The following is a 57,671-nucleotide window of genomic DNA, read 5'->3' as shown; positions in this document are numbered from 1 at the left end:
GTTCGGGTGCCTGGCGGCCACAGCGTCGAGCGGCGCACGACGGCGACCGCAAATCGTGACCTGTGCTCCGGCTTGGGCCAGTTGCATGGCGATGACAGCCCCGACACCGGAGCCGCCTCCCGTCACAAAGGCCGCTTTCCCGTCTAAACTCATGACGCCATCGCTTTCGCGCGTTCGGCCAGAAGATTGGCCTGACGGCGCCCACCTTCATAGGGGGCTGGCCATGGTTGCTCCGTGTCACACAGATCCACGGCCGCATGAAGCGTCCAGTATGGATCGGCAAGATGCGGACGGGCCAAAAGAACAAGATCGGCGCGACCGGCCATTAGGATCGAATTGACATGATCCGGTTCATAAATATTGCCCGCCACCAAAGTCGGCGCGTGGATGTCATTGCGCACCCGATCAGAGAAGGGCACTTGGAACATACGGCCATAGACCGGCTGTTCTTTTTTATCGGTCTGGCCAGAGGAGACGTTGATCGCATCGGCTCCGGCCTCTTTGAACATCTGCGCGATCGCGACGGCCTCTTCGGGGTGAACGCCCGCGTCGCCCATCCAGTCATGGGCCGAAATCCGTACGCTCATCGGTTTGGCTTCGGGCCAATGCGCGCGCATCGCGTGAAAGATTTCAAGCGGGAACCGCATCCGGTTCTCTAGGCTTCCACCATACTCATCAGACCGCTTGTTGGTCACGGGCGAGATGAAGGAGGCCAAAAGATACCCGTGGGCTGCGTGCATTTCGATCATGTCGAAATCGGCCTGTGCTGCGGCTTTCACCGCTGCGACGAATTGGTCTTTGACCTTATCCATGTCAGCGCGATCCATTGCTTTGGGCACGACATTGCCCTCCATCAACGGCAGTGCCGAGGCGGAGAGGAGGTCCCAATTGCCCTCTGTGAGCGGTTGGTCGATCCCATCCCATGCCAGACGGGTGGAGCCTTTGCGACCTGCATGGCCGATTTGCGCACAGATTTTCGCGGGGGTTTCCGCATGCACGAAATCGGTCAGGCGCGACCAAGCAGGGACTTGGTCCGGTCCGATACACGGGCAACCGGGGGTGATGCGTCCCTCCATGGAGACACAAAGCATTTCGGTGAACACCAGCCCGGCCCCACCTTTGGCGCGCTCCGCGTAATGCACAAAATGCCAGTCGGTCGGCATGCCTTCAGAGGCCTTGTATTGTGCCATTGGCGAGACAACGACACGGTTTGTCAGCTCCATCTCACGCAGCTTGAACGGCGCAAACATCGGGCTGCGGCTTGAATTGCTCCCCGCTTTTTTCTGGAACCAGGCTTCGGCCGAGGCCAGCCATTCCGGGTCGCGCAACCGCAGGTTTTCGTGGCTGATCCGTTGCGATCGGGTGAGCAGGGAATAGTTGAACTGCATCATGTCCAAGGTCAGATAGCGTTCGACCTCTTCAAACCATTCCGTCGAATTGCGCGCCGCGGATGTGACGCGCAACACCTGGAGTTTGCGCTCGTCTTGATAGGTTTGTAGCGCGTCCTGCAGCGGTGCGCCGGAGTTGAGTTCATCGGCCAGGGCGATGGCACTTTCCATCCCAAGTTTGCTGCCGGAGCCGATAGAAAAATGCGCTGTGGCGGAGGCATCCCCGAGCAAAACGACATTTTCAAAATACCAGTTTTCGCAAGTGACGCGCGGGAATTGAATCCAGGCCGAACCGCGAATGTGATTGGCATTGGTCATCAAGGCATGGCCACCAAGATGCTTGGCAAAAATCTTCTCGCACAGCGCGATGCTGTCTTGTTGGTTGAGCCTGTCAAAGCCAAAGGCCTTAAAGACCTCGGGGCCGCATTCGACAATGAACGTCGCTGTGTCATCGTCGAATTGATAGGCATGCGCCCAGATCCAGCCGTGTTCGGTTTTCTCAAAAATAAACGTAAAGGCGTCGTCGAATTTCTGATGCGTGCCGAGCCAAACAAAGTGGTTCCGGCGCATGTCGATGTCGGGCTGAAATTTATCCGCATAGATCGTGCGTGTTTTGGAGTTGAGCCCGTCTGCGGCCACCACCAAATCGTGGGCCTCTTTCAAGTCAGCGATCTTTTCGTCGGTGAGGTCGGTCTCGTATTGCAAGGTGACGCCAAGTGCGCGGGCGCGCTCTTGCAGCACCAACAACAGCTTTTTGCGCCCAATGCCACAGAACCCATGACCGCCTGATGTCATCGCCTCGTTGCCACGGACCGTTTTGACATCATCCCAATAGGCAAAGTTGTCGCGGATCATTTTTTCGGAAATCGGGTCGTTGTCCTCAAAATTGGACATGGTCTCATCGGACAGCACAACGCCCCAGCCAAAGGTGTCGTCGAAGCGGTTGCGCTCATAGACCGTGAGATCATGGTTCGGGTCGCGCAGCTTCATCGAAATCGCAAAGTACAGACCGGAGGGGCCACCGCCGAGAATCGCTATCTTCATTGCTGTCATCCTTTGACTTAGGAGGCTGAGGTCTCGCGCCTCCAATATATTTTAAATATAAAGTTAAGTTGAGCACATCTGCCTGTCAACAGGTAAGACATGGGTCAGACGCGCCGAAAGTGTGGCCTGTGAGCATTGATTAAAACATTGAAATTTAATGCTAAATAATTCACTTTCTGATTATATATGGTTTCATTCTCAAAACTATAGGTTCTATCTTTCGAGAATTTCTGCCGATAAAGCGCCCATATCCGACCCGATTCATCCGGTGTTTGACATCGTAATAAATTTTAAACATAAACAATAAGAGAGGGCGCAAATTTGGCGGGCCGCTCATCTTCATACGCGGCGTATGCCCATTGCGACCACCCGACTGAAAGGAATCCCTATGCCCTTTATGATTTCAAAGCCGATGCGTTTTGGTGACTGCGACCTCACCGGCATCGCCTATCACCCGGCCTATCTGTCCATGTTGGTCGATGTGAATGAGGCCATGTTCGCCTCTTTCGGGGTCACATGGAAGGATCTGATGTTTGACCGCCATTTGGGTCTGCCCAGTGTCAAAATGACCATCGAATTTAAAAAACCTGCGGTGTACGGGGATGTGCTCGATTTCAATGTGCATGTGCGCAAGATCGGCAAATCCTCTCTTGATTTATATACGGTGGTGACGGTCGGAGAGGACGTGATCTGGACCATCGAGCAACTCATCGTCATGACCTCGACCAAGGATCATAAATCCCATCCCTGGCCCGACGATTGCCGCGCCGGGTTGGAGAGATATCTTCACCCCGAACTGGCGGCATAAACAACGGCGTTTGCCGTCTTCCTGCTCCATTTGCGCCGCGTCTCACGCGTGTAAGCGCCAGTTGAACTGCGCTCCTATTGGCTCTGGGGGCGGTGCATCTGCAATTGGCAGTATGGCCGAAATACCCGGCGTTTTTTAGGGAAAGCGTCAGCGGCCCAGAAATGACGTTGATCTCCCGGTGGATAGTTGATTCCGACCAATCCGGAACACGGGCCATCGCGTCGACAGGGACCTTCGGGTGTCTCCAGCGTTCCGTTTTGCGTCGCTTGGAGATACTCAGTTGCGTATAAACGGCTCCCATGGCACATTTTCCTCATTAGATAACTCATTGTTTTCTAATAGGAGTCGCACTTGAAGGTAGCGCACACACTCGGCGAAATAAAATTCCTATAAGGATAGTTATGTTTTATTCGATGAGATTAAAACTCATACACTCCCTAATGTTGGGGGTGTGACGTCGCGAAACCGTTGCATTCGGTGAAAGGCCGCATCGTCGACGTCACATGCGCAACCTTACAAAGTGGCAAGGAATGCATCGATGCCAGCCTGGGCTACGGCGCGGTCCTGATCCGGAGTCCCAGAGGAGACACCGATTCCGCCGACAACCTCTCCCTCGACAATGACAGGCAGGCCGCCACCCACCACCATAAGGCGGCCACCGATGGCGGAACCGATGCCGTAGGCCGGCGATCCCGGCTGGCTTGCAACGCCATATTCATGTGTGGCTTTCTTGGCGCCCGAGGCCGTGTAGCTTTTGTCGATGGCGATGATCGACGACGTCACCTTGCCACCGTCCATCCGCTCAAAGGCGATCAGATTGCCGCCCTCATCGGTGATTGCGATACACATAGGCACGCCGATCACCTCGGCTTTTTCCCGCGCCCCGGCGATCAGGACGCGGGCGTCCTGAATGTCCAGTCTCTTGATCGTCAGCATGTTGTATCCTTCCTTGATTTTGCGCCCACCGTCACAGGGCGTTCTTCACACGGCGGCGGGCCGCGTGGAGAAGCGGCTCCGTATAGCCCGAAGGTTGGTTGACTCCGTCAAAGACCAGCGCTCGTGCGACATTAAAGGCTTCGCCCGCGAAACCGGGGGCCATCGGGGTGTACTGTGCATCACCGGCGTTTTGCGCATCGACCTTTGGAGCCATGCAGCGGAACGCAGCTTCGATGTCATCCTTCGAACACAGGCCATGCAACAGCCAGTTGGCCAGATACTGTGAGGAAATCCGCAATGTCGCACGGTCTTCCATCAGAGCCACATCATTGATGTCAGGTACTTTCGAACACCCAACACCCTGATCGACCCAGCGCACCACGTAGCCCAGAATGGACTGACATGCGTTCTCAAGCTCGTGCCGGATTTCGGCCTGTGACAGGTTGCGCCCGTGCATGATCGGCGGCATCAGCAAAGCCTCGCGGCGCGCGCGCGGACGATCCGCGATCTCGCTCTGAACGGCGCTGACATCGACCTCGTGGTAATGCGTGGCGTGCAGCACTGCGGCGGTCGGAGACGGCACCCAGGCCGTGTTGGCCCCGGCCTTCGGATGCGCAATCTTGGCGGCGAGCATCTCGGCCATCTCATCGGGTTTGGCCCACATGCCCTTGCCGATCTGCGCCTGACCTTTCATGCCACATGCGAGGCCGGTATCGACATTGCCGTTCTCATAGGCCGAAAGCCATGCGGACCCGGCCATCTCGCCGCGCGGGATCACGGGACCGGCCTGCATCGAAGTGTGAATTTCGTCGCCAGTGCGGTCGAGAAACCCGGTGTTGATGAACACGCAGCGATTTTTCACCGCCGCGATACAGGCGGCCAGATTGGCCGACGTCCGACGCTCTTCATCCATGATGCCAAGCTTCACGGTGTTTTCAGGCAGGCCCAGCAGAGCTTCGACCCGGCTGTAAAGCGTGTTGGCAAAAGCCACCTCTTCGGGCCCATGCATTTTCGGTTTGACAACATAGACCGAGCCTTTGCGCGAATTGCGCGGACCATCCGTCTTGGCCAGATCGTGCATGGCGCAGGCCACCGTCACGACGGCGTCCATGATGCCTTCCGGCGTGTCCTGACCGTCGATGCGGACCGCGTCGGTCAGCATCAGGTGGCCGACATTGCGCACCAGCATGAGGGCACGTCCGGGGTGGGTGACGGAACCGCCGTCCGGCGCATGATAGGTGACATCGGGGGCAAGCGCCCGCGTCATCGGCTGCCCTCCCTTGTCGAAGCTCTCGGTCAATGTGCCAGTCATCAGACCCAGCCAATTCCGGTACACCGCACATTTGTCCTCGGCATCGACCGCGGCGACGGAATCTTCACAGTCCTGAATGGCCGTCAGCGCGGCTTCGATGCGGACATCGGCGATGCCGGCGGGATCGGTTTTGCCGATCAGACTGTCGCGGTTGATCACGACCTCAATCAACAGCCCGTTGGCGGTGAGGAGAATATTGCCCGTGTCCCGATAGCCCGCGAACTGAGCGGGATCGGCAAGCGTCACATCCATGCCACCTGCGGCGACGAGCAAAGCCCCCTCCGACACCGTGAACCCGGTGACATCGGCCCAGCTCTGTCCGCTCAGCGGGGTCACCTTGTCGAGATGTGCCCGTGCCCAGGCAATCACCTGAGCGCCGCGTGCCGGATCATATCCGCGGCCGCTTGCCTTGCCGGGGATGGCATCCGTGCCGTAGAGCGCGTCATAAAGCGAGCCCCAGCGCGCATTCGCCGCATTCAGGGCAAAGCGCGCGTTCATCACGGGCACCACAAGTTGGGGTCCGGCGACGGCGGCAATTTCATCATCGACGTTCTGCGTTTCGACAGCGAAAGGGGCCGGTTCCGGTTGCAGATAGCCGATCTCCGACAGGAACGCGCGATACGCCGTGCCATCGCCCAACGTATTGGCCGCGTGCCACGCGTCAATCTCGGTCTGCAACCTGTCGCGGGTCTCAAGCAACATACGGTTCACAGGCATCAGGTCTTTCAGCAATGCGGCATAGCCGGACCAGAACGCATCCGCAGACACGCCGAGAACGAGAACCTCGGTTTCGATGAAGGTGGCAAGCGGTTCGGCCACGTCCAGCCCGTGGCGAGCAACGTATGATGTCATGTCAAATCTCCTTCTTGTCTTTTGATGTACGCGCTTTCCCCGACGGCAGATATTGTTTAGAAAGAGTTTTCCACGATATGGAAAACAAGGATCGCAGTGACAGATATGGCGAGCGAAAAAACAGGGGGTGTCCAGGCGGTTTCGCGGGCTCTGGGGCTTTTGAAACGGCTTGGGGCAGCGACCGAGGGACAAAGGGTGTCAGACCTCGCAGTACAAGCCGGGTTGGCCGTCTCAACCACTCACCGGCTTTTGACAACCTTGGAACATTCGGGCTTTGCCCATTTCGAGCCAACCACGTCGAAATGGCATGTAGGCCATGAAGCCTTTGCGGTGGGCGCCAGTTATGTCCAGAAGAGAAGCTATGTGGCCCCGGCGCTGACCTATCTGCGACGGCTGCGTGACGAAACGCGGGAAACCGCCAATCTCGGGCATCTCGACGACGGGCATCTGGTGACGCTGAGCCAGGTGGAGAGCCGCGAGATCATGCGGGCAATTTCTCCCCCCGGCGGACGGTGCCCGCGACCTGCTCGGCGATGGGGAAAGCGCTTTTGGCGACTTGGCCCGATGCCCAGATCGCCGAATTTTGCGACCGGCACGGGTTCCCCACAATGACGCCGCGTTCGGTTGACGGCCTGTCGGCTCTGATGGATCAGATCACACACATCCGGGCACAGGGTTACGCCGTGGACAATGAAGAACATGCGCGCGGCCTGCGCTGCCTCGCGGCCCCTGTCTGGGGCCCGGATGGCGATGCGGTCTGCGCCATTTCCGTGTCAGCGATGATGATGCGTCTGACTGGCGAGATGACGGAGGTCGTCGCCCGAAGAGTCGTGACGGCGGCCAGCGAATTGACCGAAAAAATTGGCGGAAAACGTGCAAAATGGCCCCTGCCCACCCGAGACGTGATCAATGAATTGCCACGCGTGCTCCTGCGGGACAGGATGTGTATCGCGAGTGAACCCGCGCCTCGGTTCGAAATCTATCAGGTTCCAAGTCAACAAGAGCTTTTCATCGGAATACGCAAACATCCTCCGATGGCTGTCACTTAACTTTTGCTTGACGGACCATGTGACCGCCAATTAAGACAACCCCAATGACACACCTTGCCAGGAGGGCGCACATGACTATCGCTGATCGCTACCTCCCGGGGATCTCCGGTTTCGGAGACGCCTTTATCTGACGCTTCTGTGGCGCTTTCGCCCAAAGGTACAGATTTACTGGTCCGCGCTGGACCCCACTTTCCAAACAATTTGCAAGGCACAGCCCGTAAGGTTGTGAGACTGTCATGTTCCATTTTTCTGCTCACGGCGCATTTGCGCGTGTTTTCTCGTTCACCTTCCGCCTTTGGATGCGGCAAAGGGGAAAGGTCGTCGCCATTTTGGCGCTGGTCCTGGTCTCATCTGCTGCCGATCTGTCCGTACCGGTTTTTACAGGGCGCCTCGTCGATGCGGTTGCCGGGGCAGACACGCCATGGCCTGCCTTTGCGGCATTGTTGGCCTTTGGTGCCCTGTCGATTGCGGCCAAAATCCTAAGCTATTTTTGCATCATCGACCTGACCATCCCCTCCATGCGCGCGGCCGAAGCCGAGGCGTTCGCCCATGTTCAACGGCTCCCCGCCGACTGGCACGCAAACGCCTTTGCCGGATCGACCGTGCGTAAAATCACGCGTGGGGCCTGGGCTTTGGATGAAATGGCGGACTTGCTGTTGTTGGCCCTGTTGCCCTCGGTGTTGATCCTTTTGGGCACCATCGGCACGCTGACGGCGTTTCGCTGGGAGGTCGGGCTCGTCGCCGGGATCGGCGCACTGGTGTTTTTGGCTCTTTCGATGTCGTTGACGTTATTCTGGGTGGCGCCCGCGGCCCGTTTGGCCAACGCCCAAGACAGCCGGGTCTCCGGCGCGCTGGCCGATGCGATCACCTCCAACGGCGTCGTGCGCGCCCACGCAGGCGAGCTGCGCGAAGACACCCGGTTGGGATTTGTTCTGGACAAATGGGCGCATCGCAGCCGGCGCACATGGCGGCGCGGCACCTTTTCAGGCCTGTCCCAGGACATGACGATCTGGGCCTTGCGGGCAACCGTTCTGGGCGGGGCGCTTTTCGCCTATAGCCGCGATCTGGCCAATGCTGGCGAAATCGCCTTTGTGGTCTCGGCGCTTGGGATGCTCGACGGCTATTTGCGCCAGATGGGCAACCATGTGCGCGGGCTGCAAAAGGCCGTCAACGATGCCGAGGAACTGGTGGCGCTGATGGCCGCCACCCCGGAAACCTCTATCGCCAAACGGCCCGAAGCCGCCTTGCCGCCGCGTGCTGCGGCACTGGCGTTCAACCGCGTGGATTATGGCTACGACGGGGCTGCAACGCCGCTTTTTACCAATCTGGACGTCGCCATTCCAGAGGGCCAGAAAGTCGGACTGGTTGGGCGATCTGGCTCGGGCAAAACCACCTTCGTGAAACTGATCCAGCGGATTCACGAGATCAACGACGGTGTGATCACACTGGGCGGCGTCGACATCGCGCGCGTTCCCTTGGAGGTATTGCGCCAACATATCGCGCTTGTCCCGCAAGAGCCTGTGTTGTTTCACCGCTCCTTGGCCGAGAACATCGCCTACGCCCGTCCCGGCGCGTCGATGCAGGATGTCCGGGACGCCGCCGAACGCGCGGGGGCACTCGATTTTATCAAGCGGCTGCCCAAAGGCTTTGGTACGGAGGTGGGTGAGCGCGGTGTCAAACTGTCGGGAGGGGAGCGTCAACGGGTCGCCATCGCGCGGGCTTTCCTGTCGAATGCGCCGGTCCTGATCATGGATGAGGCAACATCTTCGCTCGACTCAGAGGCCGAGGCCAAGGTGGCGCAGGCCGCAGAGCGGCTGATGGAGGGGCGCACCACTTTGGTGATCGCCCACCGTTTGGCGACGGTGGAGCGGATGGACCGCATTTTGGTCTTTGATCGTGGGCGGATTGTTGAAGATGGCACACCGCCGGACCTCATGGCACATGAGGGCGGTCTCTACCGTGCCCTGCGCGCCCGGCAAATGCTGGCCGGATAACGCTTCGGTCAGTCTGAATTGCATTTCAGGCTGACCGCATCATTGCGCCTGTGGGGTCAACGGAGCAGCCATTCCAAAACAGCCCTCGCAAAGCGCTGGACCGGGAACCGGGCGCGATGCCCCTGCCCCTACAGAGGAAGCTGCGTCGTGTATTTCAACTCATCGAGTAACACAGAGCTCTGGATTTCCTGAAGCCCGGGAAGCAGCACGAGCTGGTTTTGCAGCAGGGCATGGAAGTGATCCATGTCGCGCACCACCACGCGCACGTTGAAATCGTAGTCCCCCAGCATGAGTTGAACCACCTGCACTTCGGGGATGCGCAGCACGGCCTGTTGGAACTGTTCAAAGGACGTGCGACCGTGAGACGTCAACTTGATGCGTACCAGCACGATTGCGTTGAACCCGAGTTTCTTTCGATCGAGAAGGACCGTCTTGCCAAGAATGATCCCGTTTTCAACAAGCCGGGAAACGCGCCGTGAACAGGGCGACTGAGACAGGCCGACCCGGTCGGCGATCTCTGTGACCGAAAGCGTCCCATCCGCCTGCATGACGCGCAGGATACGCCGGTCGGCCTCATCAATCTCGTGCATAAAAACCTCCTTCATTCACCATATCTAGCTAAATCATGCCAAAATAGGCGGGTTTATCGATTATAGAGCAAGATGCATTCCGTAAATATTGCATAAAATCATCATATTGGGAGAGGTTGATCGCAATGCAGATTTTGCCTCAACGAGGGCAGACAGCCTTGGGGGGATGACAATGAACACTGCGCACGCCAAAGCGCCGAGACGTCATATAACGGGTCTCCTTCTGATGATGGCGGGGGTGGCCTGTCTGAGCGCCAATGATGCAATCGCAAAGGCGCTGACCTCCGGCTATTCCCCCCTGCAAATCCTTTTTCTGCGCAACGTGATCGCCTTGCCGTTCACTGTGGTCATCGCGGTGGTCATGGGTGGCCCATCGGCCCTGCGGTCGCACCGGCCCGTTGCACATTTGCTGCGCGGCGCGCTTTGGGTGTCTGCCACGATGATGTTTTTCACAAGCTTCATCCATCTCGCTCTGGCCGAGGCCACGGCGCTGATCTTTGTCGCGCCCTTCTTTATCACCCTGATTTCGGCGCTTTTCCTTGGGGAGAAGGTCGGGTGGCGGCGCTGGCTGGCCGTATTGGCGGGGTTTTTCGGGGTTCTCGTGATCATCCGCCCGGGCGGGGCGACCTTTCAATGGATCTCTTTGCTCCCTGTCGCGACGGCGCTTGTCTACGCATTGCTCATGCTCAGTGCCCGCTGGGTCGATGCGCGCGAAAGTGTGTGGACGCTGCTCGTCTACCTGACCGGCGCGGGGGCGTTGTTGAGCGCGCTGATCGTCCCTCTCGGCTGGGTGCCGATACGGTCCGGGGACCTCTGGTTGTTCGCGGGCATCGCCACTTTCGGCACTGCGGGGATGACGATGATGACACAGGCCTTTCGCCTTGCTCCGGCCGTTGTCGTGGCACCGCTGGACTACACCGGCCTGCTCTGGGCCACGCTCTTCGGTTGGCTCATCTGGCAAGAGCGCTTGGACATGATGACAATCGTCGGTGCGGCAATCATCGTCACGAGCGGCGTGGACACGATCTTGCGGGAGAGAAGGCAGGGTAGCGGCCGAACACGGATATTGATGCAAAAAGAGAATGTGGCAGATGACTGGGAAGATTAGACTGACAAAGGGCAGATGTGAGTGCGGTGCTGTGGCCTTTGAGGTGACCCACATCCGAGAGACCGTCACGGTTTGCCATTGCAGCCAGTGCCGCCGGACGAGCGGTCACCTCTGGGCCTCGACACACGCCCGGTTTGACGATCTCACCTTCACGCAAGACGCGGGCCTTCACTGGTACGCGTCATCAGAGACAGCAAAGCGCGGGTTCTGCACCAGATGCGGTTCCAGCCTCTTTTACCGCATGAACGACGAAAGCGGTATTGGGCCCCATCGGAAGGTTTCTTCGTAGAACCACGCTAAGGAAGAACGAAGCATAAACATGGCTTATGGCGTGGTGTTTCTGATCACCTTGTAAGCTGTTGATCTGCCTATGCCGAGGTGTTTTGCGGCCTGGGCGACGGATTTTCCGGCGCTGACGAGATCTTGAAGGGCTGAGATTGTCTCGGGCTGCAATGGCGGCCGCCCCGGGGTGCGGCCATGCTTTCGAGCGTTGATCAGGCCGTCTTTGGTGCGCTCTGAGATCAGGCGGCGCTCGAAATGCGCAATGGCCCCGAAGACGTGGAATACGAGTTCGCCAGCGGCGGATGTCGTGTCGATCCGCTCCTCAAGGCTGATCAGATTGATCTCTCTGGCCTTGAGGTCATCGACGGATTCCAGAAGCTCTTTGAGCGAGCGGCCCAAGCGATCTAGGCGGATGACAGCGAGAGTATCGTTGGGCCTGGCCTGATCAAGCAAGGCCGCCAGACCGGGCCGGTTGAACGTCTTGCCGGAGATCACGTCTTCGAACACGCGAATGGCACCGTGTTGCAGCAGTCGGTCTTTTTGGCCGGACAGGTCTTGGTCGGCGGTTGAGACCCTTGCGTATCCGAGGATGTCGCCGGTGCGTGGCATGGTGTCTCCAAAACGACCGTTTTGTAGCCTGACTTCACGTGATCGCTGTGATCCTGAATTGGCGCAGCAAATCTGTCTTTTTATTGGTCTCTATAATATTCGAGGTCTTCAAACTTGCAACTACGTTTTGAGGACACTTTATGGCCCGCCGACTACTTTCTTCCCGCGCGCATGCAGACCTCTTCGAGGTGCTGACGGATCCTGATGCTTTGATCCGCCATTATCTGCTGAGCCGGGACGACATTGACCTGATCCGTACCCGACGTCGCGCCGAAAACCTCCTTGGTGTCGCGGTGCATATTTGGGGTCTGATGCCGGAGAGTGCAGAATACTACGCTCTAAGGTGGTTTGATCATCTTTTGGGCCACCTGTATTCGCCAGTGAGCAGGATGTGGGCCCATCCGAGGGGTGAGATATGCGCTAGCAGGTCGGGTGAGCAATCCAACCCATTACGGCGGCGGATGGCGACAGCCTGACCGAGGTGCTTGGTGTTCCAGTAGATAATGATGGTGGTGAGCAGGTTCAGCCCGGCCATCCTGAAATGTTGGCCTTCGGTTGTCCGGTCGCGAATTTCACCTTGGCGGCCAATACGCAGCGCATTCTTGAGGGCGTGATGGGCTTCGCCCTTGTTCAGGCCGATCTGGGCGCGACCCGCTATGACCGATGCCCCAAGGTGTTCCTCTCAGCCATCGCCCTCGCGGCTCTCGTCATCTATTGGTTATGAATCCTGACCCTAGAAAAGGTCGCAGTGGCACTAGATGTCGATGCAGTGGAGTTGCTGCGTCCGTTGATCGACTAAATTATTGCGATCCAAACCTTTCATGGAATCCAAGCACACACGCAAAGGACCGTTTATTCCCCGCAATAATTGTCACACGCCTCAACACCCTCTGCGACCACATCGAGAAGGGCGTCCACGTCATTCAAAAGAGCTGTAATACGCGGACTGCTGATACGGTAGCGGATGAAGCGTCCATCGCGGTCGCTGGCGACAAGCCCACAATCCAAAAGACATCGGAGATGGTTGGAGACGTTTGATTGCGATAATTCCGTGCGCGTCACGATCTCGTGAACGGCCAACGGCGCTTCGCACAAGGCGTCCAGAATCGCGAGACGGCTTGGGTCCGCAAAGCCGCGAAACAGCTTCGCTCTTCGCTCGATGGCGGTGGCCCCGGTGTTGCGGTCGGCGACAACCTGGTCCATATCATTCCTCACTGATATGTTTGAACTTGATCCACTTTAGCAGGAGTATTGCACCGATGGCCAACACCGAAAGCACCCGATCGACAGCAGATACGTCGCCCGTCCGTTACCGGGTTTCCGGAATGGATTGCGCCAAGGATGCCGCCCAGATCGAGCGGGCGGCGCAGTCTGCGGGTGTCGCGCCCGACGCAGTGAAAGTATCAGCGGCGACCCATATCATGACTCTGAAAGTCCCTGAAGCAAGCCTGCCGGAGATTGAAAAAGCCGTTGAGACAACGGGATATGGGTTCGACCGCATCGAGAGCGACGAGGACCTTCAGCAAAGTGCGGCCCATCAGGACCCGGGCTACCGCCGCGCGCTCTGGATCGTCGTGATTCTAAATGTCGGTTACGGCGTTCTGGAAATGATTGGTGGGTTTATTGCCGGGTCACAGGCGGTGAAGGCCGACGCGCTGGATTTCATCGGCGATGGCGCGATCACTTTCTTGGGGCTTCTTGCCATCGGATGGAGCCTTCTCTGGCGGGCACGCTCTGCCCTGATCCAGGGCATCTTTCTCGGCCTGCTTGGCCTTGGGGTCTTTAGCACGACCATCATAAGGGCATTCGAGCCGACAACCCCAGACGCCACATTGATGGGGATTCTGGGCCTGATTGCTCTTGTGATAAATGTCATCTCCGTGCTGCCGTTGTTGCGGTACCGCAAGGGCGATGCGAACATGCGCGCTGTCTGGCTTTTCTCGCGTAACGACGCCATCGGCAACGCCGCAGTCGTTATCGCCGCTGGGCTAGTGGTTTGGCTGGGCAGCGCTTGGCCCGATCTTATCGTCGCCTTCGGGATCGCCGGACTGTTCCTGCACTCGTCATGGGCGATCATCCGCGACGCGCGGGCCGATCTGAAGGCGGTGGCATGAACAGCCGCGTTCTCGGTGGGCTTTGCGCCATCGCCGCGTTTGGTGTTGATCAGGGCACCAAGGCTCTTGCCCTGAACTCCCCGGCGCTTGAGAACGGGGTCGAGGTTCTGCCCTTTCTCAACCTCGTGCGGGTTTTGAACGATGGGGTCAGCTTCGGTATGCTCGGCGGGGTCGTACCCTGGTGGGGTCTGGTCGCACTTGCTGCCGTGGTCGTGGCATGGCTGCTGATCTGGCTGTGGAAGGCTCCGGACAGGCTGACAGGTGCGGCGCTCGGTCTGATCATCGGAGGCGCGCTTGGCAATATCCTTGATCGTCTGCGCTATCAGGCGGTCCCTGACTTTCTGGATTTTCATTTCGGAACATACCACTGGCCGTCCTTCAACCTCGCTGACGTGGCGATTTTCTGTGGGGTGGCACTGCTGTTCTGGGACGGCTTTCGCGCGACGAAAGGTAAGCCGGGACATCAGGTACAAGACCAACGCGAGGGAAATATCACGGGGAGATAAACGATGTCCGGCATACCATCCGCAAAGGGCTTCGACAGCACGTTCGCCCAACTGCGCAACCCAAGGCCCGCACAAGACATGCCATCCAAAAGGAGAAATGCGATGCACATAACGCGCCGCCAAATTTTGACCGCCGTCGCTGGCATTGCCAGCGCCGCGCCGCTTGCGGCATTTGCGCAAGTTGCACCAACAATCCACGTTCTCAAAGACCCTAATTGCGGCTGCTGTCGCGCCTGGGTCGCCATTCTTAGGCAGGAGGGCTTTCGCGTCACCGAGGAGCGGAGCTTTGGGACTCTTATGATGCGTCACAAGCTGGACAACGGCATCCCGCAAAGAATGATATCGTGCCACACGGGCGAGATTGAGGGTTACATGATCGAAGGGCACGTGCCGGTCGCCGACATCCGCCGCCTGTTGGCTGAACGGCCAGATGCTGTCGGTCTCGCTGTTCCTGGCATGCCCTATGGGTCGCCTGGAATGGGCCCAGAAGATCAGCGTGAAGCTTATGATGTGTTCTTGATCCGCCGGGATGGTAGCAGCGAGGTCTTTACGAGCTATTCCGCAGCTTAGGGTCAGGATTCATAACCAGTAGATGACGAGGGCGGCGAGGGCGATCGCCGAAAGGAAGACCTTCGGGCACCGGTCATATCGGGTGGCGACACGCCTCCAGTCTTTGAGTCTTCCGAACATGATCTCGATGCGATTGCGCCGCTTGTATCGGCGCTTATCGTATTTGACCGGTGTCTTGCGTTTCTTCCGGCCTGGGATACAGGCGCGTATCCCCTTGTCCTGCAAAGCTTCTCTGAACCAGTCAGCATCGTAGCCCCGATCCCCGAGCAGTCATTTGACGTTTGGCAGGCCGCTGAGCAATGCGCGTGCGCCGATGTAATCGCTGACCTGTCCGGCGGTGACGAACAGGTCGATCGGTCGTCCCTGACTGTCGCAGATGGCATGCAGCTTGGTGTTCATGCCGCCTTTGGTTCGACCGATCAGACGACCACGCCCCCCTTTTTCGCGGCCATGCTGGTCGCCGTTCGATGGGCCTTGAGATATGTCGCGTCGATCATCACGGTCTTCTCTTCGCCGTGCTCAGCGGCCAGACCTGCCATCATCCGGGCGAAGATGCCTTTCTCGCTCCACCGCTTCCACCGGCTGTAGAGCGTTCTCTGATTGCGGCCTCGTCAAGCGTGGGGTTGTGTCCGTCCGGGGTCATGGTTCTCTCCGAGGTCGCATTGAGCGCCTCATGATGGTTTTCGGCGGTGGATCGTCTCCAATGTCTTGTGCGGGGTGTGGCGCCTAGCCATCCCATGCTCTACAGCGAGATCGATCAACCTCCGTCCCGTTGGGACTGCGCTCCCCGCTTCAGGGGCGGGAACTCAGATCAGGCGGTGGCCTCATTTGTCCATTGATAGTCGGTTCCATTTTTCCAGATCGTCAGCATCAGCACGGCGATTTTGCGGGCCGTCGCGACCGCCGCCTTGCGGAAGCCGCGACGGCCGGCCAGTCGCACGGCCCAGCTTTTGAGCCGCGAGAAACGTTTCACCTGGTGGATCACGGATGACGCCGCCTCGAAGAGTAGCCCGCGCATTGCACCGTCACCGCATTTCGAAACGCGGCCCGACCAATCCATCTCGCCAGACTGATGCCGCTTTGGCGTCAACCCAAGAAAAGCGCCCACATCCGATGTCCGGCTGAACCGAGCGGGGTCATCAACCAAGGCTATGAAGCTGAGCGCGTTGACCGGACCAACACCGGGGATTGTCATCAGGCGTCGCGCGCTCGCAGCGCTTCCACGCACGCCCCTCGAAGCGATGGAATTCCTTAAGTTTGAGCCGATCGGGTCGCACCCATTGGAAGATCGGCCATTGAATATTATCGAGCAAGTGAATCAGACCTTCACCTATCTTGCTGCGGTGAAGGCGGCTGATCTTTTGATGCAATGGCATCCAGAAGCGGAAGGGTTCAGGCTCGCACCTGGAGCGCACGCACCAAAAGGGACGCTCGATGTGGAAAGCCTCGCACCCGGTATTGTCGGTGCTGAGACGTTCGCTGCTGTGCGCCCCGAAAACAACCGTAAGCTCGCCAATGATCTGACGAAGTTGGCTGGTCGCACTGAACATCATCGCTACGTATTTTTCATATCGCCCGCGTTTCCCAGAACGGAACGTTTGCCGGAAAAAGAGCGGAACAGTGTGAAGGTTTATTCCATAGCATTTAATGCATGATGGCATGCAATGCGCCTTTCATGCTTTAGTCTATACTTCAGATTTCACGCTCATAACCTCGCTCAGGTGAGAGAATTTGCTCATTCAGCCGTTCCTTTTCGACCACATATCGCAATGTCGCCCCTCGATCCGACTGTCGGCTCATCTGTTCTGCGAGGGCAGGCAATCCTGATGCCTGATCCTTCCCAACAAACACCTCTGTCTGCCCACGTGCGCGCGTCATGGCCACGTAGGCGCAGACATGGTACCTTCGGCCGGAGACATTCGCGGATGCCTTGGGCCGTATCGTCGACGCCCATCATGGCCTGCCCTTTGCGCAGCACTGGGGCGCGGTGGAGCACAGCTCATCGGATGGGCAGTTCTTCGCTGCCAATCGTGGCAGTGGGCTCATCAACGCCAAATACGGACCCGATCCCGGCCTGAAGATCTACTCCTTCTTGTCGGGTCAGTACGGATCGTTCCATTCCAGTGTCATCGGGGCGACCGCAGGCGAAGCCCCCTTCGTGCTTGATGGCCTCCTGAGCAATCCGGCCAGCTTCGACCCTCTTGTGCATTACACAGATACCGGTGGCGTATCGGACCACGTCTTCGCCCTGTTCCATCTCTTGGGGATGACATTCGCCCCGCGCTTGCGCGACTTTCCCGACCGGCGGCTGGCATGCTTCGGAAGCGCGAAGGCGTGGCCCACCCTGTCATCCCTCATCGGGAAGCCCATCAACGAAGAAGTGATCCGGCAGCATTGGGGTGACATCATGCGTCTCGCCGCCAGCATCCGCGACAAGTCTCTCAAACCGTCTGAAATCCTGCGCAAGCTTGGAGCGTACCGCCAGCAAAACCGGCTCTACCTTGCCTTGGGTGAAATCGGCCGGATCGAGCGCACGCTCTTCATGCTCGACTGGATCGAAAACGCCGACCTGCGCATGGAATGCCACGCAGGCCTCAACAAGGGTGAAGCGCGACACTCGCTGGCTCGGGCCGTCTTTGCCCACTCACAAGGGCGCATTCATGATCGCTCTGATGCCGCCCAACAGAAGCGGGCCATGGCGCTCAACCTCGTCATCGCCGCCATCACGTTCTGGAATACGATCTACATGGACAAGGCCGCCAGCCACCTCGCGCAGACCACCCAGATCTACGACGTCAAGCTGCTTCCTCACACATCGCCCCTCGGGTGGGAGCACGTCATTCTATCCGGCGACTTCGATTGGCATTCTGGAGCCGCAGACCGCAAAATTGCGCGACCACTGAACATCAGGCCAGCCAGAGACTGGGGAACCTGATTGTGTTCGCTGAAAGTTCTTCCTTAGCGTGGTTCTACGAAGAAACCTTCCGATGGGGCCTATTGGCATCGCCGCGGGGTGTCTGGACGACACCTCCGCCTTGCGTATTGGCAAGCATATTTTTGTGGCCGACAAAGGCGATTACTATGCAAGGCCCGGTGATGCCGATGTCTTCGAAGCGGGTTAGATGCTTTCAGGACACGCGTCTATTCTGCTTTATTAGGTCGGCAAGGGTGGCTACGACGCAATTCCGAAGACCTGCATCCGCCTGTAACGCCCGCCCCACTAGCCGAACAGTGGCGTCATTAAGCGCCGCGTGACTTTGCCCTCTTGAGCGATCGCGTCAAAAATCCAGCCCCAGATCAAGGGTGCGCGCCGAATGAGTCAGCGCGCCGGAGGAAATATATCCAACCCCGGTGGCGGCCACTTCGGCGATGCGCTCCAGCCGCATGTTGCCTGAGGCTTCAAGGATCACCCGGCCAGCAGTCATTGCGACAGCGTCACGCAGAGTCGGCGTGTCCATATTGTCGAGCAACACCACATCCGCGCCGCCTTCGTCGAGCACCTCGGCCAGTTGATCCAGACGGTCCACTTCGATCTCGGTGCGGATCATATGCGAGGCATTGGCCTTGACCGCCTGTAAAACCGGGCGAATGCCACCGGCGGCAGCGATGTGATTGTCTTTGATCAGGATCGCATCCGACAGGGAAAAGCGATGGTTGAAACCGCCGCCATGCAAGACCGCCTGTTTTTCGACAAGGCGCAAACCGGGGGTGGTTTTGCGGGTGCAGGTGATGCGGGTCGTTGTGCCGCGGGTCTCGGCGACAAACGCGGCAGTGAGAGTGGCAATGCCGCTGAGGCGTCCGGCAAAATTGAGCGCGACCCGTTCAGCGGACAGGATGGAGGCGGCATCTCCCTTAATCTCCATCAAAAGATCGCCTGCTGCGATGGCCGTCCCATCCGGTGTATGAAGCGTGACGCAAAGCTGCGGATCCACCAAGCGAAAGGCAATGGCCGCGATCTGCATCCCAGACACCACACCCGCCTCGCGCGCCTGTATCCGGGCGCGATAGCGCGTCCCCGCCGGAATCACCGTCCGCGTGGTGATGTCGCCATAAGTGCCGAGATCTTCCATCAGCGCCGCACGGACCAGCGGTTCCAAAATCAGGTCTGGCAGAGGGGACATGGCGGTCATGGGAACTCCGGTTCTGGATGGGGACGCTGCGTCAGCGTGTCAGAGAGGGTGAGGGCATCGGAAAGCGTGAGATATGAACGGGTGCCCGTCGCCCCCTTCGTCTCGGGGAAGTCAGAGCGACAATGCGCGCCACGACTTTCTTCCCGCAACAGGGCAGCCGCTGCGATCAGTGTCGCGGTGGCCGTCATATTCTGCAAAGCGGGACAATCGGGCTGCGCCGCTTCAATCTCGGCGATTTCGGTTAAGGTGCGGGACAACCCAACGGCATCCCGGATCACACCGGCCCCATCGGTCATGGCGCGGCGCAGCCGTGTCACCAATGCGGGATCAGGAGCTTGGGCGACAGCCAAGTTCGGCAAAATGACGATCGGCGTCTCTTCAACCGCGACAGACCCGAGTGTCGCATCAATATCCACCGCACAGCGGCGGGCATAGACCAAAGCCTCAAGCAATCCGTTTGAGGCAAGTCGGTTTGCCCCATGCAAGCCAGTCGAGGCCGCTTCGCCACAGGCCCACAGGCCCGCAAGCGTGCTGCGGCCCGCCTCATCGGTGGCGATCCCGCCCATGTGGTAATGCGCGGCAGCGGCCACCGGGATCGGGTCGCGCACCGGGTCGATCCCGGCCTCAAGACAGGCCTTGGCCACAGCCGGAAAGTCGGTCAGGATACGGGCGCCAAGGGCATCGCGTGTGTCGAGTGCAGGGCACAGGCCCGCTTGGGTCTGGGCATAAATGGCGCGGGCAACAATGTCGCGGGGCGCGAGTTCCGCATCGGGATGCAGCCTCAGCATAAAGCGTTCACCATGGCGGTTGATCAAAACCGCACCTTCTCCGCGCAGCGCTTCGGTCGCCAAAGGGGCGGGATCGGCCCCGGTGGCCATGGCCGTGGGGTGAAATTGCACAAATTCCGCATCGGCGATCACGGCCCCTGCGCGGGCGGCCATGCCGATCACCTGTCCGCGAATGCGCGGTGGATTGGTGGTCAGGGCATAAAGCCCGCCCGACCCGCCCCCTGCCATGATATAGGCCGCGCCATGCAAGAGACAGGATGCCGAGAGCCCCGTGTCGTACTGCGCGTCGCAGCGCGCGATTTCGAGGCCAGTGACGCGGCCATTCTCGGCCTGAAGCCCGGTGGCCATCACCCCTTCTAACACCTGAATAGACGGGGTGGCGCGGACTTCGGCAATCAAAGCACGCATGATTTCCGCGCCAGCTTGATCTCCGCGCACCCGGACCACGCGGGCAAAACTATGCGCCGCCTCACGCGACAGCACATATCCGCCTTCAGCCGTGCGATCAAAGGGCGTGCCCAGTTTGGTCAGGTCAAGGATATGCGCGCGGGCCTCAGCGGTGACCCGTGTGGCGATTTGGGCATCAACCGTCCCTGCCCCGGCACGGACGGTGTCGCGGGCATGGTCTGCGGCACTGTCGGCGTCATGCATGGCGGCCGCGACCCCGCCCTGTGCCCAAGCCGAACTGGCACCTTCGCCCAAGGCCTCTGGTGAGATCATCAACACCGGGCGTGGCGCAAGTTTCAATGCCGCGTAAAGCGCGCCTAGCCCTGCCCCGACAATGACGACCCGCCCTGTGCTCAGCTCATCCATTTATGTTAAACCACGAGGCGGCGTGACAGGTCGATCATCCGCTCAACCGACACCCGTGCCCGTGCCGCGATCTCCGGATCAACCTCAACCGCACCCTGCATCGAATGCAGCGACCAAAGCACTTTTTCGAGCGTGATTTTCTTCATGTAGGGGCACATGTTGCAGGGGCCGACAAAGTCCACATCCGGCAATTCATCCGAGATATTCGAGGCCATCGAACATTCGGTCACCAGCATGGCCTTTTCGGGCCGTTCGCGATGAACATAGTCGATGATGCCACTGGTCGAGCCAGAAAAATCCGCCTCGGCGATCACATCCGGCGGGCATTCGGGGTGGGCGATGATCCGGGTGCCGGGATTCCATGCGCGGTAGTCGCGCAAATCTTTGGCAGTGTATTGTTCATGTACGATGCAGGACCCTGCCCACCAGACGATGCGCTTGTTGGGCACCTGTTTGGCGACGTTTTGGGCCAGGTATTGATCCGGGGTCATGATCACCGTGTCGCTGTCTTGTGCGGCAACGATCTGTGCCGCATTCGACGAGGTACAACAGATATCGGAAGCGGCTTTGACCTCGGCGGTGGTGTTGACATAGGTCACCACCGGCGCGCCGGGGTATTTGGCCCGCATCTCGGCAATCCCGTCGGCGGTGATGCTTTCGGCCAGCGAACAGCCCGCGTCCATATCCGGGATCAGCACCGTTTTCGAGGGGTTCAGGATTTTCGAGGTCTCGGCCATGAAATGCACACCGCATTGAACGATCACATCCGCCTCGACCTCCGTGGCTTTGATCGCCAGTTGCAGACTGTCGCCTACCACATCGGCAATACCGTGATAAATCTCAGGCGTCATATAGTTATGGGCCAAAATCACGGCGTTGCGTTGCTTTTTGAGCGCGAGAATAGCTTTGACATAGGGCGCGTAGATGGCCCAGTCTGGCGGTGAAATCACCCGGTCCATTTTGGCATAGACATCCGCCAACTCCTCGGCACAGCTGAGCGAAGGGGTCAGGTCATAGTGATCGGCGAGTTCGGCGCGCATGGCGGTTTCATCAAGCAAAATGTAAAGCCTTTGTCGTATCGTGTCGGGCACGGGAGGTGACAGAGTGTGACGCTGGTTCATGTTTCGGCACGCAGGCTGTTTAATGCAGGGTTAACCCAACGGCAAGCTCCGAGAAAGAAAGCTGACCTTAGCACAGCCGGATGCAGCCTGCCCATTGGCGGCTCTTGCGATCAGAGAGAATGTCTCGTCGTACACCCCGCCGAGACTGGTGTTGGCCTGATTTTCATAGGCGCACCTGTTTTGAAACAGCTCGATCAGAGCCGGGTTTGCGCAGGCCGCAGGTTTGATTTGAATATCATTCGCTGTGAGAGAGGTCGCTTTTGACTTTGCGGGACCTCTCGTGCCCCCTCAGATCAGGTGCACGTTCGCACGCGATGTCTTGCGAGCGTGCTGGCCGTCCGACCCACCGCCAGAAGATGTTCTAGATCTGTCCATGTCCCATGACTCCCCCCAACCAAAGCGCACTCCATGCCAAGCCGCGCAGCGCCTGCGGCGTCCGTCTTTGGGTTGTCGCCAATGGCAAGAACTTTGCGCACATCTCCAGACAGGCGAGCAAGGGCCGCACGGTATAACCCCGCTTCCGGTTTGCCGATCATGGTATAGCGAAGGTCCGGCAGAACGCTTAAAATCGCCGCAAGCAGGCTGCCGGTTTCGGGTACGGGTGTGCCATCGGGACCGGGGTGGCTTTCGTCTGGATTGGCGACAAACAGCAGCGCGCCTTTTGCCAAAAGCTCAAGCGTATCGCAAAGGTCTTTGTACCCAAATGTTTCGTCCCGCGTGAGCAAGATATGCGTGGGTTCAGGGCTGTTCAGTGACAACCCCAACCCCTGCGCATAGGCGCGCAGAGCCGCATTTGCGTAGAGTCTGAGACGTACATTCCCGATCTGCGCCAGATGATCCAGAGCCGAAGTGCCCGCCAACACGATCCGCTCCGGCGGCGCGATCAGGCCGAGCCGCTTGAGACGGGCAGACAGGGTTGCAGGCGTATCGGTGGAATTATTGCTCAGGATCATCAACCTATCACCCGCGTAGTCGAGCAGGCTTCGGGCCCCCGGCAGGACCGTTGTGCCGGAAATCAGACAACCATCAAGATCACACAAAAAGCCATCATAGAGATCGAGCCGCATCAGAACCGTTCCAAGTCTTGGGGTATTGCCACGGCGGCGGCTTCTGGAGATTCCAGATCAAAGACAGGACCATCGTAGGCAAAGGAGCAATCATGGATCAGGACGGTGCCCTCCGCGACCGTGACATAGGCCAGATCGGGAGCCTCAATGCTCCCCATGATCCGCCCCGGCTGATCAAATTCGTGATGGACCTGATGCATCAGCGCGCGCTGGATGTGGAAAGGAATGCCCCGCCAGAGACCCGTGATCGGGCGATGCACATGCCCCATGAACAGGTGGTCGGGGGTGCGGCCCGCGCGCGCGAAAGTCGCAAGTTCGGCCGCCTCATCACGCAGGCGAATGGCGTCCATCGGCGGGATCGACAGGTCCAGCGGCGGGTGGTGTTGGAACAACAGAACAGGCCGGTCAGCGGGCGCGTCCCGCAGCGCGGCTTCAAGAAACGCAAGGCGTGCGCCACAGAGCGCACCATGATGCACGCCTGCCTCATCAATCAGCGTATCGAGGGTGATGAGGCTGGCCTGCTCGAACACATGCAATCCCTGGACAAAGCCATTGTCGTCGCGCGGCGCATTCGGGAAAATTGCGCGAAACGGCGCACGGGCGTCATGATTGCCGACCATCAGGATCACCGGGACCTTGAGACGAGACAGCTCGTTTTGCAGGCTCTCATAGGCTGCCTGTTCGCCGCGGTCGGTGAGATCGCCAATGATCACCAGAAAATCCACCTGCGGCAGGGTGTCGAGGAAATCAAGCGCGCGCCTCAGGCTGGCACGCGGGTCAAAACCGTAGATCGTCTGACCTGCGGGGACGAAATGCAGATCGGTGAGAACGGCGAAACGGAGGGGAACGGGCATCGTGTATCCTTTGGGACTGCGGCGCGGCGCTGGGGACCGCCACGCCCTATGAGAGCAACGTCAGTTAGCGCGGCAACAGCGCGTTGACCTCTTCGACCATCTCGTCGCGCAGCTCTTCCATATCGGTCGCGTCGCCGACAAAAATGGCCTCAAGGTAATCCTCGATCACCTGGGTCACAGCCAGACCGTTGTCTCCCGGATAGGCGAACCATTCAGACAAGAGCGGCAGTTGATTGACAGCGGTTAGCTTGTTGGGGTTCTTGGCATAGAAGTCTTCCATCAACAGCTCGTTTGCCACCTTGTTCGGCGGCACATAGCCGGTGGTGAGCGCCACGGCAGCAGCCCCCGCGCCGGAGGTGGTGAATTTGATGAACTGCCACGCGGCCTCAAGCACCTCGGGATCTTGCGAGGTCGAGGTCAGCATGGCCGAGTTGCCACCTGCCGGCAGAGCCTGCGGCGCGCCGTCGATGCCCGGATAGGGCGCGGTCACAAACTCCCAATCGCCGACTTTCGAGCGATCGACAAAGCCGACATAGGCCGTCGAGCTAAAGAACATGCCCAGATCGCCCGCCGCCAGCGATTTGGCCGCGTCACCACCGATGACGTTTTTCATGCCACAGTCGCGAAAGATCGCCTTGCTGTCTCAAGCGCCTTGAGGCCCTCGGGATTGTCCATATTCAGCTTGCCGTCCTTGATCATCGGCACGCCCTGGCTCCACATCGCCGCCTGCAACAACCAGTTGCCGGAAATATTCCATTCCCAATAGAGCGGCTCTTTGTCGGTCTTGTCCTTGATCAACTGGCAGGCCGCGATGACCTCGTCCCAGGTCGCGGGGAGCGTATCGACCCCTGCGGCCTCCAAGATGTCCCGGTTGTAAAAACTGATCGGGGTCGAGACCGAGAACGGCAGACCATAGATTTGTCCGCCAAAGGTCGACAGATCGAGCATGGCTTTGTGGTAGCCGTCGGTTTCAAAATCCGGCTCGGCGGCGATATAGGCGTCGAGCGGTTTGGCGATGCCGCGCTCAACGAGCAACGCCTGACGGTTCAGCGCCTGAAAGGACACATCGGGCAGCGTGTTTGCCACCGCTTCACGCAGGACAGTGTTGGTCGCATCCTCGTAATTTTCATAGGTGGCGCGGAAGGTCACAGTGATGTCGGGATGGGATTTGGCAAACTCCTGCATGATCTGCTCAAACGTCAGATCGAAGGTTGCGGAATAGGCATAGCCCACCTCGATATCGACCGCATGGGCCTGCGTGGTGGCCATTGCGGCGATCAAAGCGGTGGAGAGAGGCAGAAGCGTTTTCACGGGGAAAATCCTTTTGGAGGTTGGCTGTGTGAAAGGGAGGAAACGGGGGTTATTTCATGCCCGACAGCGTGATGCCGTCGATGAAACGGCGCTGCGCCAGCAGGAACGCGACGACGAGCGGCACAGCGATGATCGTTGCACTGGCCATCATCGGACCGTAGACGTCGCCGCCCAGATCGCCCTTGAATTCGCGAAGACCCAAGGGCGGCGTAAACAGGCTGCGGTCACCGGTGATCACGATGCGCGGCCAGAAATAATCGTTCCAATGCGCCACGACCGAGAAGATCGCAAAGGCCAGAAGCGCAGGGATCGCAGTGGGCAACATGACGCGCCAGATGATCGCGAACTCGCCCATCCCATCCATGCGCGCGGCATCAATCAGATCATCGGGCACGGTCATGAAAAATTGCCGCATCAGGAAAATGCCAAAGGCCGACACGATCCACGGCAGGATGAGGGCGGCGTAGCTGTTTGTGAGGCCCAGTTTTGCCAGCATCAGATAAAGCGGCAGCGCGATGGCATGGACCGGGATCAGCAGGCAAAACAACACGAGGGCAAAGGCGGCATCGCGCCCCCAGAACTTAAGCTTGGCCAACGCATAGGCGGCAGGCACGGCGATCAACGTTTGCAGCACAAAGATCGAGGCGGTGACGATCACCCCGTTTAGAAGGTAGCGCCAGAGCGGCGCGGCGGTGAACGCTTGGCTATAGTTGTCACGTACCGGGCGCACGAGGCACTCGGTCTCGTTGCCGCCCAGTGCCAGGCAGGTCGGATCGGGAAACAGCGCCTGCGACCCGAACACACCTCCGGTGCCCGTGGCAATCTCTGCGGGCGATTTGAATGAGGTCGAAATCATCACATAAAAGGGCAGCAGAACGATGATCGCGCCGAGGATCAAAAGCCCATGGGCCAGCGTCTGGCGGGTGGAAAAGCGATAGGTCATTGGTAATGCACCTTACGTTCGACAAAGCGGCGCTGCGCCACGCTGATCAGCATGACAAAGGCCAGAAAGAGGATGGTGATGGCCGCCCCCAGCCCGACGAGGTTCTGCGCAATACCTTTCTCGTAGATCGCGTAGATCATCACATAGGTGGATTTTGCGGGCCCGCCGTGGGTGAGGGCTTCGACCGTGTCAAAGACCTGAAATGAGCGGATCATCGTGATGGTGACGACAAAGACCGTCGTCGGTCCCAGCATCGGCCATGTGATCAGGCGAAACCGTTCCCAGCCACGTTTGACCCCATCCATAGAGGCCGCGCCGTAAAGATCGTTGGGCACCGAAGTGAGGCCCGCAAGATAGAGCACCATGTTGAAGCCAAAGCTCTGCCAGATGCCGATGAACGCCAACGTATAGAGCGCATAGTCGCGATCTCCGAGCCAAAGCGGAAAGCCATCGATACAGCTGCGTGCAAACCAGGACCACAGTTCCAGCGGCGTGCCACACCCCATCGCAAGCGTGCGGTTCACGATCCCCAATGTCGGGTGCAGAGCAAATTCCCACACGATCGCCATGGCCAGAAGCGAGGCCATGACCGGCAGGAAATAGACAGTTTTGTAAAACGACTGTCCCACATTGAGCGAGCGGATCAAAAGCGCCGCCCCCAGGCCCAGAAACACCGAAGCAGGGACCACCAGCGCGACATAAAGCACTGTGGCCACGATCATTTTGCGGTAGGAAGAGCCGGTAAAAATGTCGATGTAATTGCGCAGGCCCACCCAGTCGATGCTTGGGCGACCCAGCGTGTAATCGGTGAGCGACAGGAGTGCGGCGACCCCCACCGGCACAATCAGAATGAGGATCAGCAACACCAGCGCCGGGGCAAAGAGCACCATCCTGCACGGGCTTGCCGTCGCTCGGGGTGCTCGGGGCGCACGCTCCGCTGTTGGTTCGGAACACTCTTCGTAAGAGAGGCGAGATCAGACATGGCGTGCCACCTTGTCATGGACGTTGTCATGGACCTTGTTCTGGGCGCCGACAGGGGCGGCTTTGCCAGCGCTGTCAAAGCCGCAAATCCGTTCGGGCGCGGCGGTAAGACGCATCACGTCACGCACCTTGACGTGCCCGCGCGCCGAAGACGGCAATCGGACGGTCACAGGCATTGGCACACCGGCTGCGTCAAGGTGCACGAACAGGTCCGAGCCGAGGTTCTCGATCAACCGCACACGGCCCACAACCAACTCGCCCTCTTCGCAGGGCACAAAGGCCTCAGGGCGCACACCCAGATGCTCGATGGCGGGACCGTTTGCACGCAGACCAGTGGCCATGTCACACAGGTGGATCGTGCCGCTGGCGTCGGTGTCGACCGGCAGGATGTTGATCGCGGGCGAGCCAATGAATTGCGCCACGCGAAGGTCTTGCGGGTGGTCGTAAAGCGCGTCAGGCGTGCCGACTTGCAGCAACTCGCCCTCCATCATCACCGCAATCCGATCGGACATGGTCATCGCCTCGGCCTGATCGTGGGTGACATAGACAAAGGTTGCACCAAGCCTGCGGTTAAGCTGGGCGATCTCTGCGCGCATATGCACGCGCATTTTGGCGTCGAGATTGGACAGTGGCTCGTCAAGCAGGAACGCAGAAGGGTCGCGCACCAGTGCCCGGCCCAGGGCCACCCGCTGACGCTGGCCACCGGACAATTGCCCCGGCTTGCGGTCGAGCAGATGCGCAATATCAAGCATCTCGGCCGCCTCGCGCACGGTGGTGCCAATCGCGGCGCGGATCGTCCGGCTGCCCGGCAAGACGCGCCCGATCAGCGGCAACCGCTGTGCGCTCGACAGACGGCGCATGGTCAGCGGCACGGCGATGTTTTCGGCCACGCTGAGATGCGGATAAAGCGCGTAGCTTTGAAACACCATGGCCAGATCGCGATCTGCGGCATGCAGCCCGTCGACGGGTGTACCACCAATCGTCACCGATCCGCTGGTCTGGCTTTCGAGACCCGCCAAAATCCGCAACAGAGTGGATTTTCCGCACCCCGACGGTCCGACAAGCGACAAAAATTCGCCGTCCGCGATGTCAAGCCCGACGCCTTTGAGCACATCGGTGTCGCCAAAGGACTTTCGGATGTCTCGGAATTGGATAGTCGCCATGACGGCCCCCTTCGCTCTGTTCGGGGCTTCATAGGAAGTTTCTGCAACAGTCATGTTACGGTTACAGGAAGTTCCTATAGGTCTCACATGAAGACCTTGTTGCCCAAAGAGGCGCTTGCCGCCCTGACCTTTGCTCGCCTGCGCGCCCTCAACGGTGTGATGGAAACTGGTAGCTTTTCGGCTGCCGCGCGGCGCATGGACGTCTCGCAGGCGACGATCAGCCAACAGGTGCGCAATCTGGAACATGCGCTGAATGCGGAATTGTTCAAACGGGTGGCCAACGACATGGTGCCCACCAAACTTTGCCAGGACATCTACAAGACATCACGAGAGATCGAGGATGCGGGAGAACGCATTGCGAAAACCCTGTCGCAACACAGTACATTAGAACAGGGCGAACTGCGTGTGGGTTTGGGAAATCCTTTGCCGGGTATGGCGTTGATTGCGGCGTTTCAGGACCATTTCCCGAATGTGAACGTGAACATCGAGATGGGAAGCTGGGGCAAGATCGTACAAGCCGTGACCGAAGGTCGGGTTGATGTCGCGGTTTTGCCCGAGGTGCCCGACCAGCCACGCTTCAAACGGCGCAAGATTCAGAGCCAGTCCGTGGTGGTGATCGTCCACCCCGAGCACCCGTTGGCGGCTCAGACCGAAGTGAGTTGTCGCGATCTTATGCGGGAACGGCTGATCATGCGCACGGCGGGCTCCTCGACCCAGCGCGTTGTCGATGAAGCCTTTCAAAAGGCGGGGCTGTCTCCGCGTGCCTCCATCGTTCTCGACACCCGCGACGGGGTTCTGGATGCGGTCGCACATCGGCTTGGGGTTGGCTTTATGTGGAACAAAGGCGCCAGCCGCCAGGACGGTTTCATCCAGATCCCATGCCGGGAAATGCATCTTGAACGGTCCGATTACGTCTTTACCCTGCGGGCGACCAAAGGCACCTTGCCGGAGGTGTTCTTTGCGTTCGATCGCCGTGGATTATGAGGTCTCAGCGTGGCGCATGTTCACAACGCATGTGCGCTTATTGCTGATCGCGCAAAGACCCTCCCAACCGCCGCGCAGATCCCGGCATCACCGGCGGCAAGAAGGCCGTTACATCGAACCACGGCGTTTGATGGCCTCTTCCGCGATCAAAGCGGTGAGACGGAAAAACCCATGCACCATTTTCGTGTAAGGCAGCAGCAGAAACAGCGTCGCCACGGCACCGAGATGAAGCACCAGAAGCGTCGGCATCGCGGCACTTCCCGTTGCGGCATATAGCGCCAGCCCCGACGCGGCAGTGAAACCCAACAATGCGATAAAGCCCATCTCGCCGCCCCAGACCCGTTTGGCGCCGAGTTCAGGGTCCGCTTTGGTTTTGAGCCAACCCAGACCAATCGTCCCGATCACCAAGAGGATACCTCCGGTGACACCGAACATCTTGGGCAGGCTCATGAGGGGATAAGGCGCTTTGAGGTCGAGGAGGTAGTGCATCAATGTCGCGACAGAGGTGGCGGCAAAGCAGAGCAGAAAGCCGAACAAAACCGCCTGATGGAACCAGCGCCGTGCATCGGTGTAGCGATCTTCGCGCTCGAAATTACAGCCCTGCCCCTGCCCGCCATTGAGGTTTTTGAGCTGCCCCGCCTGTTTGAACGCGATGAAAACATCGCTCAACACCATCTTCGGCGCGCCTGTTTCCGTCCAATACCGTCTCAGCCCCACGGCCACGGCATATAAGGGCAAAAGGAACGCAGGCGCAAAGAGCGCCACCATCAGGTTATGCGACAGCTCGGCGTAGAACCCTTCGCCACTGACCGGCCGCATCACGGAGATCAGAGCCATCAGCAGGGCAAACCCAAGCACAAGCACCCCGGCGATGGCGACACCGCTGCGATGGAACGCCTTGGCCAGAACCTGTGGTCCCACCAAGCGTTCCCAACTGTCTTGGCGCACCTCGGCCAAGGCTGCCGGGATGTTAAGCGCAAATTCATGCGGCTCGGTGTATTGGCAGGAGTAGTAGCAGCCCCGACAATTGTGGCACAGGTTTGCCAAATGGGTCAGGTCGCCATCGGCAAAGGCTTTTTCCCGCGTCATGGCGGGGAAAACCGAACAGAACCCTTCGCAATAGCGGCAGGCATTGCAGATCTCGATCTGGCGGCGGGCTTCGGAAAGATGGGTGTCAAGCGACATGCTGCGCCTCCTGAGAAAGGACAATTTTGGCGGCCTCTTGCCCGGCAATCCGCCCGAACACTGTGCCGATGGTCATGCCAAAGCCCGCAAGGTACCCTTGGCCAAGGATCGAACCCGCCATGATCTCGCCCGCCGCGAACACATTCGGGAGCGGACCATTTGTGGTTTGCACACGGGCGTCATGTCCGGTTTTCAAACCGAGATAGGTAAAGGTCACACCGGGGCGGAGTTGATAGGCATAGAACGGCGGGTGACTGATCGTGCGCGCCCAATTGGTTTTGGGCGGGGTGAGGCCGGTGGTAGACAGACCGTCCAGTTCGGTGGGCGTGAAATCGCCCTCGGTGCAGGCGGCATTAAAGGTCTCGACGGTTTGGACCAGCGCGTTGGGATCAAGCCCAAGTTTGTCGGCCAGATCGTCAATCGTGTCGGCCTGCACCGGCGGAAACACCGAGGGCATGAACAGATCGCGCGAACGCGCATCAATGATGGCATAGCCGACCTGATCGGGCTGACCCGCCACAAGCCGCCCCCAGATCGCATAGCGTTTGGGCCAAACATCCTCGCCCTCATCATAGAACCGCTCACCATCCCGGTTCACCACGATCGAGAATGGCACACAGTCAAGCCGCGTCACGATCCCACCGTCAAATTTCGGCGCGCGGCCATCAATCGCAACCGCGTGGCATTGGGTCGGATCGCCAACACTCTCACAGCCCTGATCAAGCATGTCGCGCAGCACTACGCCGCGATTATAGGGCGTGCCGCGGATCAGGAAATTCGCCGCCGCAGGCCCCCATGCGCGGGTGAGCCATTCAAGATCGGATTGGAACCCGCCCGAGGCCAGCACTACGGCGCGCCCCTTGATCTCAACCGTATCGCCCCCCGCAAAGGACACTGCGACATGGGAGAAACAGTCCCCGACCATCCCGATATGCGACACCTGCGCATCGTATTTCACAGTGACCCCAAGATCCTGCGCAGTATTGTAATAGGCGTTGACCAGTGCCTTGCCGCCGCCAAGAAAGAACGCATTCGTTCGCGATAAAGACAGCGTGCCGGAGAGTGAAGGCTGGAACCGCACACCATGCGCCTCCATCCACGGCAGGCATTCTTCAGACGCACGGATGGCGTGGCGGGCGAGGGATTCGTCCGTTTTGCCCTTGGTGACCAGCATCAGATCGTTGAAGTACTCGTCTTCGTGATAGGCCCCGGTCAGCACCGAAAGCGGGCCTTGATGCATGCAGCGGAAATTGCGGGTGTGGCGCGAATTGCCGCCGCGATAGGTTTTGGGCGCGCCTTCCAGAATAAGCACTTTTGCGCCCGCTTCGGCGGCGGTGATGGCCGCGCAAAGCGCCGCGTTGCCGCCACCGACAACAATCACATCCCACACGGTGTCTTTAACCGATTTCACCTCTTTAACCGTTTTCACCATTGCTCAATCCTCCTCAATGGCACGCTCACGCGCACGCAATCCTTTGAGCCGCGCCCGCTGAGCGGCCTCGATATGGGCCCGCATTTCGGCTTCGGCGCGCACACCATCGCGCGCGTTCAGCGCCGCCATGATCCGCCCGTGTTCTCCGACCGCGCTCTGCGCGCGGTCGGCATCCAACAGAGTGGTCGGGCCAAGGATCATCATCGTCTTTTGCAAACTGCTGATGGATTTGATGAGAAACCGGTTCTTCGCGGCGTCTTGCAAAATCATATGGAACTGGCGGTTGATTTCTGCGGCTTTCGCCTGATGACCAATGGCCTCTGCGAACTCGGCATTGAGCGCCGTCAGCTCAGACAGCTCCACCTCGGAGGCCGCGCGCGCCGCGAGCCGTGCCGCTGTGCCTTCCAGAACCGCACGCATTTCGTAAAGCTCCATGATCTCGGCATAGCCCAATGCGCGCACAGTCGCTCCAAGACGCGGCTGGTGCACGACAAGCCCGTCACCCTCAAGCAGTCGCATCGCCTCGCGCACCGGCGTACGGGACAGGCCAAGGCGCTCTGCAATCTCGACTTCGCGTAGCCGCATTCCCGGTTCGAGAACGCCATTGCGAATCTCCTCAAGCAAGCGGCGATAGGCGCTTTGGCCCTGAGGAATTTCGTCGGTGTGGTCTGACATATCTGACCTCTTGTGATTTTGTATCCTAGTGGATACATTCGGATACACATCATGTCAACCAGATGAGGCCCATATGATCCATCGCTTGCTCTCATCCCACCCAATCGCCCTACGGCGGCTGAAAACCATGGCGATTGCGCTGAGCGGAGCGGGGATTTTCATCGCTCTGGGTCTGCCCCTGCCCTTTCTGTTCGGTCCGCTTCTGGCCTGCCTCATTGCCGCCCTCGCGGGTCAGTCCCTGCAAGGCATGGGCCAGGTTTCGGTGGCGGCGCGCACGATTCTGGGGGTGGCGGCGGGGGCCTCAATCACCCCAGACGTCGTGCACGCCCTCCCCAAAATGGCGCAAACCGTGGCACTGGTTCCGGTCTTTGTCGGGCTGATCGCCTTGGTTGGACTGCCGTATTTCCGCGCCCTCGGATATGATCGGGTCACCGCTTGGTATGCGGCCATGCCCGGCGGATTGCAGGACATGGTGGTGTTTGGCCAAGAAGCGGGCGGCGACGCACGCGCGCTCTCACTGATCCATGCGACACGGGTTTTGATCATCGTGACCTTGGCCCCGATCATTGCCGTGCAACTCTACGGCGTTGGATTGAGCAACCCGATCGGCCTGCCTGCACGTGAGCTTCCATGGGATCAGATTGGGCTGATGGCCTTTGCGGCATTGGTCGGATGGAAAGTCGCCGAGAGGTTTCATCTGTTCGGTGCATCAATCCTTGGACCAATGATCTTGGCGGCCACCCTGTCCCTCACCGGTCTTTTGCATATGCGCCCGCCGCGCGAGGCGATTCTGGCCGCGCAGCTTCTGATCGGCATCGGCATTGGTGTCTGTTACGTCGGGGTGACATGGCGCGAACTGAGGCGCTTTGTTGTCTCAGGCGTGGTGTTCGTCGCCCTGCTCGCCGCCCTCTCGGCGGGGTTCACTGAGGCGATCACCTTGCTGCATCTGGCACCCCCGGTGGATGCGTTCCTGGCCTTCGCGCCCGGCGGACAGGCCGAGATGACCGTGCTGGCCATCGTCACCGGGGCGGATTTGGGATTTGTGATCGTTCACCACCTGACGCGGGTGATCATCGTGATCCTGGGCGCGCCGATTGCGGCCAAGATTATCCTGCGACGAGATTGATGGGTGCGCCTGATGTATAGGCGTTGATCTGATCGTAGATTTCACCGAATTGCAGATCGAATTCATCGCGCGTGACAAACCCAATATGTGGCGTGGCGATCACGCGCGGGTGGGTGAGCAGCGGGTCATTCGAGTCAAGCACTGGTTCGACGTCAAAGACATCAAGGGCGGCCATCGCCGGACGTCCTTTGGTAAGCGCGGGCAACAGCGCACCGACCTCGATCAACCCGGCGCGGGAGGTGTTGACCAAAACGGCATCCGCACGCATCTGGGCAAGGTCTTTCGCGGTGACAATGCCACGGGTCTGCGGCACCAACCGTAAATGCAGCGAAATCACATCCGCCCCGCCGAAAAACGCCGCGCGGCTTTCGGGCACGGTCTCGCCTGCGGCCACAAGAGCGGCCCGCCGCGCCGCGCTGCCCCACCAAATCACCTCCATACCAAAGGCGCGGGCATATCCGGCGACGAGTTGCCCAATGCGGCCCGCCCCATAAATCCCTATGGTGCGTCCTCGCAGCGAACGGCCCACACCCGCCTGCCACTGTCCGGCTTTCAGCGCCGCCATTTGCGCGGGCAGATCGCGCATCGCGCTCAGGATCAACGCCCATGTCAGCTCCGCCGCAGAATGGTTCGGCGCGGCATCGGATTTTTGCGAACAAAACGCGATGCCAAGATCGGTGCAGGCCTGTGTATCGACATGGGGCCAGGCCCCGCGCGCAGAAATCAACCGGAGATTCGGCAAACGCTCAAGCAGGCTTCGGGTGATCTGTGTGCGCTCGCGAAACAAAACCAACGCCTCGGCTTGGGCAAGGCGTTGGGCAAGGATCCCCTCGGAGGCGCTGTCAGTCCAGACCGTGACCTCATGACCCGAAAGACGGGCAAAGGAGGGCAAACTGCGCAGCGTGTCCGACCAGTCATCCAGCACATGCACCCGCATCTCGATCTCCTTTACGCTTTGCCGTCCCAGATCGAAGAAGGCACGAAAACTTCGCCGCGCGCAAGCAGACGCGCGGTGCGGAGCAGGCCCGCAGATTTCAGATGAAAGCCCGTGTCATCCGAGGCATAGTCAACGGTCACGTCAATCTCGCCGCTCGCATGTTCGATCCGCACCAACGCGGGGCTGCCGGAGGGGGGGGCGAACAGTCCTTCGGCCACGGTGCCGGGGGTCAGGACGCAAGAGGCAAGGCATTGCGCGCCGGTCACCGCCATCGTCGGGTGGCAATTCCACGGCATGAAATACCGTGCGGTGATCGTGCCACCATGGCGGGGGGCGGCCAGCAGGGCAAATTTCGGGGTCACCGATTTGGACACATCCCCCATCCCCATACGCCTGCCCGCCTCAAGGCGGATCGGCTCCATCCGCGCGTAAAACGCACGGTTCGCGTCCAACTCTTCGGCGCTTTCATATCCGGTCAGACCAAAGTCAGAGGCGCGTGCGATCGCAATCGGCATCGCCACATCCATACATGTCACCTCAATCCCGTCGATCACATCGCGCACCGCCCCCGTGGGCAAAAGCGCCCCTGTGGCGGAGCCGACGACATCCATAAAATTCAGATAAATCGGAGCCGATGTGCCCGGCACACCGTCAACTTTCGCCTCGCCCTCATAGCTCACGCGCCGTTCGGGGTGGACACGACCGCCTCGACGCGCGCGCCGGTGTTGACCGACCGGATTCGGACACGCGTTTCGTCACCGGTCGGCGTGATCAGGCCCATTTCGATCGCGGCAGGGCCGACACCCGAAAGGATATTGCCGCAGGTCGGCTTGTAATCCACCAGCCGATCCTCGACCGACACCTGGGCGAAAAATAGTCGATATCGACCCCCGGAACATCGGATTTCGACAACATCGCAACCTTGGTCGTCACCGCAGCGCCGCCACCGATGCCATCAATATTGAGCTTTTGCCCCGAACCGAGGACCGCGACCAAAACGCCCGACAGCGTATCGTGATCTTCGGGCAGATCAGCGCGGTTGAAATACGGCCCGCGCGAGGTCCCGCCGCGCAACAAAAGATAGGGGATTGCAGTTTGGGTCATGTCACACCTTCGGCAAAAAATGAGTGTGCCCCCCGACAGCGTCGGAGGGCTGGTCAATGTGGGATCAGCGGAAGGGCCAAGGCAGATCGAGATAGGACTGCGCCAGACCCGAGGGGAAATTGAGCGAGAGCATCTTGGCGATCAGCAAGATAAAGGCCGCCGCTGCCGCCGTCATGATCAGCGTCTGAAGGGGCTTGGCCCGCGCCCTCACATGCAGGAACGCCACGAAGAACAGGATCATCGCGAGGTAAAAGCCGATCAGCGCTGAGGCCAGAACCAACCCGCCGATCCAAAACGCCCCGCCCCAAAGCCCACCGATTCCGGCTTTGCCGACCGTCTCACCATCCAACTCACTGTCGTAATGCGAGACATGACCACGATGCCCAGCGATCAGTTCCGGCAGCAGCCACAGGGCCATCGCCAAACCCACCACAGCCACGGAGGCGGGGAAGACGGCGGCAAGGAAACTTTGGTCAAGCGCGTCCTTCAGCCCGGCGATCAAGAGTCCTACAATCATCAGCGCAAAGATGATTTGCGGAGCGCGGCTGGTCCAACGGCCTTCGTGTTCGTCGGTATCTTTGGACGCCGAGACGACATGCCCGGTGTCGTCCACGCGTTTGCGAATACCAAAGATCACCGAGGCGAGTGTCAGCACACCGATGATGATCACCCCCGGACGGGTCACGAAGGACCAATCGTAGAACTGCACCGCTTGATACAGGTAGGTTTCGGATTGCGGGGCCAGCACGAAGCCGATCAGCATCGCAGGGCGCGGCCAAGCAAAGCGTTTCATCAAGATACCGAGCAAACCCAGGGACAGGAGCGCCAATAGATCGCCAATGTCACGGGTCGCCTGGAACGCTGCAAAGCAGATGAGCGTGATCATGAACGGTGCCAGCAACGGAAAGCGGATCTGGGTCAGGCGCGAGATTGGAATCGCGAGCAAGAGACAGATCCCCGCGCCCATCACGTTGGCGAGCGCCAATGACCAGATCACCGAATAGGTGACATCGAGGTTTGTGGTGACCATCGCCGGTCCGGGTTCCATGCCCAAAAGCACCATCCCGCCCAAAAACACCGCCATCGACCCCGATCCGGGAATGCCGAACAGCATCGTCGGCAGCAAAGCCCCGCCCTGCATCGCGTTGTTCGCACTCTCAGGGGCCACAACGCCGCGCGGATCGCCTTTGCCGAAATTTTCAGGATTTTTGCAGGTCTGGACCGCGTGCCCATAGGCGATCCAATCGACCACCGAACCGCCAAGCCCCGGAATGGCGCCAATCATACAGCCCATGCCCGAACAGCGGATGGACAGCCAAATGTTGGAATACCAATCGCGAAACCCCTTCGCCCAGCCGGAGCCAAGCGGCGGGCGATCCGAAATCGAGGCGTTGCGGCGCAAAAGATCGGAAATCTCGGGGACGGCAAACAGGCCAAGGCCAATCACGACAAGAGGAATGCCGTCGTACAGATAGCCCATGCCGAACGTCATGCGGAACTCGCCCGTCGCGGGCGCCCCCCCAATCGAACCGATCAGCAAACCCACCGCACAGGCCGCGAGGCCTTTTGCCAAAGAACGCCCGGCCAGAACTGCCACCATCGACAGGCCGAACAGCGCCAACATGAACAGTTCAGCCGAGCCGAACATCAAGATCAAGGGCCGCGCCACAACGACAAAACCGGTCAGCACAACGGCCCCGAATATCCCGCCAAACATTGACGAGATAAAAGCCGCAGACAGCGCCCGTGCCGCCTGGCCTTGGCGAGCGAGCGGGAAGCCGTCGAGCACCGTCGCCTGCGAGGCAGAGGAGCCGGGAATCCCCATCAACACGGAAGAGAACGTATCCGATGTGGGGATCACCGCAACGAGGCCGATCAGCATCGCCAGAGCAGAAATATCGTCCATCCCGTACAGAAAGGGCATCAACAAAGAGAGGCCGGCGATGCCTCCCAATCCGGGGATCACCCCGATTACGAGTCCAACTGTCACGCCGATGAGCATGTAAAGCAGATGATCGAAAGTCATGAGCGCAGAGAGCGCTGCCAATAGGGTATCGGCCACGGGGAAGTCCTCCGGGGAAATTCAGTGTATATGTGTGGAAAAGGGGGGGTGACGGCAGACCTGCGATCACCCCCGACGTTTGACCCGGCTTTGGGGTTATTCGCCGAGCTTCACGCCATAGTGCGCGCCGAGCATATCGACGACATTCTTGCGGTTTTGCGTCGAAATGGTCGTGCCCATCTCAAACAGCCCTTCTGCTTTGCCGCCTGTGACCTGCTCGTAGGACCCGAGGACGGCTTGTTTATTCGCCAGATACTCGGGATCTTGCTTCATTGTCTCAAAGGCCGCATTGAAAGCCGCCACGATATCGTCTGGCGTGCCTTTGGGCAGAACCGCCATTTTCTGGGCCGGGAACCCCGCGATGAAGAAGGCCACAAAGGCATCGTAATCGTCGCCTTCGGGCGCCATGCCCGTCAGCATTTCATAGGCTTCGGGGAAGCTCGGAATATCCGGGAAATTCGGGTCGCGCACGATGGTGCCTGCCTCATCCAACACCCCCCATGAGAACAGCGGAACAGCTTGTCCTGCCTCGACCAAAGGCTGTACGTTTTTGATGTAGGCCGAGGAGGTTTGGTAGTCGATGTTCGTTTCACCACGTTCAAACGCCAAACGGCCATCGCCGCGCCCTTTGAACCCGAACACATGCTGCACATCCAAACCCATAAGTTTGAATCCAAGCAACGGCACCAGATCAAGCGAGGTGGCCCCTTGGCTTGCATATGTGAGCTTTTGACCTTTCAGCTTTGCAAGATCTGCCACGGCTTCAACGCCGGTTGACGGGGAGGTATAGACCACACCGCCGGTTGGCGCGGCCATGGCGATTTTCCAGTCTTTATATTCGTATTTGACGCGCGGATCACCGAGCAGATACGGGAATTGCGTAGACCCCGAGGTCCCAAGCAAGGTCAAGCCGTCGGGCTTGGCGCGCACAGCAAACAGGTTTGCCCCTTTTGTCGATCCGCCACCGGGTTCGTTGACGACAACAACGGTCGGCTGACCCGGCAAATATTTCGACAGCAAAGGTGCGTTGAACCGCGCCCATGTATCCGATCCGCCCCCTGCCGAGAACGGAATGATCCATTCGATCGTTTTTCCAGAAAAATCCACTTCGGCCCAAGCCGGCGACGTCATCATCGCACCAGCGGTCGCCAAAGCCATGCCCAACGCTTTGCGGCGGGTCATTTTAAAATCGGTCACGTGTTGTCCTCCCATTCTGCATTTTTGATCGCCGATGTTTAAGCGATCACAACGCCCTTGCTTTCTCCTCTCAAGCGCGCCTTGTTAGGGTTATAGCCAGCCAACCTGTCCAAATCCTGTCCGAGGCGAAATGCGTATTGCAATCATCGAAGATAATGAGAATTTAGCAAAGGGGATAAAAAATTCTCTTGAAGATCAAGGTCTTGGTGTGAACTGGATCGCGAACGGAATTGAGGGCGCTGCGTTTTTGCGCCAAGAGAACCCTGATGTTGCGATCATTGATGTCAACTTGCCGGGACAGGATGGCCTGTCGATTGTACGCGAAATACGCCAACGAGGTGATACGATTCCGGTGTTGATTCTGACCGCCATGGGCAAGACGTCCGAGCGGGTGATGGGGCTTGAGGCGGGGGCGGACGACTATTTGGTCAAGCCTTTCGAGATGGCGGAACTGATCGCAAGAGTGCGCGCCTTGGCCCGCCGCAGGCCAATTTTGCAATCCCCCACAACAGAGATCGGCGCACTCCGTTATCACTCTCAACGCCGCACATTACAGGGTCCTGCAGGGGATCTGGAGCTGCCACGGCGTGAGTTGGCCCTGTTCGAATGCCTGCTCGACAACCGTGGCCGGATCATCTCGCGCGATCGGATTTCTGACACGCTCTATGGCACCGGTGCCGAGATTGATTCCAATGCGATTGAACTTTTGGTGTCGCGACTGCGACGCAAACTGGACGGCTCCGGTGTCCTTATTCGGACAGCCCGCGGCCTTGGCTATATGCTTGACGAGGAAAAGCCGTGAAACTGCGCCTCCGCCGTCTGGCCCTGCGCGAGCGCCTGTTTTTGATGATTGTTGCGCCGCTCGTGCTGGTCGCCATTCTGGCAAGCGTTGCGCGGTATCTCCAATTCACCAATGTGTCGCGGCAAGTCTATGACAACACCCTCTATTCTATCGCGCTCACGATCTCCCGCGATGTGATGCAGTCGCAGGGTGACATGCTCACGACCCAGCTTTTGAATGCCATGACCAACGCCTTGGGAGATGAGATATTCTACCGCGTCACGGGGCCGAATGGGGCCTATGTCACCGGCTATTCCGATGCCCCGATTTCCTCCTTTTCGGCCGCGCTGGAGCCGGGCAAACCCAACTACTATGACAGCGTTGCCAACGGCGTTCCGGTGCGCGCATTGATCATGCAGGACTATGTGAACGAGAACGGCGGCAAAGGGTTGGCGACGGTTGAGGTCTGGCAGACGGTTTCGCAGCGAAAGGCACTGAGCCATGATCTGATCTTTCAAACCATGCTCTATTTCGCGATCCTGGTCTCGACCGCGGCTTTGACAGTCTGGTTCGGGATCACCTTCGGCTTGCGGCCTTTGCGCGAGTTGGAAGGGGCCATTTTGGCCCGCACCCCCGATGATCTCAAGCCAATCCGCCGTTGGGTGCCAGAGGAGCTGTCCACCCTCGTCGAAGCCATGAACAGCCTGTTCACCCGGCTCAACACCGCCTTCGCCCTGCGCGACGCCTTCATTTCGGACGCAGCACATCAGGTGCGAAATCCGATCGCCGCGATCCAAGCACAGGCAGAGGCGGCGATGACCGCGCCGACCGAGAAGGTTTTGCGCGAACGCATCGCCGATGTCGCAGATGTGGCGCGCCGGACGGGTCGGCTGACCCATCAGCTCCTCTCAATGGAACGTGTCAGAGGGCGCAAAATGCGCAGCCTCGCAAGCCCGATTGATATCGCCACAGCGGTCGAGGACACGACACGCAGTTTCGCCGAGCGGGTGATCACGCAAGGTGTGGCAGTGATCTACGAAGTGACGGGAGAGCGGCGACTGATACAGGCGGACGGCATTTTGATCAACGAAGTGCTGATGAACCTGCTCGACAACGCCGTGACCTACGCGGGAGAGACCCCGACAATCACCGTCACCCTGCGGTTTCTTGCGACTGAGGTTTGGCTTGAGGTTGCGGACGATGGTCCCGGCATCTCTGATCCCCTGCGCGAGAGAGTCTTTGATCGGTTTTTCCGCGCCGACCCCGACACGTTGCAAGGATGTGGCCTGGGCTTGGCAATCGTGCAAGACATCGCGCGCAGCCATAATGGCCGCGCCATCGTCCTTCCCGACACCAAGGGGTGTACCATTCGCGTCATCCTGCCGAATTGAAAACAATGGTGTTGTCACGTTTGTTTGAACGGCGCACCCTCGGCGTTCCCACCACATATTAGGGGTCCTGTCTTGTCTCGCTCGAGGCAACACCGCGCGCAAGGGACACAACAGGACCCGCAGAAACTGCGTTTATACAAAGACAAGGGACCCTATCGGTTTGCCTTCCAAGCGCAGACGGCGCAGGGCCTGATACACGCGGATGTTTTCCTCGACCTCATCGGGCTTCATGTCCAACGACAAGGTGGCCCGAGCGTCGTTGTCGCGCCCGTCGAGACCATACACGAGGGCAAGATTGCCGCGAACATAAGGCGCGGCCAGCGGATCTTTGACGAGTTCCTGTAAGATCGCCGTCCCTCGGATGATGTCCCCAGACAACGCAAGCGACAGGGCATAATTGCTCCGAAGGATGAAATTTGTCGGGTAATAGGACAGGCCGTCCTCATACACACCCTGCGCCTGTTTGTGCTGTGAAAGCGTGTCCAACGCGACACCTTTCCCGGTAAGGGCGGACACATTCCGTTGATCCACCCGAAGCGCTTTGTCATAAGCCTCCACGGCCATCTGCGAACGATGTTGGGCCAGGTAGACCCGCGCCAACGTTGTCAGAACGTCGGCATTGCTCGGCGCCAGTTCATGTGCCCGCAACAGGACCGCCTCGGCCCGGCTGTTTTGTCCCATCCGCGCGTAGCTGTTCCCCGCGCCCAACAGCGCAGGAACGGAGACGGGGTCGGCGACAAGAACTTTCTCGAACAATCGCGCGGCAGTCTCATTGTCACCGGCCTCAGAGGTCGCCTGTGCAAGGCGCAGCGTATCCGCGCCTGCCGTGACACTCCCCGCCCCGTCGTTGGACAGGTCCATGGTGCAAGCGGACAAACTGAACACGAGAAGAACAGGGACAAGGGCGCGGGTGATGTGAGAGAAAAAGGGCAATGGTTTACTCCGGTCGGGCTGATGAGGGCGGGTGTGAAGGGGGGCAGAAACATGTATCATCGGACAAGGGCAACCTTTCCGCAGGCGACGCCATCAAGGGTGAGGTCGGCCTGACCGATCCCGATGCCGAGCACATTCAAAACACCGTCGAGCAAGGCATCAATCGGCGTCAACAAAGCACCAAGCAATTTCCCCGGCAAAACGTCGAGTACAGAGTCCACAAGCGCGACAACCGGTGTCAGCAAAAGCGACAACAGCCCTCCAAGTAGGGATTGGCTTTGACTGCTGATGCTGATCTCCAAATTGTTGGGGTCCAGCAAGGATGCAACCGTCGAGGCCAGCAGGCTGCCGGACCCAACAGTTTTCGGGCTGCCCGCGATGTCGGACACGAGAAAATCAATCTGTGGCTGTAACGCATTGCCTGTCGCGGCATGGGCTTTCAATTGCAGGGTGAAGAGGTCAATCGTGATCAAAGCGAGGTTCAGCTCCAGATCCAAGAAGTCCGCAGGGCTAAGGTTGGCCGCGTCAAGCGGGGTGGTCGTGTCCTCAAAGGCCGGAGCATCGAATTCACCGATGAACAACTCAACCACATGCGTGCCGTTTGTTCCGGTGAAAGGGGTAAGCCCCGTGTCGAAACTGGCGATCCGATCGTTCGGGCCGCTCGCATCACAATAAAGATCCGTCAACGTCACTGTTGCACTTGCGATTTCGGCATAAATCGGCAGGCGTAAGGACAAGGCGGACACCCCCACCCCAAGCCCGCTGAGCAAGGATGGAGACAGATCAACGTCCAATTTCAGCCGCACCTGCGCGGTGTGGAGCGTCGCTCCGCGTTCGCCGAGGTTGATCCAGCTCGAATATGCCTCGCGTTCGCCGACAACGACAGCCAAATCCACATTGCCCAGAACATTTGGAATGGGCAGGCCGACATCGGCCTCGATCAGACGGTTTGCATTGACGATGTCGAGCGTTGCTTTCAGCACATCAAGCGCCGACACAGACACCGTGCCAAGACGATCCTCCAGTTGAATCGCCACGTTATCTCCGGAGATGCCGATCAGCTCAGACGCATTAAAAGACCCACATGCTGTACAATTCAGGATCGCCGTCAGCACATCTGTTGAACCCGAGACAAGCCCGGTGTCCAATAGCGCACCCGCCACATCAAGCAGATCGATCTCCGAGGTGAGTATCTCCGCATAATCAAGCGCAACAAGATCGGCCCGCACCGCCAACGCGTCCGTAAAGGTCAGAAGATCAATCTGTGTATCCAGCAAGGCTTGGTAATCCAAGAGAGAGAGCGACACGTTTGACCCAAGCGCCGCGCCGAGCAATGCGTTCAAGATACCGCCATCCAGATCGAGCAGTCGCGATCCAAGGCTGAAAGATGCAAAATCAAATCGTGCCGCCGTTGCAGACGCCGAAAGAGGGGTGCTGTCCGTGTCCAAAAACGTTTGAGAGAAAAACAAAGGTGCGGCACCCTTCAAAACAACCTCTGCCGCATTGACATCCACATCGGACAGATCGCGCGTCTCAAACCTGTCCTCTGCCGGAAGGGCGCTGTCATAAATGTAGCGACCGTATTCCAAAGACGTCAGCGCCGAAGCCTCAAGCCTATTGCCGATGACGGTCGCCTGAGCATGATCATCCGGCGTCCCACTCAAGTTCAAAACGGCACTGATTGCGGTCATATCCGCCTGTGTTTGCAAAGATTTTTGCCGAAAATACAGCGATCCGAGGTCGATCCCGATGGCCATAAAGCCCACAGCAACTGTCAGAAAAAGCGCGACGATGATCGCCACGGCACCGCCCTCTTGTGAGCTGTATTTGCGGAAACACGCTTTAATACGCAAGGTAGCTGCTCCGCGTAATATCCGTGATCCCGATGTTTAGAAAGCTGTCTGCAACCTCAACCGCTGTGCCACTGAGATCATAGGTCAACGTGATCTGAATGGCTGGCATGGTGCCCTCAATCATGTCGATATCGGCGGAAATATGGCTGGCATTCAAAAAGGAAAACCGCCCGCCCGGCGAAGTCAGAAAGCTTGTTGCACGTCCTTCTCTATCGGCAAGAAACGGTTCGCTGACAGAATACCGCGCCGCTTCGGCCGCGAATTGCTGTAGGCTATTGGCGATGGCGAAATACTGGCCAAAGCTGATGATCCCGAACAGGATGCTCAGCAACAGAGGCAGCACAAGCGCGAATTCGACCGCCGTCGCGCCGTCGTCTTCGCACCGATATCGTTGCACCCGTGTCACGATCACGATCCTCCATTCATGAGATTGTCCAGAATGCTCAGAGCCGCCGGGCCGATCAGCACGATAAAAAGCGCGGGCATGATGAACAGGATAAGCGGAATGGTCATCAAAGCCGGGAGACGCCCCGCCTGTTCCTCTAATCTCAAAAGTCTTTGAGCCCGTGCATCCAACATCAAAGCGCGCAACGCGCCACGAAAGGGCGTGCCGTAGCGACCGGCTTGTGCCATCGCATTGGCGAACACGGACACCTCTGGCAAAGGCAACCGTTCCTCCAGATTGCGCCAGGCCTGTTCGCGTTCTGGCAACACCCCAAGTTCAACAACCAACTGTTGTAGTTCAATGGCAAGCTCTGGACATGCCGCATAGACCTCTCGCGCCACACGGCCGAGTGCGGGGACGGGCGCAAGCCCCGCTTCGCTCGTGATCACAAGCAATTCAAGCATGTCCGGGAAGCTGCGCCGCACTTTTTCAAGCCGTCGCTTCCGTTTGTGGGACAAGACAGCATCCGGTGCCCGTGACAGGACCAAAGCTGTTGCGCACACCACAACGATCGCGGTGAGGGGTTTGACCCCATCTTCAGAATTGAGTGCCAGCCAGAGCACCGACAGGATCACAGCGGCCACGGGCAGGACGAGCTTTAGAAAGGCGTAAATCAGATGCGCATCACGGCTGCGAATGCCCGCAGATTTCAAAAGAGCCGCCGAGGTTTCCGCCTCATCGCCCTTAACCACGGATACACGTTCTGCGGTCACTGCCGCCATCCGTCTCAAAATCTCTCCAGCTTTCAAGGATATGGGTTGAGAGACGACATCTTTGGTCTTTTTGCCCGCCGATGAGAGGCAGCGATCCAATCGACCGCGCCGTTTGCGATGGTCAATCAGAGCCAAGGCGATCAATTGCACAAGGCTCAGCCCAAGAATGAGCAAGAGTAGGAATGCGAGGCCCAAATATCCCATGTCAGACATCAATCCGGGACAGTTTGTACATGCTAAATATGCCCAAACAGAGGCTCAGAACCCCAACCGTCGCAAGCAAGAGTCCGCGAGAATCCTGGATCAGTGGTGCAAGATAGCCAGGGTTGAGCACAAAGATAATCAAGCCAATTCCAAAGGGCAGACTGGATAAAATCACAGCGCTGACACGGGTTTCGGCGGATAAAGCGGCGGCTTTCTTGCGCAGTTTACGCCGATCACGCAAAAGCACGGCAAGGTTTTCCAGCGTCTCCACAAGATTACCGCCCGTTTCTGCCTGCAAATTTGTTGCGACAGCAATGAACCGGGCCTCGGCCGTTGCAATACGATCCGCCATACTCGCAAGCGTCTCATCAAGCGGCCTGCCGACACGATGCTCATCGCGACAGCGCAGGAATTCTTCTTGTGCAATGCCTGAAGTGTGATTTGCAACGAGCCCTAGCGCCTCGCTGAGGGGTTGCCCCGCGCGCAATCCACGGGCAAAAACATCAAGACAATCCGGCAATGCCTCGGTAAACCGCCTGATCCTGCGCGCTCTCAGAACATCGAAAACAGCATTCAAAACAATCCATCCGCTCCCGAGCGAGATCAGCCCCACCAAAGGCTTAGAGAGCGGGGTTGTCATGGCAAGACCCACACATGTCAGGGCGGCGATGAGGCCCATGACAAGAAGACTGGACAGGGGTGACAGGGTCAGACCTGCCTCACGCACCCGCCGTTGCAAGAGCCCCTGAACCCCGGCCTGCCGTTGTTTCAGCGCCGCTTGGGCAACGGTATTGGTGGTTTGCGACACTCTTTTGCGCACCAGTTCCGAGGTCGCGCCCGGATGATCCGCGGAGTATCTCACAAGGCGCGCGCGTCGAATGCGACGGCTTCTGTCCGTGAGCATCAACCCAACCGTGCCGACCGTGAGGCAGCCTGTAAAAATCAAAAGGAAGAGAGCAGCGGAGGCGATCATCTTTAGACACTCACGATTTGGCGCAATTTGCCATCAAGACCGTGTTCAATCGCCCGATCAATAAAGCCCGGCGTCAACCCGCTGGACACAAATTGCCCCCGAAGTGTCTCGCGCCCCTGTGTGGGTTCAGGCACAAAGCGGAACAATTCCTGAAGGCTGATCACCGACTCTTCACCCCCCACAATCTCCGAAATGGATGTCACCCGCCGCACCCCGTCCCGCATGCGCGAAATCTGGACGATCAGATGGATGGCATCCCGAAGTTGTTGCCGCACGAAAACCGTCGGCAAGACAATCCCCGACATGGCGATCAAATTTTCCATGCGCGTCAGGGCTTCACGCGGCGTGTTCGCATGCAGCGTGCTCATAGAGCCGTCGTGACCCGTGTTCATTGCCTGTAACAAATCAAACGCTTCCTCGCTGCGCACCTCACCGATGATGATCCGGTCAGGACGCATCCGCAGGGCATTGCGAAACAGCGCGCGCATGGGCACCTGCCCCGTGCCCTCAATATTGGGCGGGCGCGTTTCCAAACGCACAACATGAGGCTGCTGCAATCGCAGTTCGGCCGCATCCTCAAGCGTGACAATGCGCTCATTCGCCGGAATTTCGCGTGAGATCGCATTCAACAGCGTGGTCTTGCCTGACCCCGTCCCGCCCGAGACAAGGAGATTGAGGCGCAATTGCGCGGCGATGCGCAGGAAGTCCGCCATCGGGCCAGAGAGACTGCCCCGGTCAATCAAATCAGAGAGTTTTAAGTCGTCCTTTGGGAATTTTCGAATGGTCATGGTTGGCCCGTCGATGGCCAGTGGCGGGATGGTCACGTTGATCCGGCTCCCATCCATCAGGCGGGCATCCACCAACGGCGTGGTTTCATCGACGCGGCGACCCACAGCGCCTACGATCCGCGTCGCGATCGTCAAAACATGATCATCGTCGCGAAACGAAATATCCGCCAATTCCAACTGACCGTGACGTTCGACGTAAACCTGCTCTGGTCCGTTGACCATGATCTCAGAAATGCTGTCATCTGCCAAAAGCCGTTCGAGCGGCCCCAATCCGAGCATGTCATCGACGACATAATCGACGAGTTCCGCGCTTTCGACACCATTCAGATCAAACCGCTGCGATTTACTGACGGACATGACCGCATCACGAATGGCGCCGCGTTGAGCCGCATATTGCAATCCGGCAAGGGCGCGCAGGTCAAGAAGCTCCATGATCTCAGGCGCAATCTTCGCCCCCAAACGCATGACACGTCTGGTGAACTCTGGTTGATAATGGGCGCGCGGTCTGGCGTCCGGCCCAGCTTGAGCCGGGGTGTCGTTTTGCGCCTCAGCCACTGACACCAGATGTTTCATCAACTCGCGTTGCATGTCTCGCGACAAGCTCTGTTCGGTCGTGTCCTGATACCAATCAATCGCCGCACTTACTGCATAAAGACCGGTGACCGCGCCATCGGCCAGCAAAGACCGCACGCGGGCTTCGATAACCGGGCGCACGGTTGCGATGTCAGTCGGGTATGAAACGGCCTCACTCATGGCTTACGCCCTTTTCTTCCACCAGGACGTTTGCCGCACTTTGTCTGCGTCGTGACCTTTGCACATAGCCTGTGCGAGGTGCGCCACACGGCGGGCATAGGCGCTGTTTGGGGCAAGGGATTGCACGGGTGTGCCTTTCACATACGCACGCGCAATGTCGCTCGCACATGGTGGCAATGCGCAGGAGACCGGCAGATCGAGGGCACCGGCGACTTCCTTGGCACTCAGGCCAGCATCCCGGCGGGTCTGTGTGAGCACAAGCCAAACCCGCGGCGCTGCACCCGCCGCATTCCGATTGATCAAATCCATCAAACGCCCCGCAGATCGGACGGCACCAAATCCGGGAGCCAGAACCAAAATGAGATCATCGACGACATCCAAGACCGGGTTCTTCTCGGCAATCAACCGCCGCGGGAGATCAATCACAGTGGTCGAAAACGTCTCTTTCAAAGAAGCCACAAGGCCGGACAGACCCATTTCGCAGTTCGACAGCAAACTCATGTCTTCGATTTCAGCCGAGTAGACGGACAGCCCCGGTTGAACCTCATGCATGGTCGCCTGAAGAAAAGTGCTGTCCACGCGTTCCGGTGTTGAAAAGGCTTCAAACAAGCCGGACGTGGTCTCAATGTCCAGATCAACGGCCAAAGAGCCAAAGGCCAGGTCGGCATCCAACAGCCCGACGGTCGGTGTCACCGCTCGCTCCCCGCCCGCTCTGAACGCCACCGAAAGATTGGCGGCCAAAAGACTGGCGCCCACGCCACCGGAGACACCACAAACGGCAATGGCTCTCCCATGCGTGCGTTTGGTCGCTGAGGGAATGGCCTCAGAGGTCAGAATATCCGGCAATGGACCCGTCGCATCCAAAGGCAGCACAAGGTAGTCCTTGGCCCCGGCGGTCAAGAAGGCGCGATATGTTGCCACGTCATTCTCGCGCCCCAACAGGATGACTTCGGTTCCATCCGCAACGATATCACGCACTGCTTCGATATTGGCGGCGAGCGAGGTCTCACCAAGCTCTGCAATCATCACATCGCCAAATGTGGTCATACCTGACAGGCGCGCCATGGTTTGAAGCGTTCCCGTGTGGACCGTCGCATTGCTGTCCAGTGTCGTCTGTCGTAACAAATGGACCACTGCATCGCGGCCCTCTTCCGTCGCGACAAACGCCTCGACGCGGCGCTCGGTCTTTGCGGGCTGGAACATCTGACTCATTGCTGATGTCCTTCAAGCGGCGCATCCCTAAGGGCCATGGTGGCAGTCATATCCGGTTCCAGGACATCACCCGGCTCGTGAATCATCGCAGCAAGATTCGCAGCGCTCGCACAGCCCAGATCGGTGATACTCGGTTTGCAATCGACGCGCAGACCTTGCGTTCGCGTGGCACGAATGACACCGGTTTGCCGGTATGACGGACGTGACCCAAAAGAGGTGTCCATGAGATACTGCTTTTTCGCGGCCGAACGTGCCAAAAGCGATTGCATCACAGCCTGACGTTCCGCATCAATTTTGGCTTGGCCGCTCGACGGGATCGTCACGATCAGAAAATCCCCGTTTTTCAACGCAAGCTGATTTAGAAACCCCGAGATCCGCTCGCGTTCTTGTGCGGACAATGAGGACGCTCCAGAGGCAAAGCGGAATTGATGCTGCGCTTCGACATAAGGGGCGGACAACCGTTGGGTGACACCGATTTGTGGCGATGGCGTGTCACAAGCGGCAAGGCACATCAGGACAAGGCCCGCCAGAATGGTTTTGGCTTTGGTCACAGTCATTGCAAAAGGAACCCCGCATTCCCGTTAATGTTTTTGACGGAGACAGGAGCGCTCTCCTCAATCGGTTCTCCTGCCGAAAAGGCCCCCAGCAAACTCCGATCGAGGCTGTTCGCCGGGGCGAAGTGATCCAAGGGAGTCTTGAATTTATCAGGCGACGCGGGCTCCACGATGTAGGGAGTCACAATGATGACCAGCTCAGATTCACCTTTTTGGTAGCTCGTCGACCGGAACAAGGCACCTAAAATCGGGATGTCGCCCAGACCCGGCACATCTTTGACATCCTGTTGCGTCGATGCACTGAACAATCCGGCGATGGCAAAGCTCTGGCCACTGCCAACTTCGATCGTTGTGCTCGCGCTTCGCTCCAGGATCAGCGGAAAGTTTTGGGTGTTCGTCTGGCTGCCGCTGGAAAAATCCAGCTCGCGGATTTGCGTCCGAACATTGAGTTTGATTTGATTGCTGCGCAAAACTTCAGGGAGGAACTCAAGCTCGACACCATAGGGTTCGAATTGAACCGTGGGGACATCTTCTGCTGTTCTCGTCTGGTAAGGAAAGCGTCCACCGGCAAGAAAACTCGCCTTGTCGCCCGAGCGCGCCGTTAGATTGGGCTCCGACAAAATGGTCACCAAGCCCTCGCCTTTCAGCGCCTCAAGCGTCACACCGATGTTGGTTCCACCTTTGCGAATGTTACCAGCAATCGAATAGCCGCCGCTGACCGCTTCGCCGCCAGTAATGCCCTGTCCCGACAAGGTGGACCACGTCACGCCAAGGTTTTCTGTGACGCTTCGCGATACCTCAGCAATGCGTACTTGCAAGTTGATTTGCGGCGGGGTTTCAAGCGCGAGGCTGTTGATCAAAGCGGTCTCGGTCCCCGCCAGTTGTCGCACCACGGATTCAATCTGTTCGGCATCAGAAATCGTGTTGACCTTACCGCTCAAAACGACCGCGCCACCCACTTCAGAGACGGCGAACTTTCCCGACGGGAGTGCGGCATGGGCGGCGCGGCTCATCGCGTCCATATTGTAAGAGACCTTCACGACACTGCTCAGAGTCACCTCTTCCTGATCGTCGATGACAAAAAGCGTCGTCTCTCCAATCGCTTTGCCATAGATATACAAAAGTCTAGGGGACTTGATCTCGATATCGGCCACATCCGGGTTGGCCAAAAACACCGTTTCCGCTGGGTTCTCAAGTTTGATCAATTTGCCCTGTCCAGCAAAGAGAGTAACGTCACGGTTGCGGGTTTCTACCAGCGTTTGCGCGGCACTTGGCATCGCAAAGCCGATCAAAAGCGCGCACAAACACACATGACGGAGACCCGCGCACATGCGTTTCAAAATCTTAGGCGTTTGAAAGAAATGCATTAATCACCTTGAATGGATGGAACGGCGACAATGGCCGCCTCTGATGAAGTCTGCGGGCGACCGATCTCACCCGGCTCAATGGCATCCGCGACGGTGAGGACATTCATCCGACTCTCCGCGCCACGCACGACCGCAACACTGCGACTGTTGATCGGCGGCAGGGGTTTCGTCGTTTCACCGGAAATCTGAGAGGAAAAGATTGGGGTGTCATCGGCAATGATCGGCGCATTCCCCTCTTCTCCGCCGCTCAGAACCAGCATCAGATCCCCCATCTTCTGGGCGAGGACCAAAACTTTTGCCCCGTCCGGCGTGAGCTCAAATGTGACGATTTTTGGCGGCGCTTTGGGTTCGACCGGCTCGCTCTCCGGGGCCTGCTCGGGAATTTGATCCGTGGCAATAATACGCACGTTGCGCAAAACGGTGCGGATCGCGATCAGATCGTCTTCCAAGGCGTAAGACAGCAAGATGTCGACCCGGTCACCATTCCGGATCAACCCTGCCACAGAGGTTTCCGCCGTTACCGGCAGAGCGATCGCGCGCATGCCTTCGGTCAGCCGCAGAGCCGAGGCGCTTGTGTGCACTTGTGGCTCGGCACCAGAGACTGCCGTTTCGGGTGGCATCAAATCTTCGGCCACAAAGGGCGTGCCACTTGGGACAGTCCGCGCCACAGTCAGCACGGAAAGAGCCGCTTGATTGGCCGGGCTGTCGACAAGAAACCCATCGTGGACTTGATCGGCGGCCATCTCTGTAAATGTGTAGCCTGCGGGCGTGACTTGTGTCCCGGCAACAACGGTATGAGCCGCGACCAAGACACGTTCGGTCTTGGTTTGAGCTTCCATTTGGGGCGGCTGCGGCGCGACGGTTTGGTCTTTTTGCAAAAGCCCAAACCAGACCGCCGCGCCCGCCACCAAAGTGGACGTTGCCAAAACCATGGTCACGCGCCCGGACAGTCCCAAGCGCGACATCATATCAACAACTGGTGGTTGCAGTAGCTACACAAGAAGGATCAGCAAGTTTATCGTTTACAGTTTGAAAACCCGTGTTCACGTTTTGACCAAGAGTGTAGACGGTCCCAATAATCACGGCAGCGATCAGAGCGGCAAACAGGCCATATTCGATAGCCGTGGCACCGTCCTCTTCACGAGTGAAACGTTTTGCTAAGGCTTTTGCAGGCTTGAAGAATTTCATCTGTGCGTTCTCTCCGAAAGTCTTGTGGACGGGGTGATTCATGGACTCATGCTCACCACATTGATATTTTTGACCATGAAAGTGTCGAAAGGATTAACGACACCATATGGAATAACTTTAGAGATTTAAGGCCATCCTTTTGCAAGGATTAAAGCAATTTAATTTCAATTTTCAGAAATTATGCGCAATATTATACATCCTTTATAATGTATTTATACGACTTATAGGATGTCTGAATACATCACTAAGAATTGACTTTAAATGATGTGTGTTGAATAAATCTGGCGTCGTCCAGCACCACATCCCCTACACAAGGTGGATATACCTATCCTGATTCTCCGCCATACGTTTGCCAACCACAGCTAAAGTTATGCCGTAAACGGCCGCTTTGCGGCATACCTATCCAAGAGCTTTTCAGGTTCAGCTTACAAAACCTTGAGCGTATTGAGCCAACGGGACAGATCGCCAAAGTCTGAATCCCGGCGCGATCCTTTCAGGAGGATGAAATCCCCCTCTTTCACGGCGCCTTTGAGAGTGGTAAAAAGCGCGGGCGCACTCGAAAAATGCGGCCCCAAAACGGCCTCCGGCAGCCTCTTTCGCAGATGCCGCATCTCGTCTCCATGCGTCAGAACAAGAGTCGCACCCGATGCCAATAAGGGCGCAGCAAGCGTCTCGTGCAGCGTCGCCGCCTGATCGCCAAGATGGACAATGCGCCCGAGCACTGCGATTTTCCGGCCCGCCACCTGCTGTCGCTCAAGTTCAGTAAAGGCATTCAACATCGAAAGGATTTCGGCGTTCCAACTGTCATCCAGCACCCGCACCTTATGCCCGCCTAAGTGACAGACATACTGAACCAAACGCCCCTCTTCCGGTCTGTATGTCTCCAACCTTTGAGCGCTGTCCTGCACATCGCGGCCAAGCGCATGAGCAACGGCGAGGGTTGCGACTGCGTTGTTCAACATGCCCTGACTGACAAAGGGCAGCGTCACCTCATGGGTCTGACCCGCCAGCACCACCGTGAGCCGGGTCGATCTGCCCTCAGTGATCTGGTCCAGCACACGCAAATGGGCGTTCGGGCTCGGCCCAAAGGTCAGGACCCGGCTTGCATGTTGGGTTGCCTTGGCATGGATGGTCTCAAAATGCGCCAAATGGTCACCGATCACGGCAATCCCACCCGGCATCAGCCCATCGAAAACCCTCGATTTCCAACGCGCCACATCCTCGGTTGTCTTGATCATCCTGTTGGTTTGTGACAGGCCAATTTCCGTGATCATGGCGATGGTGGGGCGCACCCATCGGGTGATTGGACCACGGTTCATCCAGAGCGCCGATTGTGCAATTTCGAGCAACGCGGCCTGATGGTCGGGCGCAAGGCTGGACAGTTGGATCGGCACGCCAACACGCGAGTTATAGTTGTCCACGCTTTTCAGGGCACATCCGGGATCAAACAGCGTTTCGAGCAACCCGAGGGTTGAGGATTTCCCAACCGTCCCGGTCACGGCGATCACCGGCCCCTGAAACCGCTGACGGGCCGCAAAGCCCAGCTCCATATGGGCCTTGATCGGATCATCAACCAGCAGTTGCGGGAAATCACTTGGCACATCGGCAACGGCTTTACTGACGATCGCCCCGGCCAAACGATGGACATTCTGCGCCACCACCGGATGGCGGTCCCCAATCGTTTTGGTCGGCTGGGTCGTACCTTCGTGAAATGCGCGCTCGCGATTGGTGTGGGCGACAAACAAGACCGGCGTGTCTCGCATATCAATATGTTTCTGACCATTGACCACAGAACGCACGAACCAGCCTTTTTGCGGGGCGGTCAGCCACCGCCCTCCGGTGATCGCCTGAAGCTGCTCCGCCGTCCATGTTTGGCCCGAAGGGCTGTCAGACACCAGATCAGGGAACTGGGTCCGGTAGGACAAGCTCAGCGAAGTGTCCGTTTGTGTCAACTGCACCGGAACCAGTTTTGGATGAAGATAGCACTGCGTATTTGGCGCCCGACCCAATACGCGAATTTCCAATTGTAACGGTGCATTACTCAGGTGTTTTAACGGCGGCGGACGCAGACCAAAATGGTCTCTATAAATCCGCCCGGGAGTCCAACGACGGGTGGGAAGCATCCAATCGCACGGATCATGATCCATGCCGCGGCCCCACTCCACCAAAGGCCCCTGCCCGCGAGGAATCGCCGTATAGCTCAACCGAAGGTCTTCAGAGATCGGGACGTCACTGGACCACCAAGTCTCAACCCAAAGCATCCGCCGATGCGTGATATGTTGCGGGGTCAGGCGCACCCCTAATAACGTCAAACCGTTTATTTTCAACGGCTTGATCCGCGCCCCCTCGGGCACATACGGAACCTGCCCATACAGTGTATCGACCTCATAGGACTGCAAAACCTCAACCGGATAACACCTCGGTAGCGCATCCGTTTGAGCCACAGGTTTGTCCGCCTCTGACCGTGGGACGAGTGGCACATACGCCCGGTCTTCGTGACACGTTAGTGTCGTACCGATGCTTTGGCATTTACTTTGAAACCGCTGTATCACACCGCGCGCAGCATCCCCACGCAGGCGTTGGCTAAAGCCAAATCCAACCCCGATGGGGATAAATTCAACCCACTTCACGCCCTCTGGGCTCAAGCCCAGCCGGAACACCCCGCCGTCAGAAAACTGACTGCGAATGGAGTCGAACAGAAGATCGCCCGCGTCATGGATGATCGGCTTGGCCTTGTAGATTTCGATGCCTTGCAACCGATGCGCCGAGGCACCAAGCACGGCATCCGCCCCGGCATCAATCAAGGCATGGCCAACTGCGATTTCATCGTCATCCGGTGCGGGCGCATTGTTCGCCCCCCAATGCACGGCGATTATGGCAAGATCGGCTTGTTTTTTGGCCTCGGCGATGCGCGGCTCAAACTCCTCTCGCCACGCGTGTGGATCATCCAACGACACATAGGCGGTGCCCGGCGTCTCATCTGTTGCGGCAAACCGAAACTGGGTCGCATCGACACTAAACAACGCCACACGTACCGCGCCAGCGGTACAAAATGTGGGACGAAAGGCCTCGTCTCGGGTGCGCCCGCTGCCAGCGTAGGCAATGCCAAGCGCGCGGAGGATGTCCTGTTGCTGCATCAACGCTTGGGGGCCGTAATCCCCGCTGTGGTTGTTGGCCACGGCCACCGCGTCGATGTTTGCCGCCGTCAAGATGTTCAACATTTCAGGCCGGGCACGGTAATAATACGGCCCCCCTTCGCCCTTGATCACACCTTGTGCGCCGAGCGAGCTGACAACGCATTCCAGATTCACGATCGACAGATCGGCCGACTTAAGCTCGGGAATATCGAGGACCTGATCATACCCCAGCTGCTTTGATCTGTAATGTTGACGACGCCCCAAATTGACGTCGCCCCCCCAAGCCAAAATCGCGGAGGCGCTCATGGGCGACGTCCCCCCCACGTCTAGCACATGCTCTGCCTGTTTCGGCGAGTCTGCCACGTCTGAAGGGCGGTTTTCATCTCGCAAATAGTGCAGAAGATAGGCCGTATAACCCGACAGGTAATGTTCGACATCGTCGATCCTCACCCGGAACCCGTGATGGCGAATGAAAAAACTGCCCAATATACGTTGGGGGTTTTTGAAATACATCGCGATTTCCGGCCAGAAAAACCCGTTCATCAGGTAATGCGCGCGCGTTTCGAGAGCCCGGTAGAACTTATCCAGATCAAGATGTTTCAAAAGCGGGCGGTGCGCCTCACTGGCCTGTAATCGCACAATCATCTTATGCGCGGCCATCATCAACTCAAGCAGGGTGGGAAAGGTCGTGATGCGGTCAATCACAAAATCCAGATGCCCGACCACGTTTTGGATGCCAAACCGGAAATAGCGCTCCTCCGGCCGATACAGAGTCAATTCGTTGACGCAATAACTAAGCCAGTGATCGTGACTTTTCCAATGCTGTTGTGCGATAAAGTAATCGAACGCCTTTTCAACCGTTTGCAACCACCGCGCGTCTTTGGTCAACCCATAAAGCCGCATCAATCCAAAAGCGGCCTCCCCATCATAATATATGATCCGAAAGGTTTCTTTGACGCTGAGATCCGTGGAATTGAGCACATGGGGCAGTTGCCCGGTCTCTGGGTCTTGGACCCGTCGGATGCCCTCCGCCAAGTGGTCCAACAGTGACAGGTGGCTCTGATCGCCCGTCAATTCGGTGTATTTGACGAGCGCCAGAAGGGCGACGGCACTGCCTCCCAGCTTGAATTCATTGTTCAGGTCTTGCAGATACGCGACCTCTTTCCCATCCGGCAAGGTAAACCGACGAATGAGGTTTTGGGTCATGAACCGAAGCGCGCGGTCAATCGCGGCCTTGACCCCCGCGTCTCGTGTGACCTCCCACGCCTCCAACATGGAATAGATCGTGCTGGTATGGCGCAGGGTGTTATAGGCCTTAATCTCCCGATCAAAACACGGATGAAGCCCATAGACAAACTGGCCCTGTTCATCGACTTGGGCCGCCAAAAACCGACTGGATTGCGCGATCATGCTTTCGACAGTGGTTTCGTCGAGATCCGTCACAACCCTGCGCCCGGTGTCCCGCCCTTCGGCCCCGCCGCAAAAGCCGTGCAGCCGGATCGGACCATGGTTGGGCTGCAAAAGGAAAGCCTGGGTCGAAAACAAACGGATCTGATGCGCGGGGTCTTGAGGCAATTGGAATCCCGCGCCAAACCGTCGGCGTCCATAAATGTTGAAATTCTTTTCGTTCACACCGGCCTGTTCGACGGTGCCGCCAAGATACAACATCGCGTTGGCATTGAGTTCCTGCTCTAAAAACGCCTGTTCAAATCCACGATCAAGCGCGAGCCCATAGCGAAAATAACTCCGCTTGCTGTTCTCAAGCGCCAATTGGCAGTGGTGCCATGTCAGGTCCCATGTTTGATCGACCCAATCCACTCTCAGCCAACGGATCGACGGGCATGGATTGGCCAAAGCCCCCCGCCATGCCTCTACTTTTTCCCAGATGTCCGCCAGATCGCGCCCAACGAAATGCACGACCTCTGCGCGTTTGGTGCCGTCACTCATGGAGAAAAAGAGGCGCAGCGGGGCTGACGCTGGCGATTCAACGCCAGAGGACACCACCGCATAGGTCAAAGCCGCTTTGGCCTGCGCCAAAAGCACGGTCAACGGGGCTTTGGGATGGCGTGCAAGCGGCGACATCAACGCGTAGGGTGTGTCAGTCTTGCCCTGTCGAGCGTCTGCTTTTGGCACGTTTCGAGACCGCTTTTTCTTGCCCATCGCATACGCCTTTGTATTGGCTGTCACGCAGCATCTCACCGCACAACAGTGAGACTCTAAATCATCCTATAGGCCGGATGAGGTCATCCCACGGATCACTTGGTACAAAACACACCGCTCAGGGTCAACAACCCGCCCCCAACGCGCCAGGCGTTAGGAGCGGGCGATCTCGGGATGTCTTGCG

Annotated in this window: 48 protein-coding genes and 7 pseudogenes (1 of these 55 running past the window's edge); 16 read left to right on the top strand and 39 right to left on the bottom strand. The window is 58.5% G+C overall.

Annotation, left to right across the window (positions count from 1 at the left end; all coding sequences use genetic code 11):
- A protein-coding gene (locus C8029_RS13925) for an SDR family NAD(P)-dependent oxidoreductase (protein ID WP_009572539.1) crosses the window boundary here: on the bottom strand, positions 1 to 153 show its 5' end (the start). Its footprint begins 591 nt before the window's first position; the window shows 153 of its 744 coding nt (coding positions 1–153); it begins with the start codon at positions 151 to 153; its stop codon lies off the left edge, out of view.
- Entirely contained in the window at positions 150 to 2,432 is a 2,283-nt protein-coding gene (locus C8029_RS13920; protein WP_009572538.1) for a bifunctional salicylyl-CoA 5-hydroxylase/oxidoreductase, read from the bottom strand. Before C8029_RS13920 ends, C8029_RS13925 begins: the two co-directional genes overlap by 4 nt.
- Before the next feature lie 388 nt (positions 2,433 to 2,820).
- On the opposite strand from C8029_RS13920, the gene C8029_RS13915 reads away from it, so the two are divergent.
- Positions 2,821 to 3,240, top strand: coding sequence for an acyl-CoA thioesterase (locus C8029_RS13915; protein ID WP_009572537.1), 420 nt, complete (start codon positions 2,821 to 2,823; stop codon positions 3,238 to 3,240).
- 513 nt (positions 3,241 to 3,753) lie between these two features.
- Here C8029_RS13915 and C8029_RS13910 read toward each other — a convergent pair.
- Positions 3,754 to 4,176, bottom strand: coding sequence for a GlcG/HbpS family heme-binding protein (locus C8029_RS13910; protein ID WP_009572536.1), 423 nt, complete (start codon positions 4,174 to 4,176; stop codon positions 3,754 to 3,756).
- A gap of 31 nt (positions 4,177 to 4,207) precedes the next feature.
- The gene (locus C8029_RS13905) at positions 4,208 to 6,340 is read right to left on the bottom strand and encodes a malate synthase G (RefSeq protein ID WP_152003113.1); all 2,133 of its coding nucleotides are present in this window, start codon (positions 6,338 to 6,340) and stop codon (positions 4,208 to 4,210) included.
- 105 nt (positions 6,341 to 6,445) lie between these two features.
- Here C8029_RS13905 and C8029_RS23130 point away from each other — a divergent pair.
- Both C8029_RS23130 and C8029_RS13895 read left to right on the top strand, forming a co-directional pair.
- A pseudogene (locus C8029_RS23130) lies at positions 6,446 to 7,389 on the top strand (IclR family transcriptional regulator).
- 236 nt (positions 7,390 to 7,625) lie between these two features.
- Positions 7,626 to 9,383 carry an ABC transporter ATP-binding protein gene (locus C8029_RS13895; RefSeq protein ID WP_152003112.1) on the top strand — a complete coding sequence of 586 codons (1,758 nt, stop codon included), beginning with the start codon at positions 7,626 to 7,628 and terminating at the stop codon, positions 9,381 to 9,383.
- Positions 9,384 to 9,511: 128 nt separating this feature from the next.
- Here C8029_RS13895 and C8029_RS13890 read toward each other — a convergent pair whose 3' ends face one another.
- On the bottom strand, positions 9,512 to 9,973 hold the full coding sequence (locus C8029_RS13890; RefSeq protein ID WP_009572532.1) for an Lrp/AsnC family transcriptional regulator: 462 nt from the start codon (positions 9,971 to 9,973) through the stop codon (positions 9,512 to 9,514).
- Between the two features lie 172 nt (positions 9,974 to 10,145).
- On the opposite strand from C8029_RS13890, the gene C8029_RS13885 reads away from it, so the two are divergent.
- Positions 10,146 to 11,081 (top strand): DMT family transporter, encoded by a 936-nt coding sequence (locus tag C8029_RS13885; protein ID WP_152003111.1) that lies wholly within the window; start codon positions 10,146 to 10,148, stop codon positions 11,079 to 11,081.
- On the top strand, positions 11,056 to 11,370 hold the full coding sequence (locus C8029_RS13880) for a GFA family protein (protein ID WP_353617608.1): 315 nt from the start codon (positions 11,056 to 11,058) through the stop codon (positions 11,368 to 11,370). The genes C8029_RS13885 and C8029_RS13880 overlap by 26 nt, the downstream gene beginning before the upstream one ends.
- Positions 11,371 to 11,405: 35 nt before the next feature.
- Here C8029_RS13880 and C8029_RS13875 read toward each other — a convergent pair whose 3' ends face one another.
- Positions 11,406 to 11,972 carry a recombinase family protein gene (locus C8029_RS13875; protein ID WP_028094410.1) on the bottom strand — a complete coding sequence of 189 codons (567 nt, stop codon included), beginning with the start codon at positions 11,970 to 11,972 and terminating at the stop codon, positions 11,406 to 11,408.
- A gap of 140 nt (positions 11,973 to 12,112) precedes the next feature.
- Here C8029_RS13875 and C8029_RS13870 point away from each other — a divergent pair.
- Positions 12,113 to 12,259, top strand: a pseudogene (locus C8029_RS13870) (DUF4158 domain-containing protein); the annotation flags it as partial.
- Between the two features lie 65 nt (positions 12,260 to 12,324).
- Here C8029_RS13870 and C8029_RS13865 read toward each other — a convergent pair.
- Positions 12,325 to 12,621, bottom strand: a pseudogene (locus tag C8029_RS13865) (Tn3 family transposase); the annotation flags it as partial.
- Positions 12,622 to 12,824: 203 nt separating this feature from the next.
- Positions 12,825 to 13,175, bottom strand: a complete 351-nt coding sequence (locus tag C8029_RS13855; RefSeq protein WP_112313393.1) for an ArsR/SmtB family transcription factor — start codon at positions 13,173 to 13,175, stop codon at positions 12,825 to 12,827.
- Positions 13,176 to 13,231: 56 nt separating this feature from the next.
- Between C8029_RS13855 and C8029_RS13850 the strand changes: the two genes are divergently transcribed.
- The 3 genes from C8029_RS13850 (at position 13,232) to C8029_RS13840 (ending at position 15,162) form a co-directional block, all read left to right on the top strand.
- Positions 13,232 to 14,086 carry a cation efflux transmembrane domain-containing protein gene (locus C8029_RS13850; RefSeq protein ID WP_037298733.1) on the top strand — a complete coding sequence of 285 codons (855 nt, stop codon included), beginning with the start codon at positions 13,232 to 13,234 and terminating at the stop codon, positions 14,084 to 14,086.
- Positions 14,083 to 14,592 (top strand): signal peptidase II, encoded by a 510-nt coding sequence (gene lspA / locus C8029_RS13845; protein ID WP_055296365.1) that lies wholly within the window; start codon positions 14,083 to 14,085, stop codon positions 14,590 to 14,592. Before C8029_RS13850 ends, lspA begins: the two co-directional genes overlap by 4 nt.
- A gap of 102 nt (positions 14,593 to 14,694) precedes the next feature.
- Positions 14,695 to 15,162: a DUF411 domain-containing protein gene (locus tag C8029_RS13840; protein WP_112313392.1), complete on the top strand. Its 468-nt coding sequence runs from the start codon at positions 14,695 to 14,697 to the stop codon at positions 15,160 to 15,162.
- A gap of 9 nt (positions 15,163 to 15,171) precedes the next feature.
- Here C8029_RS13840 and C8029_RS13835 read toward each other — a convergent pair.
- Positions 15,172 to 15,758 (bottom strand): annotated as a pseudogene (locus C8029_RS13835) (IS5 family transposase); the annotation flags it as partial.
- Positions 15,759 to 15,973: 215 nt separating this feature from the next.
- Positions 15,974 to 16,375 (bottom strand): annotated as a pseudogene (locus C8029_RS23125) (transposase); the annotation flags it as partial.
- Between C8029_RS23125 and C8029_RS13825 the strand changes: the two are divergent.
- The 3 genes and pseudogenes from C8029_RS13825 to C8029_RS22760 all read left to right on the top strand — a co-directional run bounded on the left by C8029_RS13825 (position 16,329) and on the right by C8029_RS22760 (position 18,284).
- Entirely contained in the window at positions 16,329 to 16,817 is a 489-nt protein-coding gene (locus C8029_RS13825; RefSeq protein WP_193217657.1) for a hypothetical protein, read from the top strand. The pseudogene C8029_RS23125 and the gene C8029_RS13825 sit on opposite strands and share 47 nt — an antisense overlap.
- 233 nt (positions 16,818 to 17,050) lie before the next feature.
- Positions 17,051 to 18,097, top strand: a pseudogene (locus tag C8029_RS13820) (Tn3 family transposase); the annotation flags it as partial.
- A gap of 52 nt (positions 18,098 to 18,149) precedes the next feature.
- Positions 18,150 to 18,284, top strand: coding sequence for a GFA family protein (locus C8029_RS22760; RefSeq protein ID WP_286189912.1), 135 nt, complete (start codon positions 18,150 to 18,152; stop codon positions 18,282 to 18,284).
- 156 nt (positions 18,285 to 18,440) lie between these two features.
- Here the strand turns inward: C8029_RS22760 and nadC are convergent, their stop codons facing one another.
- From nadC to C8029_RS13770, 10 genes are all read right to left on the bottom strand, one after another.
- Positions 18,441 to 19,292: a carboxylating nicotinate-nucleotide diphosphorylase gene (gene nadC, locus C8029_RS13810; protein ID WP_152003108.1), complete on the bottom strand. Its 852-nt coding sequence runs from the start codon at positions 19,290 to 19,292 to the stop codon at positions 18,441 to 18,443.
- A complete protein-coding gene (locus tag C8029_RS13805) occupies positions 19,289 to 20,893 on the bottom strand; it encodes an L-aspartate oxidase (RefSeq protein WP_009572528.1) in 1,605 nt (534 codons plus the stop codon). Before C8029_RS13805 ends, nadC begins: the two co-directional genes overlap by 4 nt.
- 5 nt (positions 20,894 to 20,898) lie before the next feature.
- Positions 20,899 to 21,933: a quinolinate synthase NadA gene (gene nadA, locus C8029_RS13800; RefSeq protein WP_040402520.1), complete on the bottom strand. Its 1,035-nt coding sequence runs from the start codon at positions 21,931 to 21,933 to the stop codon at positions 20,899 to 20,901.
- A gap of 374 nt (positions 21,934 to 22,307) precedes the next feature.
- Complete coding sequence (locus C8029_RS13795) at positions 22,308 to 23,081, bottom strand: HAD-IIA family hydrolase (RefSeq protein ID WP_009572526.1); 774 nt, start codon at positions 23,079 to 23,081, stop codon at positions 22,308 to 22,310.
- On the bottom strand, positions 23,081 to 23,935 hold the full coding sequence (locus C8029_RS13790; RefSeq protein WP_009572525.1) for a phosphodiesterase: 855 nt from the start codon (positions 23,933 to 23,935) through the stop codon (positions 23,081 to 23,083). Before C8029_RS13790 ends, C8029_RS13795 begins: the two co-directional genes overlap by 1 nt.
- Positions 23,936 to 23,999: 64 nt before the next feature.
- Positions 24,000 to 24,548 carry an extracellular solute-binding protein gene (locus tag C8029_RS22755; protein ID WP_286189911.1) on the bottom strand — a complete coding sequence of 183 codons (549 nt, stop codon included), beginning with the start codon at positions 24,546 to 24,548 and terminating at the stop codon, positions 24,000 to 24,002.
- Entirely contained in the window at positions 24,545 to 25,246 is a 702-nt protein-coding gene (locus C8029_RS22750) for an ABC transporter substrate-binding protein (RefSeq protein WP_286189910.1), read from the bottom strand. Before C8029_RS22750 ends, C8029_RS22755 begins: the two co-directional genes overlap by 4 nt.
- 49 nt (positions 25,247 to 25,295) lie before the next feature.
- Positions 25,296 to 26,189, bottom strand: coding sequence for a carbohydrate ABC transporter permease (locus C8029_RS13780; protein ID WP_009572523.1), 894 nt, complete (start codon positions 26,187 to 26,189; stop codon positions 25,296 to 25,298).
- Positions 26,186 to 27,079: a carbohydrate ABC transporter permease gene (locus tag C8029_RS13775; RefSeq protein ID WP_009572522.1), complete on the bottom strand. Its 894-nt coding sequence runs from the start codon at positions 27,077 to 27,079 to the stop codon at positions 26,186 to 26,188. The genes C8029_RS13780 and C8029_RS13775 overlap by 4 nt, the downstream gene beginning before the upstream one ends.
- Before the next feature lie 84 nt (positions 27,080 to 27,163).
- Positions 27,164 to 28,333 carry an ABC transporter ATP-binding protein gene (locus C8029_RS13770; protein WP_152003107.1) on the bottom strand — a complete coding sequence of 390 codons (1,170 nt, stop codon included), beginning with the start codon at positions 28,331 to 28,333 and terminating at the stop codon, positions 27,164 to 27,166.
- A gap of 87 nt (positions 28,334 to 28,420) precedes the next feature.
- On the opposite strand from C8029_RS13770, the gene C8029_RS13765 reads away from it, so the two are divergent.
- Complete coding sequence (locus tag C8029_RS13765; RefSeq protein WP_009572520.1) at positions 28,421 to 29,317, top strand: LysR family transcriptional regulator; 897 nt, start codon at positions 28,421 to 28,423, stop codon at positions 29,315 to 29,317.
- Positions 29,318 to 29,425: 108 nt separating this feature from the next.
- On the opposite strand, the gene tcuB is transcribed toward C8029_RS13765, so the two are convergent.
- Genes tcuB through C8029_RS13750 form a run of 3 tightly spaced genes read right to left on the bottom strand, consistent with a single transcriptional unit; the run spans position 29,426 to position 32,609 of the window.
- Entirely contained in the window at positions 29,426 to 30,502 is a 1,077-nt protein-coding gene (tcuB, locus tag C8029_RS13760) for a tricarballylate utilization 4Fe-4S protein TcuB (RefSeq protein WP_152003106.1), read from the bottom strand.
- Complete coding sequence (gene tcuA, locus C8029_RS13755) at positions 30,492 to 31,934, bottom strand: FAD-dependent tricarballylate dehydrogenase TcuA (RefSeq protein WP_009572518.1); 1,443 nt, start codon at positions 31,932 to 31,934, stop codon at positions 30,492 to 30,494. The genes tcuB and tcuA overlap by 11 nt, the downstream gene beginning before the upstream one ends.
- Before the next feature lie 3 nt (positions 31,935 to 31,937).
- Positions 31,938 to 32,609, bottom strand: a complete 672-nt coding sequence (locus tag C8029_RS13750; protein ID WP_009572517.1) for a GntR family transcriptional regulator — start codon at positions 32,607 to 32,609, stop codon at positions 31,938 to 31,940.
- Positions 32,610 to 32,682: 73 nt separating this feature from the next.
- Here C8029_RS13750 and C8029_RS13745 point away from each other — a divergent pair, with 73 nt between their 5' ends.
- Positions 32,683 to 33,735, top strand: a complete 1,053-nt coding sequence (locus tag C8029_RS13745) for an AbrB family transcriptional regulator (protein ID WP_009572516.1) — start codon at positions 32,683 to 32,685, stop codon at positions 33,733 to 33,735.
- Here C8029_RS13745 and C8029_RS13740 read toward each other — a convergent pair.
- The 4 genes and pseudogenes from C8029_RS13740 to C8029_RS13725 all read right to left on the bottom strand — a co-directional run bounded on the left by C8029_RS13740 (position 33,716) and on the right by C8029_RS13725 (position 39,035).
- Entirely contained in the window at positions 33,716 to 34,672 is a 957-nt protein-coding gene (locus C8029_RS13740) for a D-2-hydroxyacid dehydrogenase family protein (RefSeq protein ID WP_009572515.1), read from the bottom strand. The genes C8029_RS13745 and C8029_RS13740 overlap by 20 nt on opposite strands.
- 11 nt (positions 34,673 to 34,683) lie before the next feature.
- Positions 34,684 to 35,776, bottom strand: a pseudogene (locus C8029_RS13735) (4-oxalomesaconate tautomerase).
- 64 nt (positions 35,777 to 35,840) lie between these two features.
- Entirely contained in the window at positions 35,841 to 37,802 is a 1,962-nt protein-coding gene (locus C8029_RS13730; RefSeq protein WP_198430616.1) for a tripartite tricarboxylate transporter permease, read from the bottom strand.
- Between the two features lie 132 nt (positions 37,803 to 37,934).
- Entirely contained in the window at positions 37,935 to 39,035 is a 1,101-nt protein-coding gene (locus C8029_RS13725) for a Bug family tripartite tricarboxylate transporter substrate binding protein (protein ID WP_009572512.1), read from the bottom strand.
- 130 nt (positions 39,036 to 39,165) lie between these two features.
- Here C8029_RS13725 and C8029_RS13720 point away from each other — a divergent pair, with 130 nt between their 5' ends.
- Positions 39,166 to 39,837 carry a response regulator transcription factor gene (locus tag C8029_RS13720; RefSeq protein WP_009572511.1) on the top strand — a complete coding sequence of 224 codons (672 nt, stop codon included), beginning with the start codon at positions 39,166 to 39,168 and terminating at the stop codon, positions 39,835 to 39,837.
- Positions 39,834 to 41,207 (top strand): sensor histidine kinase, encoded by a 1,374-nt coding sequence (locus C8029_RS13715; RefSeq protein WP_009572510.1) that lies wholly within the window; start codon positions 39,834 to 39,836, stop codon positions 41,205 to 41,207. The genes C8029_RS13720 and C8029_RS13715 overlap by 4 nt, the downstream gene beginning before the upstream one ends.
- A gap of 132 nt (positions 41,208 to 41,339) precedes the next feature.
- Here C8029_RS13715 and C8029_RS13710 read toward each other — a convergent pair whose 3' ends face one another.
- The 12 genes from C8029_RS13710 to C8029_RS13655 all read right to left on the bottom strand — a co-directional run bounded on the left by C8029_RS13710 (position 41,340) and on the right by C8029_RS13655 (position 57,487).
- Positions 41,340 to 42,140 carry a tetratricopeptide repeat protein gene (locus C8029_RS13710; protein ID WP_040402474.1) on the bottom strand — a complete coding sequence of 267 codons (801 nt, stop codon included), beginning with the start codon at positions 42,138 to 42,140 and terminating at the stop codon, positions 41,340 to 41,342.
- 56 nt (positions 42,141 to 42,196) lie between these two features.
- Positions 42,197 to 43,993, bottom strand: a complete 1,797-nt coding sequence (locus C8029_RS13705) for a Tad domain-containing protein (RefSeq protein WP_157789812.1) — start codon at positions 43,991 to 43,993, stop codon at positions 42,197 to 42,199.
- Complete coding sequence (locus tag C8029_RS13700; protein WP_100220115.1) at positions 43,983 to 44,399, bottom strand: TadE/TadG family type IV pilus assembly protein; 417 nt, start codon at positions 44,397 to 44,399, stop codon at positions 43,983 to 43,985. The genes C8029_RS13705 and C8029_RS13700 overlap by 11 nt, the downstream gene beginning before the upstream one ends.
- A gap of 2 nt (positions 44,400 to 44,401) precedes the next feature.
- On the bottom strand, positions 44,402 to 45,364 hold the full coding sequence (locus tag C8029_RS13695) for a type II secretion system F family protein (protein WP_226946338.1): 963 nt from the start codon (positions 45,362 to 45,364) through the stop codon (positions 44,402 to 44,404).
- Entirely contained in the window at positions 45,357 to 46,259 is a 903-nt protein-coding gene (locus C8029_RS13690) for a type II secretion system F family protein (RefSeq protein ID WP_226946337.1), read from the bottom strand. The genes C8029_RS13695 and C8029_RS13690 overlap by 8 nt, the downstream gene beginning before the upstream one ends.
- 71 nt (positions 46,260 to 46,330) lie before the next feature.
- Complete coding sequence (locus C8029_RS13685) at positions 46,331 to 47,869, bottom strand: TadA family conjugal transfer-associated ATPase (protein ID WP_009572504.1); 1,539 nt, start codon at positions 47,867 to 47,869, stop codon at positions 46,331 to 46,333.
- 3 nt (positions 47,870 to 47,872) lie between these two features.
- A complete protein-coding gene (locus C8029_RS13680) occupies positions 47,873 to 49,081 on the bottom strand; it encodes a CpaE/TadZ family protein (protein ID WP_009572503.1) in 1,209 nt (402 codons plus the stop codon).
- Positions 49,078 to 49,638 (bottom strand): hypothetical protein, encoded by a 561-nt coding sequence (locus C8029_RS13675; RefSeq protein ID WP_009572502.1) that lies wholly within the window; start codon positions 49,636 to 49,638, stop codon positions 49,078 to 49,080. The genes C8029_RS13680 and C8029_RS13675 overlap by 4 nt, the downstream gene beginning before the upstream one ends.
- On the bottom strand, positions 49,635 to 50,966 hold the full coding sequence (locus tag C8029_RS13670; RefSeq protein WP_100220113.1) for a type II and III secretion system protein family protein: 1,332 nt from the start codon (positions 50,964 to 50,966) through the stop codon (positions 49,635 to 49,637). The genes C8029_RS13675 and C8029_RS13670 overlap by 4 nt, the downstream gene beginning before the upstream one ends.
- A 35-nt stretch (positions 50,967 to 51,001) precedes the next feature.
- Positions 51,002 to 51,970, bottom strand: coding sequence for a Flp pilus assembly protein CpaB (gene cpaB / locus C8029_RS13665; protein ID WP_040402471.1), 969 nt, complete (start codon positions 51,968 to 51,970; stop codon positions 51,002 to 51,004).
- Between the two features lies 1 nt (position 51,971).
- The gene (locus tag C8029_RS13660) at positions 51,972 to 52,190 is read right to left on the bottom strand and encodes a Flp family type IVb pilin (RefSeq protein WP_009572497.1); all 219 of its coding nucleotides are present in this window, start codon (positions 52,188 to 52,190) and stop codon (positions 51,972 to 51,974) included.
- A gap of 425 nt (positions 52,191 to 52,615) precedes the next feature.
- Positions 52,616 to 57,487: a CapA family protein gene (locus tag C8029_RS13655; RefSeq protein WP_226946336.1), complete on the bottom strand. Its 4,872-nt coding sequence runs from the start codon at positions 57,485 to 57,487 to the stop codon at positions 52,616 to 52,618.
- Positions 57,488 to 57,671: the final 184 nt, after the last annotated feature.

The organism is Roseobacter sp. TSBP12 (assembly GCF_009129705.1).
Lineage (GTDB): Bacteria > Pseudomonadota > Alphaproteobacteria > Rhodobacterales > Rhodobacteraceae > Celeribacter > Celeribacter baekdonensis_A.
This window is presented reverse-complemented; position numbering and strand designations above follow the sequence as displayed.

What these genes read in the sequence shown, in the direction of transcription:
- C8029_RS13840 (WP_112313392.1), top strand. Translation starts at nt 14,695, where the DNA reads ATGCACATAACGCGCCGCCAAATTTTGACCGCCGTCGCTGGCATTGCC.
- C8029_RS13855 (WP_112313393.1), bottom strand. Translation starts at nt 13,175, where the DNA reads ATGGACCAGGTTGTCGCCGACCGCAACACCGGGGCCACCGCCATCGAG.
- C8029_RS13750 (WP_009572517.1), bottom strand. Translation starts at nt 32,609, where the DNA reads ATGTCAGACCACACCGACGAAATTCCTCAGGGCCAAAGCGCCTATCGC.
- C8029_RS13850 (WP_037298733.1), top strand. Translation starts at nt 13,232, where the DNA reads ATGGCCAACACCGAAAGCACCCGATCGACAGCAGATACGTCGCCCGTC.
- C8029_RS13790 (WP_009572525.1), bottom strand. Translation starts at nt 23,935, where the DNA reads ATGCCCGTTCCCCTCCGTTTCGCCGTTCTCACCGATCTGCATTTCGTC.
- C8029_RS13890 (WP_009572532.1), bottom strand. Translation starts at nt 9,973, where the DNA reads ATGCACGAGATTGATGAGGCCGACCGGCGTATCCTGCGCGTCATGCAG.
- C8029_RS13730 (WP_198430616.1), bottom strand. Translation starts at nt 37,802, where the DNA reads ATGACTTTCGATCATCTGCTTTACATGCTCATCGGCGTGACAGTTGGA.
- C8029_RS13775 (WP_009572522.1), bottom strand. Translation starts at nt 27,079, where the DNA reads ATGGTGCTCTTTGCCCCGGCGCTGGTGTTGCTGATCCTCATTCTGATT.
- C8029_RS13680 (WP_009572503.1), bottom strand. Translation starts at nt 49,081, where the DNA reads ATGAGTCAGATGTTCCAGCCCGCAAAGACCGAGCGCCGCGTCGAGGCG.
- C8029_RS13885 (WP_152003111.1), top strand. Translation starts at nt 10,146, where the DNA reads ATGAACACTGCGCACGCCAAAGCGCCGAGACGTCATATAACGGGTCTC.
- C8029_RS13655 (WP_226946336.1), bottom strand. Translation starts at nt 57,487, where the DNA reads ATGGGCAAGAAAAAGCGGTCTCGAAACGTGCCAAAAGCAGACGCTCGA.
- cpaB (WP_040402471.1), bottom strand. Translation starts at nt 51,970, where the DNA reads ATGATGTCGCGCTTGGGACTGTCCGGGCGCGTGACCATGGTTTTGGCA.
- C8029_RS13875 (WP_028094410.1), bottom strand. Translation starts at nt 11,972, where the DNA reads ATGCCACGCACCGGCGACATCCTCGGATACGCAAGGGTCTCAACCGCC.
- C8029_RS13745 (WP_009572516.1), top strand. Translation starts at nt 32,683, where the DNA reads ATGATCCATCGCTTGCTCTCATCCCACCCAATCGCCCTACGGCGGCTG.
- C8029_RS13915 (WP_009572537.1), top strand. Translation starts at nt 2,821, where the DNA reads ATGCCCTTTATGATTTCAAAGCCGATGCGTTTTGGTGACTGCGACCTC.
- C8029_RS13765 (WP_009572520.1), top strand. Translation starts at nt 28,421, where the DNA reads ATGAAGACCTTGTTGCCCAAAGAGGCGCTTGCCGCCCTGACCTTTGCT.
- C8029_RS13895 (WP_152003112.1), top strand. Translation starts at nt 7,626, where the DNA reads ATGTTCCATTTTTCTGCTCACGGCGCATTTGCGCGTGTTTTCTCGTTC.
- C8029_RS13695 (WP_226946338.1), bottom strand. Translation starts at nt 45,364, where the DNA reads ATGTCTGACATGGGATATTTGGGCCTCGCATTCCTACTCTTGCTCATT.
- C8029_RS13795 (WP_009572526.1), bottom strand. Translation starts at nt 23,081, where the DNA reads ATGCGGCTCGATCTCTATGATGGCTTTTTGTGTGATCTTGATGGTTGT.
- C8029_RS13805 (WP_009572528.1), bottom strand. Translation starts at nt 20,893, where the DNA reads ATGGATGAGCTGAGCACAGGGCGGGTCGTCATTGTCGGGGCAGGGCTA.
- nadC (WP_152003108.1), bottom strand. Translation starts at nt 19,292, where the DNA reads ATGACCGCCATGTCCCCTCTGCCAGACCTGATTTTGGAACCGCTGGTC.
- C8029_RS13740 (WP_009572515.1), bottom strand. Translation starts at nt 34,672, where the DNA reads ATGCGGGTGCATGTGCTGGATGACTGGTCGGACACGCTGCGCAGTTTG.
- C8029_RS13660 (WP_009572497.1), bottom strand. Translation starts at nt 52,190, where the DNA reads ATGAAATTCTTCAAGCCTGCAAAAGCCTTAGCAAAACGTTTCACTCGT.
- C8029_RS13690 (WP_226946337.1), bottom strand. Translation starts at nt 46,259, where the DNA reads ATGCTCACGGACAGAAGCCGTCGCATTCGACGCGCGCGCCTTGTGAGA.
- lspA (WP_055296365.1), top strand. Translation starts at nt 14,083, where the DNA reads ATGAACAGCCGCGTTCTCGGTGGGCTTTGCGCCATCGCCGCGTTTGGT.
- nadA (WP_040402520.1), bottom strand. Translation starts at nt 21,933, where the DNA reads ATGCGCGCCGAACTCGCCGATCACTATGACCTGACCCCTTCGCTCAGC.
- C8029_RS13880 (WP_353617608.1), top strand. Translation starts at nt 11,056, where the DNA reads ATGTGGCAGATGACTGGGAAGATTAGACTGACAAAGGGCAGATGTGAG.
- C8029_RS13920 (WP_009572538.1), bottom strand. Translation starts at nt 2,432, where the DNA reads ATGAAGATAGCGATTCTCGGCGGTGGCCCCTCCGGTCTGTACTTTGCG.
- C8029_RS13675 (WP_009572502.1), bottom strand. Translation starts at nt 49,638, where the DNA reads ATGACTGTGACCAAAGCCAAAACCATTCTGGCGGGCCTTGTCCTGATG.
- C8029_RS22760 (WP_286189912.1), top strand. Translation starts at nt 18,150, where the DNA reads ATGGGGCCTATTGGCATCGCCGCGGGGTGTCTGGACGACACCTCCGCC.
- C8029_RS13670 (WP_100220113.1), bottom strand. Translation starts at nt 50,966, where the DNA reads ATGTGCGCGGGTCTCCGTCATGTGTGTTTGTGCGCGCTTTTGATCGGC.
- C8029_RS13905 (WP_152003113.1), bottom strand. Translation starts at nt 6,340, where the DNA reads ATGACATCATACGTTGCTCGCCACGGGCTGGACGTGGCCGAACCGCTT.
- C8029_RS13770 (WP_152003107.1), bottom strand. Translation starts at nt 28,333, where the DNA reads ATGGCGACTATCCAATTCCGAGACATCCGAAAGTCCTTTGGCGACACC.
- tcuA (WP_009572518.1), bottom strand. Translation starts at nt 31,934, where the DNA reads ATGGTGAAAACGGTTAAAGAGGTGAAATCGGTTAAAGACACCGTGTGG.
- C8029_RS13910 (WP_009572536.1), bottom strand. Translation starts at nt 4,176, where the DNA reads ATGCTGACGATCAAGAGACTGGACATTCAGGACGCCCGCGTCCTGATC.
- C8029_RS22755 (WP_286189911.1), bottom strand. Translation starts at nt 24,548, where the DNA reads ATGAAAAACGTCATCGGTGGTGACGCGGCCAAATCGCTGGCGGCGGGC.
- C8029_RS13685 (WP_009572504.1), bottom strand. Translation starts at nt 47,869, where the DNA reads ATGAGTGAGGCCGTTTCATACCCGACTGACATCGCAACCGTGCGCCCG.
- tcuB (WP_152003106.1), bottom strand. Translation starts at nt 30,502, where the DNA reads ATGTCGCTTGACACCCATCTTTCCGAAGCCCGCCGCCAGATCGAGATC.
- C8029_RS13780 (WP_009572523.1), bottom strand. Translation starts at nt 26,189, where the DNA reads ATGACCTATCGCTTTTCCACCCGCCAGACGCTGGCCCATGGGCTTTTG.
- C8029_RS13720 (WP_009572511.1), top strand. Translation starts at nt 39,166, where the DNA reads ATGCGTATTGCAATCATCGAAGATAATGAGAATTTAGCAAAGGGGATA.